Raw genomic sequence first — 57671 nt, 5'->3', positions numbered from 1 at the left:
GCCAGGAGGTTCCATTGTCGAATCCTTACTTATTCCTACTTTGAATCAGAGGGGAATTCATGAGTTGGAGGGTGTAATAGTGAGTCATTTCGATTCTGACCACGCTGGTGGCTATCCGTCGTTACTTGAAAATTACAACCCTAAGTGGGTAAGAGCCAGTCAGAATATCAGTCAACAAGGACAATCTACGATTCAAGAATCGTCAAATATTCAAGCATGTATTTTAGGAGAAGTATGGACTTGGCAAGGGGTTGCTTTTGAGGTCTTGTGGCCTCCCAAACAAGTGAAGAGGGCGTATAACCCACATTCGTGCGTGGTCAGGCTTTTTGACCCCGATCTAGAGTTCTCGATGTTACTTACTGGTGATATTGAATTGGTCAGTGAGTGGTTACTTGCACGCGAAGGCGAACGGCTTCGAAGTGACGTAATGCTTGTTCCTCATCATGGTAGCAATACGTCTTCGATCGCCAGTTTTATTGAGGCCGTTTCACCTCAGTTAGCGATCGCTTCTTTGGCCAAAGGCAATCAATGGGGGATGCCGAGTGAATCCGTTATTGAACGTTATCACGACGCAGGGAGTGCTTGGCTTGATACTGGAGAAAGCGGCCAAATAACCATCAGTATTGGTCAAGAAGGTTGGCAATATCATGAGATTAGAGAACAACAAGGCAGACAGTGGTATAGGCAGATGCTTCGTAAGGGAGTAGAATAGGAAGATTATTGTGAGAAAATTAAGCGATTCTATGTCAACACAAACAGATGAAACTACCTGGGTCACATTTAAAAGACTTTGGACTTATATTCGACTATATAAGGCCGGCCTTGGTGTTGCGGTTATTGCGCTTATTATAAATGCTGTCACTGATACCTACATGATTTCCTTACTAAAGCCGTTACTTGATGAAGGCTTTGGTAATGCAGAATCTGACTTTTTACGTACGCTCCCTCTCATTATCTTTGTCATGATGTTCGTTCGTGGCATCAGTGGCTTTGTTTCAACTTATTGTTTGAGCTGGGTTTCAGGCAATGTGGTCATGGAAATTCGACGTAAAATATTCAGCCATTTTATGCATATGCCAGTTTCTTTTTTTGATAAAGAACAGACTGGTGCGCTGCTATCTCGAATTACTTACGATTCAGAGCAAGTCTCTGCGGCAACCAGTAAAGCATTAGTCAGTATTGTCCGTGAAGGTGCAAGTATTATTGGCCTGTTGACGCTGATGTTCTGGAATAGTTGGCAGTTGTCTTTGGTGTTGTTCGCTGTCGCCCCTCTTGTCGCGTGGGCAATCAGTATCGTATCGAAGCGATTCAGAAAGATCTCTAAGAACATGCAAACCAGTATGGGTCACGTCGCCTCTTCTGCAGAACAAATGCTGAAAGGACATAAAGTCGTTCTAACGTATGGCGGACAAGATCTAGAAAAACACCGCTTTGACCAAGTTAGTAACCAAATGCGCCAACAAAGCATGAAGCTAATCACTGCTCAAGCGGCCGCTAACCCAATTATTCAGATGATTGCATCACTTGCAATCGTAGTTGTTCTATTTCTTGCTAGTGTTGATTCAATTAAAGCAGAGCTTACTCCTGGTACGTTCACTGTTGTGTTCTCGGCGATGTTTGGTTTACTACGCCCACTAAAAGCTCTGACTAATGTAACGTCTGAATTCCAACGTGGTATGGCAGCGAGTACGACCCTATTTGGTTTGATGGATCTAGATACGGAACAAAATAAAGGTACGTTGAAGCCTGAAACCGTAGCGGGTGAAGTCGAAGTAAAAGATGTAACATTTACCTACCAAGGTGCAGAGAAAGCAGCGCTTGATAAGGTCAGTTTTAATATACCGAAAGGCAAGACAGTCGCACTTGTCGGCCGTTCAGGTTCGGGTAAGAGTACCATTGCGAACCTGTTTACTCGTTTTTATGACGTAGACTCTGGCTCTATTGAGCTTGATGGTCACGACATTCGTGATTATGAATTAAGAAATCTACGTGAGCACTTCGCTCTTGTTTCCCAGAATGTGCACCTATTTAACGATACGGTTGCGAACAACATCGCTTACGCAGCTGAAGAACAGTATTCACGTGAACAGATCGAACACGCGGCTAAACTTGCGCATGCAAGTGAGTTTATCGAAAGCATGGAAAATGGCATCGATACGGTTGTTGGCGAAAATGGCGCGAGCCTTTCTGGCGGTCAAAGACAGCGTATCGCGATTGCACGTGCTCTATTGAGAGATGCACCTGTTCTGATCCTTGATGAGGCGACATCTGCATTGGATACCGAGTCAGAAAGAGCGATTCAATCTGCATTAGAAGAGCTGCAGAAAGACAAAACGGTACTTGTTATCGCACACCGACTTTCTACTATCGAGCAAGCTGATGAGATTCTTGTGGTTGATGATGGGCATATTGTAGAAAGAGGTGCACATGCCGAGCTCATCGCCCTTGATGGCGCTTATGCACAACTACACCGAATTCAGTTCAGCGGATAAGATTAGGTCTTGTTGTGATCGAAAAAATTTGGTTTAACAATCACCCATTAAAATACTTTCTCTGGCCACTATTGTGGCCATTGAGTCTGCTGTTCAAAATGATCAGCGGTCAACGTCGTGATGCTTATCTATCGGGGAAAAAAGAGACCTATCGCCCGCCTTTACCCGTGATTGTTGTTGGTAATATTACCGCTGGCGGCAATGGCAAAACACCGGTTGTGATTTGGTTGGTAGAGATGCTTCAGGCTCACGGCTTTAAGCCAGGTGTTGTTTCTCGAGGTTATGGGGCGAAAGCACCAAACTATCCGTTAGTGTTGGATGAAAACACGCCAGCAGAGCACTCTGGTGATGAGCCTCGTTTGATTCGTAAGCGAACTGGTGCGCCTGTAGCGGTTGACCCTGTGCGCGCAAACGCAGTAAAGGCTTTGCTGAGCGAAGGGGTTAATGTCATCATCACTGACGACGGCCTTCAGCATTATGCACTTGAACGCGATATTGAATTTGCTGTTATCGACGGTGCGAGACGCTTTGGTAGTGAGTGCCTAATTCCTTTGGGCCCATTAAGAGAGCCTATATCTCGTTTAGATGACGTAGACTTTTTGGTTAATAATGGCGGTAAAGCGCGCGGGCGAGAGTTCTCGATGTCTTTGCTTCCAAGCCAAGCGGTTAACCTGAAGACGGGTCAGAAAAGGTCTGTGGCAGAATTACAGAAGCTGGTGGCTTTCGCTGGTATCGGTCACCCGCCACGCTTTTTCAAAACATTGGAAAACCTTGATGGTGACGTGGTTTTCACACAGGGCTTCGCCGACCATCAAGATTTTGATAAAGATGAACTTCATGCCTTAGCTAAGAAAGGTATGAATCTGATTATGACAGAAAAAGACGCTGTAAAATGCGAAGAATATGCTCAAGATAACTGGTGGTATCTTCCAGTTTCTGCGCAGTTTGATGAAGATTCGCAACAGCAAATTTTAAAAAGAATAAAAGAGGTTATGGAATACTATGGATCACCGTCTACTTGAGATTGTTGCTTGCCCTGTATGTAAAGGTAAACTAACTTTTGACAAGGATAAGCAAGAACTTGTTTGTAAAATTGATCGCCTTGCTTACCCAATTAAAGAGGGTATTCCTGTTCTTTTAGAACCTGAAGCTCGCACCGTTTCAATGGATGAGGGTAAGTAATGTCTTATACGGTTGTTATACCTGCGAGATACCAATCGAGCCGTTTACCAGGGAAGCCACTGGCTGACATTGGTGGAAAGCCGATGATTCAATGGGTATACGAACAGTCAATGAAGGCGGGTGCCGATAACGTTATTATCGCTACCGACGACGCTCGAGTTGAAAAAGCGGCCAAAGCATTTGGCGCGACCGTTTGTATGACATCACCGAATCATGAATCAGGCACTGAGCGTCTAGCTGAAGTGATTGAAGTTATGAAGATTCCAGATGATCATATTATCGTGAATGTTCAAGGTGATGAGCCACTTATCCCACCTGCGATCATTAATCAGGTCGCGAACAACCTTGCGAACAGTACAGCTCCGATGGCAACACTCGGTGTGGAAATTACTCATGCTGACGAAGTGTTTAATCCTAACGCCGTAAAAGTTGTGACCGACAAAGATGGGTATGCCCTGTACTTTAGCCGAGCTACTATTCCTTGGGATCGCGATGCTTACGCGAACAATGGTACAGCTGCTGAATCTCCACTGCTTCGTCACATTGGCATTTACGCTTACCGTGCGGGTTTTATTAATACCTATATCAATTGGGAACCAAGTACCCTTGAGCGTATTGAGTGCCTAGAGCAGCTACGTGTACTTTGGTACGGTGAAAAAATCCATGTAGACGTTGCGGCAGAAGCACCTGCAGCTGGTGTTGATACGCCAGAAGACCTAGAAGCGGTTCGAGCTATTATTGGCTAAGCGTCTTTTAGCGACTACTTCTTTGCTCTACAAAAATGCAAAATCATGAGCCTTGCTTATCGCGAGGCTTTTTTATGCCTAAAGAGAAGCGGATGACAGCCTTATTTATCTAAGTTAACGGATATTGAGTTGGTTGCATTGGTTTCTGTAGCATCACCCCGGAATTATCTGAGATTTACCTCGCTCGACTTGCAAATTTTCTCTATAATATGCCGCCTATAAAGTAGTGGCGAATCGCTAGTACAGAATAAAACTTACGACAAAACGTGGAGTAAAAGATGCCTTCTCAAAGCCCAGTGATTACGGTTGATGGACCAAGTGGTGCAGGTAAAGGTACCCTGTGTATGTTACTAGCAGATAAGCTAGGCTTTCATCTTCTAGACTCAGGCGCGATCTATCGCGTATTGGCTTTAGCGGCAATTCACCATGGCGTGGATACTGAATCAGAAGATGCTTTAGTACCGCTTGCAACTCACTTAGATGTTCAGTTTATCGCTGAAGGTGAGCTAGTGAAGGTTATCTTAGAAGGCGAAGATGTGTCTGGTGAACTTCGTAAAGAAGAGACGGGCATGGCGGCTTCAAAAGTCGCTGCTTTACCTCGCGTTCGTGAAGCACTGTTACGTCGTCAACGTGCTTTTAGCGCAGCTCCTGGTTTAGTTGCAGACGGTCGTGACATGGGAACGGTTGTGTTTCCTGAAGCGGAAGCGAAAATATTTTTAGATGCAAGTGCTGAAGAGCGCGCGAGTCGCCGCCTTAAACAGTTGCAACAGAAGGGGTTAGATGTTAAATTTGACGACCTTTTGAGCGAGATCCAAGAGCGAGACGATCGAGATCGTAATCGCCCAGTGGCGCCACTTCGCCCTGCAGAGGATGCTCTAGTGCTTGATTCCACCTCAATGAATATTGAGCAGGTAGTCGAAAAAGCACTACACTATATTGAATCGAAACTGGCTGGGTAATTTCGCCGAGCTAGTACGAACGTTGGTCGCAAGGATGATGACCGGCGAATTTATCAACCCCATGCGGTAGGATACCCATGGACGTTTAATTATTGAAGATTAAATAATGACTGAATCTTTTGCTCAACTCTTTGAAGAGTTTCTATCTGAAACTGAATTCCAACAAGGCAGCATCGTTAAAGGTACTGTAGTAGCTATCGAGAACGGTTACGTTCTTGTAGACGCTGGTCTTAAGTCTGAATCTGCTATCCCTGCTGAACAATTCAAGAACGCTGCTGGCGAACTTGAAGTTGAAGTTGGTGCTGAAGTAGACGTAGCTCTAGACGCTGTTGAAGATGGTTTCGGTGAAACTCAACTTTCTCGTGAGAAAGCTAAGCGTCACGAAGCTTGGATCGTACTTGAGAAAGCTTGTGAAGAAGCTGAAACTGTTGTTGGTATCATCAACGGTAAAGTTAAAGGCGGTTTCACTGTTGAACTTAACGGTATCCGTGCTTTCCTTCCAGGTTCTCTAGTAGACGTACGTCCTATCCGTGACACTGCTCACCTAGAAAACAAAGAGCTAGAGTTCAAAGTAATCAAGCTAGACCAGAAGCGTAACAACGTTGTTGTTTCTCGTCGTGCTGTTATCGAATCTGAAAACAGTGTTGAGCGTGACGAACTTCTTGAAACTCTACAAGAAGGTACTGAAGTTAAAGGTATCGTTAAGAACCTTACTGACTACGGTGCATTCGTTGATCTTGGCGGTGTTGACGGTCTTCTACATATCACAGATATGGCTTGGAAGCGCGTTAAGCACCCATCAGAGATCGTTAACGTTGGTGACGAAATCCTAGTTAAAGTTCTTAAGTTCGATCGTGAGCGCACTCGTGTTTCACTAGGTCTTAAGCAACTAGGCGAAGATCCATGGGTAGCAATCGCTAAGCGTTACCCAGAAGGTCACAAGCTTTCTGGTCGTGTTACAAACCTAACTGACTACGGCTGCTTCGTTGAAATCGAAGAAGGCGTTGAAGGTCTAGTACACGTTTCTGAAATGGATTGGACTAACAAGAACATCCACCCTTCTAAAGTTGTTAATGTTGGCGACGAAGTTGAGGTTATGGTTCTTGATATCGACGAAGAACGTCGTCGTATCTCTCTAGGTCTGAAACAGTGTAAAGCTAACCCATGGCAGTCATTTGCAGAAATGCAAGCTAAGGGCGACAAAGTTACTGGTAAGATCAAGTCTATCACTGACTTTGGTATCTTCATCGGTCTAGAAGGCGGTATCGACGGTCTTGTACACCTATCTGACATTTCTTGGAACGCTGCCGGCGAAGAAGCTGTACGTGAATACAAGAAAGGCGACGAAATCTCTGCTGTTGTTCTAGCAGTAGATGCAGAGCGTGAGCGTATTTCTCTTGGCGTTAAGCAAATGGAAAACGACCCGTTCAACGCATACGTTGCTGACAACAAGAAAGGTGTTCTTGTAAACGGTACTGTAACTGCAGTTGACGCTAAAGGCGCTACTATCGAGCTAATCGAAGGCGTTGAAGGCTACCTACGTGCTTCTGAAGTTTCTCGTGACCGTATCGAAGATGCATCTCTAATCCTAAGCGTTGGCGACAGCGTTGAAGCGAAGTTCACTGGTGTAGACCGTAAGAACCGCGTAATCAACCTATCTATCAAAGCTAAAGATGAAGCTGATGAGCAAGAAGCAATGGCTTCACTGAACAAGTCTGATGAAGGCGCGTTCGGTAACGCAATGGCAGACGCATTCAAAGCTGCTAAAGGCGAATAATAGCTTCTCATTAAGAGAATTATAGCTATCTAGCCAAGAAAGGAGCCGTAAGGCTCCTTTTTTTTTGCTTATTTTTCCTATAGGTCTATAATTTCTAAAAAGAAAACCAACGAGGGTAACTATGACTAAGTCTGAATTGATTGAAAGACTGTGCGCTGAGCAAACGCATCTTTCTGCAAAAGAAATTGAAGACGCTGTAAAAGACATTTTAGAGCACATGGCTTCAACACTAGAAAGTGGTGATCGAATCGAAATTCGCGGCTTTGGCAGCTTTTCTCTGCATTACCGTGAACCTCGTGTTGGACGTAATCCTAAAACTGGTGACAAGGTTGAGTTGGAAGGTAAATACGTTCCTCACTTCAAACCAGGTAAAGAGCTACGCGAACGAGTAAACTCAGGGTTGTAGGCTACTTATCGGAATTAAGAAAAGCGGCATACTATAATGTATGCCGCTTTTTTATGACCATAATATGGTGGTCTGATTAGTAATTTTCCTGCATAATCGTACAGCTAACTAATCAATGAGTGATGAACTATGAAAATTATAAAAATAGTCGCTGTTATCGCCCTTTTCCTAATGGCACTGGCTTTAGGCTCTCAAAACCAAACAATCGTGAATTTCAATTATTTGCTAGCGCAAGGCGGCTTCCACCTGTCAAGCTTGCTAGGTGTTGTATTCGTTTCAGGTTTTGCTCTTGCTTGGTTAGTCTTTGGAAATATGCACATGCGATCTCAACTAAAAATTCATCGCTTGAAGAAGCAACTCAATAAGCAATCAAAGCAGGTCGCTGCTGAAACTAAAGCTTAAAGGCCATATTTGATGTTAGAGTTACTGTTCTTACTTTTACCCATCGCAGCCGCTTATGGTTGGTATATGGGTAATCGTAATGCTCAGCAAGAAAAACAAAAGCAATCACACCAGATCTCCCGCCAATACGTGACGGGTTTGAACCTATTACTGTCAGACCAATCTGACAAAGCGGTTGATCACTTCATTGAGTTACTTCAAGTAGACAATGAAACCATCGATACTCACTTGGCTTTGGGCAACTTGTTCCGCTCAAGAGGCGAAGTCGACCGCGCTATTCGTATTCACCAAAATCTTATCTCTCGGTCTGGGCTTACCCTCGATCAAAAAAACCTCGCATTGCAACAATTAGCTAAAGACTATACGGTCTCAGGCTTTCTTGATCGCGCAGAGAAAATTTTTGAACAGCTTGTAGAAGAGCCTGATCATAAAGAAGGCGCTTTACAGCAGTTGGTTGCCATTTATCAGCAAACGCGTGAGTGGAATAAAGCGATTCATTACGGGAATATCTTAGTTAAGCTGAGCAAGAAGAAAATGAAGACGCGTGCGATGGTTGCACACTTCTGGTGTGAGCTTGCGATGCAAGAACAAGCCGACGGCAACCGCCCTAAAGCGCTTCAGCACTTCAAGAAGGCCCTTTCAGAAGACCCTAAATGTGTTCGAGCCAGTATTGCTTTAGGAAAATTCCATTTAGCCAATGAAGATTATCACAAGACAATTACTTATTTAGAGTCAGTTCTCGAGCAAGATATCGACTTCATTAGTGAAGTCCTGCCAACGCTTGCTGAGTGTTACCACAAACTTGGACAAGAAGCGCAGTTGGTCGAGTTCCTTAAAGCGTGTATTCAGAAGAAAGCCGGTGTTTCCGCTGAGTTGATGCTGGCTCAACTCGTTGCCGACCATGAAGATGTTGGCTCTGCTCAAGAGCTACTGACAAAGCAGCTTGTTAAAAATCCAACCATGAAAGGTTTTTATCGATTAATTGATTATCACCTAGAGGAAGCGGAAGAAGGTAGAGCTAAAGACAGCTTAACAACGCTTCAATCTATGGTTGGTGAACAACTCAAGGTTAAGCCTCATTACCGATGCCGTCAGTGTGGTTTCTCAACTCACTCAATGTATTGGCACTGCCCTTCATGTAAGGGGTGGGGAACGATCAAGCCTATTCGTGGGCTTGATGGTGAATAGATTTGTGGTCATTTTAAGACCAAATTATTAATTGCAGCTTTCGGGCTGCATTTTTATGACTGTTATTTATGGCCTGATTGGTATAAATATTTTGTAGAAAGTTAACTGCGTTAGGAGATGAAATGAACGACCAAAAAATCATTGTAGCATTGGATTATGATAACCAAGCGGATGCGTTAGCCTTTGTCGATCGTATTGACCCAGCATCTTGCCGCCTAAAAGTTGGCAAAGAGATGTTTACTCTGTTTGGCCCTGAATTTGTTCGTGAATTACATAAACGTGGTTTCTCTGTGTTTTTGGACCTTAAGTTCCACGATATCCCGAACACATGTTCAAAAGCGGTACGTGCTGCCGCTGAGATGGGCGTGTGGATGGTGAACGTGCACGCGAGTGGTGGCGAGCGTATGATGACTGCTTCTCGTGAAATTTTGGAACCATATGGTAAAGATCGTCCATTGTTAATTGGTGTGACGGTACTAACCAGTATGGAGCAATCTGACCTAGCGGGTATCGGTCTGGATCTAGAGCCACAGCAACAAGTGATGCGCTTAGCGTCTTTGACTAAAAACTCAGGCCTAGACGGTGTTGTATGTTCTGCACAAGAGGCTTCTTTGCTCAAAGGTGCACTTGGTCAGGAGTTCAAGCTAGTTACTCCAGGTATTCGTCCTGTAGGCGCTGATGTTGGTGACCAGAAGCGTATAATGACGCCTTCTAAGGCGATTCAAGCCGGCTCAGACTACTTAGTTATCGGTCGTCCAATTACTCAAGCAGCGGACCCTGCAGCAGTACTTGCTGAAATCAACGGCACGCTAGCTTAAGCTTATCATTAAGTCGTAATTCCAATAAAGAAGGCCAGCAATTTGCTGGCCTTCTTATAGGTGTACTAAATACAGAATTGGTCTGGAGTAGACTTGTTCTGAACAGCTTAAACCGGAGCGCCACTATGAAACTTAAAGTCGCTGTCTTCTGAAGTGATAAGTTCTGCTTCAACTTGCGCAAAATGAGCAATACGCTCAGAGATATCTTTCCCTGCGATTTGTTCCGCGAGTTCAAGATAGTCTTGATAGTGACGAGCTTCTGAACGAAGTAGAGATACGTAAAACTTTTCCATGTCTTCTTCTAAGAAAGGAGCCAGTTTAGCAAAGCGTTCACAAGAGCGAGCTTCAATAAATGCACCAATAATAAGCTTATCAACCAGAGCATCAGGCTCGTAAGTTTTAACTTGCTTGATTAAACCCTTAGCGTAGCGGCCCGCCTCGATCGGTTGATAAGTCACGCCTTTTTTTACCATCAATTCCATCACTTGGTAGAAGTGATGCAACTCTTCTTTGATCAGTAATACCATTTTATCGATCAAGTCAGCACCGTAATTACAGCCTTCTTTCGCTGTAATTTGCTTTGATACATTACTTTTACCACGTAGAGACTCCAAGTCTCCAATACGACGGTAAGCAAATTGCTCGTAGGGCAAAATCCACTCATTCAGTTGCTTCGCGCTTTCTTTATCTACCGCATCTTTACGGATAAGGAACAAAGCACTTTGAGCTGCTTTAAGTTCACAAAGCATGTGATCGCGTAGAATGATATGAAGGTTTTCAGGCTTCTTGGCTTCATCTATCCATGAATCTGGCGTTTCAGCTTTAAGAAAAGAGTGTATAGGGGCTAATAATTCTTGATACATGGTAAGGGCAAGTTTGTTGATAATGCGGGATTTTATCACAGCTTAAGAGATCCCCCTATACGGAGAAAGGAAATTCCACAGGTACAAAAAAGGCCGCTAATTTAAATAGAGCGGCCTTTAAGTGTTGAGTTAGAGCGTTACCATTTTTTCTTCTGACCGAATAGAGCATCCATGTCATCTTCACGCTCTTTCGATTCCATCTGCTGTAAATCTTCTGCGTTTTTATTTAGGCGCTTCTGATCAAGATCGTCAAGCATCTGTTGTAGCTTGTCTTTCGCTTGATTGGAGTATGCGTCGTTTTTCGTGGCTAATGCATCGATGCCTTTGCGCAACAGTTGAATCGCTGTGCCAGGCTGTCCACGAGATATCGAGTCATTTGCACGTTTGATAACATTCTCGATGTTGATGCGAATTTGGATTGTTTCTAAGCGAGCGTTTTCAACCACAAAAGCTTGAGTATTAAAACGTCCTTTATTGTGCTCGTTACGAACCGTGTCACGCAAGCGTTTAACTAGCTTAAGCATCATGATTGCTTGTTTGTCACTACTAGGCATGCGAAAAGCGGTGCTTTCGCCCCCTTGGTGGTTCTCTTTAAGCTGCGTGATTTGTTGCTTTACGCTTTCGATGCGTTGGGCAAGCTGCTTATTTTTAGGATCGAGTTCATACATATTAACTAATGCATCAAGAATTCGATTGTTTAAGCATATAAGAAGATCTTGGCTAAACGGCATGTGGTGAGCATTGCCAATTAACTCTTCTGTTCCATCTATAATGGTTAGATAACGAGAAGCTTCCTGTTTCTTCGTTGTTTCTACCTTAACTTTGTATTGAAGCATGATGTTGTAGCCTAAAACCAACACCAAAAGCACGGCTACCAAGGCGATTATTAAACCAATATTCATATATTTGTGTCTGCTTATTGTTTTCTATAGCTAACTAGAGAGGATACACGATTCCATTGTGTATAGGCACTTGTAAATTACAATTTTTGATTATCTCTTGTTGAGCGCAATCGGCAATCAAAATTTACTAACTAATGTGTGAGAATGAGGAGTGGCTTACAAAGCGTCAGTGATATTTTTATTTGTTACGCTTTAAAAGCTCGATATTTCTGTCATTTTAGTTCTCGAAGCGTTATAACTATTAATTATATTACACGAGACTATAACGCTCTATTTGCAAATAAGTTAGCGCAGAAATGAGTAAAGGATTACGAGGTTAGATATGAAGTTACAGCAACTGAAGTACATTGTTGAGGTTCTAAACCATAACCTAAATGTTTCAGCGACAGCAGAGAGTTTGTACACATCTCAGCCCGGCATAAGTAAACAGGTTAGATTACTTGAAGACGAGCTAGGCATTCAAATATTTGAGCGTAGCGGTAAGCATTTAACTCAGGTTACACAAGCCGGTGAGGATATTATTCGTATCTCTCAAGAGATTTTGGCTCGTGTTGAGAGTATTAAAGCGGTTGCGGGTGAGCACACTCATCCTGAGATGGGCACCTTGAATATTTCAACCACTCATACTCAAGCTCGTTATGCACTCCCTGATGTGATTAAAGGTTTCACGGCGCGTTATCCAAAAGTGTCGCTTCACATGCATCAAGGCACGCCAAGCCAGATGTCAGAAGCGGTAGCTAAGGGTACAGCGAACTTTGCGATTGCAACGGAAGCGCTACACCTTTATCAAGATGCAATTATGCTGCCTTGTTATCATTGGAACCGTTCGATCGTGGTAACGAAAGATCACCCTCTTGCACAGAAACGAAATATCTCGATTGAAGATCTTGCCGCTTATTCTCTCGTGACTTATGTATTTGGTTTTACTGGCCGTTCCGAGCTGGATACAGCATTTAACAAAGTAGGCTTAACACCGCGTGTTGTGTTTACCGCGACGGATGCTGATGTGATTAAAACTTATGTTCGGATGGGAATCGGGGTGGGTGTAATTGCAAGCATGGCGATTGACCACGAGCAAGATACAGACTTGGTTGCTATTGACGCGAGCCACTTGTTTGGTGCGAGTACCACAAGTATTGGCTTTAGAAAGGGTACTTTCTTACGTTCTTACATGTTCGATTTCATGGAGCGTTTTGCACCGCACTTAACTCGCCCAGTAGTTGAGCAAGCTATTTCTTTGAAATCGAATGAAGAGATCGAAGAGATGTTTAAAGACATCGACTTACCCGTTCGCTAAGGGTCATAGTCTTACCTAGATTCTCAATTCGGCCTGTTTACAGGCCGTTTTCATTTAAGCTCATTTGTGGTTTTATTGCTGGTAGGTTGTCTTTATACAACCTCAATTTGTAACCTTCCTTTCCATTTAGGCCTCTTACCCCTACAATCATCGCACCATAGGGGGAAGCATGCATTCACGATTCAAAATACTCGATTCATTTTTGCTAGAGCACCAGATTTACTGGCGTTCAGAGCCTTTTCACCTATGCCAAACTCACGATCAGCCATGGACAGACGTGAACCTTCCACTTGTCGATTGGTTAGATGGTTTGAGTATTGAACGCATTCAAACGCTAAAAGAACAGCCTCAAGTTCTGATTTCGGAACTTATGCGTTTTCTCCCAGAGTTAGGGAATGCCAATCAACACATCCAGTTTGATAATTCGGCTTTAGTTGGGCTTGATCTTCCGCGCGGTACTGCCGATGGTATCCCCGGCAGAAAGCTGCAACAAATTGTCGCGATGGGAGAGGCTTCATTAAAAGAGCATCATGGTAAAGAGTGGCTTGAATGGTGTTCTGGCAAAGGCTTTCTCGGTCGAATCTTATCTCAGCAATCAGATCAAAAGGTCACTAGCTTTGAGTGGCAACAGTCACTGTGTGAAAGCGGGCAAAAGATTGCAGATGACCAGAAACTAGAGATGGACTTTGTTCAAGGTGACGCGTTTTCAAAAGATGCAGATCGGGTGTTTAACTCAAACCAACATGCTGTTGCTCTTCATGCTTGTGGTGACCTTCATGTCGAATTAGTGAAAAAATCTGTTTCACATGGGCTTCCTGCAGTCACCATTTCTCCATGTTGCTACCACCTTATTCGCGATGAAAGCTACCAAGCGATGTCATCCGTTGCGAAAAGCTCAGCATTAACGTTGAGCAAGAGCGACTTAAGAATCCCGCTTCAAGAAACTGTCACTGGTGGTGAAAGAGTAAAAAGACACCGTCAGTTAGAAATGAGTTACCGATTAGGCTTTAGCCAACTACTTAAGGGTGAGCTTGGTGTCGACGAGTACATTCCTGTACCAAGCGTCAAGAAATCGGAGCTATCCGCAGGCTTTGAATCATTTTGTTGCTGGGCATCTGAAGTGAAAGATATATCGCTGGGTTCAGATATTGATTTTGACTCTTATTTAATTCAAGGCGAAGCGCTTTTCTGGGAAATGGAAAAGCTGAGTTTAGTTCAACAAGTCTTTAGAAGACCTTTAGAGGTATGGTTGGCCTTGGATCGTGCCATTTATCTGCAAGAACAGGGTTATCAAGCTTCGATTGAAGAGTTCTGCGAACGTAGTGTAACGCCAAGAAACCTATTGATTCATGGGGTTAAGATCGAGCGCTAGCGGTAAACAGCACTGGTACGTGTTTTTACGATCTAACATCATGAATGCAAAATAAAGTTATAAATACAAAAAAATGATAAATACAAAAAAGCCAGCGCGACATAATGTCGTACTGGCTTTTTGTTTAATGTGTCTGAATTAACTGAACGCTTCAACGAGAAGGTTATTGCGTTCAGTTAGCCATTACATCATTAGTTAAACATCGCGATTGCTTCTGCAGGCGCTACGTATTCTAGGTCAAAGCTTTCTGCAACTTCTTTACAAGTCACTTTACCGTGGATTACGTTTAGACCTTCTAGGAAACCTTCATCAGATAGAAGTGCTTCGCGGTAACCTTTGTTCGCTAGCTTAACAATGTAAGGAAGTGTTGCATTGTTTAGTGCGTAAGTAGAAGTACGAGCAACGGCACCTGGCATGTTAGCAACACAGTAGTGAACTACGTCATCAACGATGTAAGTTGGATCGGCATGAGTTGTCGCGTGTGAAGTTTCGAAACAACCACCTTGGTCGATTGCAACGTCAACAACTGCTGAACCTGGCTTCATCTTAGCGATGTGATCTTTTGTAACAAGTTTAGGAGCGGCTGCGCCTGGGATTAGTACTGCACCAATCACTAGGTCTGCTTCTAGAACATGCTTCTCAATAGCGTCTTCAGTAGAATAAACCACTTTTGCGCGACCTTGGAATTCTTCATCAAGACGACGAAGCGTATCTACGTTGCGATCAAGAATGGTTACGTCTGCACGAAGGCCAACAGCCATACGTGCTGCGTTAGCACCAACAACACCGCCGCCAACAACAACAACTTTTGCTGGCTCAACACCTGGAACGCCGCCAAGAAGAAGACCACAACCACCGTTAGATTTCTCTAGTGTTTGTGCACCTGCTTGAATAGACATGCGACCAGCGACTTCAGACATTGGTGCTAATAGTGGCAAGCGACCCATATTATCTGTTACAGTCTCATAGGCTACGCAGACAGCTTTGCTCTTGATTAGCTCTTCCGTTTGTGGAAAATCTGGTGCAAGGTGTAAATAGGTAAATAATATTTGCCCTTCGCGAAGCATAGCTCGCTCGACAGCTTGAGGTTCTTTAACCTTTACAATCATTTCTGCTTTCGCGAAAACGTCAGCAGCAGTAGGAAGAATGGATGCGCCTACAGCGATGTAATCATCGTCTGAAAAACCGATACCATTACCGGCATTGGTTTCTACAAAAACTTGGTGGCCGTGTGAGATTAGTTCTCTCACGCTAGCTGGGGTCATACCAACGCGGTATTCGTGGTTCTTGATTTCCTTAGGTACGCCAATGATCATCCTGACTCCTCATTTTATTTTGGTTGTTTTATCTATGTGTAGGGTAATTCTGTCGAATTAATATCTAGTATAGATATGTTTAAGTAAAATTTGATACTGAATATTAAAAAGTTGTAGTATATTTTTTTGCAAGGAAGTAATAAGGTGGAATAAAAAATGGCAGACAATTATAAGAAGCCGTCCAAGGAACTAGATCGTATTGACCGCAACATTCTTAATGAGTTGCAAAAAGACGGTCGTATCTCAAACGTTGAACTCTCAAAACGAGTAGGACTTTCTCCAACTCCATGTCTTGAGCGTGTTCGTCGTTTAGAGCGTCAAGGTTACATTACTGGGTACACAGCATTGCTGAACCCACAGTACCTTGATGCTTCACTTTTAGTGTTTGTTGAAATTACGTTGAACCGTGGTGCGCCAGATGTGTTCGAACAATTCAACACCGCTGTGCAGAAACTGGATGACATCCAAGAGTGTCATTTAGTGTCGGGTGATTTTGACTATCTTCTAAAAACACGTGTATCTGATATGGGTGCTTACCGTAAGCTACTGGGTGATACGTTACTTCGTCTACCAGGCGTAAACGACACTCGAACTTACGTTGTAATGGAAGAAGTGAAACAAACCAATCAACTTGTGATTAAAACTCGTTAATCACAATTGGTGAAATGAAAGAAAGCGGACATTTGTTCCGCTTTCTTGCTTTCTGGAATTGGGTTTTTCTGTTTGATATGGTTAAATCAACAGTAGTTTCATTGAAACGAGCGGCTATTGCCGCTCGAGATGTTTTTATCCCGTTTAATTATTAAGTTGGTTTATGTTCAAGCAGAGCAGTAATAAAGTAGAAACAATCATTAAAACGAGTGAAGAGCCTCAGTCTCCTCGTTTAAGTGGTTCTCAACGTCTAAAAGAGTGCAGCCTAATTCTAGGTGTTCTCTTCTCTATTCTACTTGCCGTTGCGTTATTAACTTTTAGCCCTGCTGACCCATCATGGTCGCAAACGGCTTGGGGTGGTGATATTCAAAATGCAGGAGGCTACGTAGGTGCATGGTTGGCGGATACGCTTTTCTTTGTGTTTGGTTCTTTAGCTTATCCTTTACCTATCTTGGTGACGGTTGCTGCGTGGGTATTATTCCGTAAACGTAATGAAGATGAGCAGATCGATTTCATGCTGTGGGGTACTCGTTTACTTGGACTGACTGTCCTTATTCTTACTAGTTGTGGTTTAGCGGATATCAACTTCGATGATATTTGGTACTTTTCATCTGGCGGTGTAGTCGGTGATGTATTAACAAGTCTTGCGCTTCCAACGCTGAACGTTCTGGGCAGTACGTTGGTTCTTCTTTTCTTATGGGGAGCTGGCTTTACCCTATTAACGGGCATTTCCTGGTTAAGTATTGTTGAATGGTTAGGCGAGTGTGCAATCAAATCCTTTACGTCAGCCGTTAATAAGGCGCGCGGCCAAGATCAAGAGCTGCTTGAACCTCAGTTAACAGAATCGGCAGACCGCGATTTAATCGAAGAACGTCATCAAGAGCCGAGTTACCGTTATGTTCCTGCTTTAGAAGATAACAAAGAATCAAAAGAGCATGATCTACTAGATCCTGCGATGAGCTTCTCAGCGACCAATGAGTCTTCAGGCGAGGCTACAAATGCGCTAGACAGTGCCGCGTCGCCGAAGCGCCATTACAATATTCATATGCCTGTCGAGGCGCCAGCGAAGCAAGACGCTTCAGCTCAAGAAGTGTCTGATATTCAACGTCAACCTGAAGTTGAACCTGAGCCGATCCCTGCTGCGCCTGTTTACCAAGCGCCAGAAGAGCCTTTGGAAGAGGGCATTGAGCGCTCGAAGCAGTTGAATGCAACGATAGAGCAGCTAGAGAATGCTGCAATGTATGAAGATGATCTAGCGGCTCAAGAGCAAGTTGACGCACATGAATCTCAGGTTGCGTATCAACAATACATGCAAAACGAACAAGCAGAAGTTAGTCCAACTCATAGTGACTTTGATAGTGCTGAAACAGCAACGGATAGTTCCTCTGAAGTCGAGGGTGAACTCGGTGCAGAAGACGTTCAGCCTGAATCTTTATATGCTTCGCCAGTGGATGAAACAGAAGAAACAATCGAAGACGATTCTTCTGTGCAAGCATCTCCGTTTGATATGGCGGAAGAGCAAGATGAACAAGCTTCAGTGTTCCAACCGGTATCGATTGAAGATGTTAATACTGAGCAACAAGAGCCTTTAGCTGCCCAACAAGGTAATGCGGAGTTTGAGCAAGCTAACGAACAAACTGAAGAGCTTGCTGTTGATCTTCCATGGGAGGAGGTCTCGGAAGATGAGTCTGCGCACCAAGACCAAGATGTAGCAGCATTCCAAAATCTGGTATCTGAAGCGCAAGCGAATATGGCGGCGACACAAAACCCGTTCTTGGTACAGCAAGATGTGAATTTGCCCAAACCTGCCGAGCCATTGCCAACACTTGAGCTGTTGTTCCACCCTGAAAAACGTGAAACCTTTATTGACCGCGATGCACTAGAGGCGATTGCTCGTCTTGTTGAATCGAAGCTAGCGGACTACAAGATAAAGGCAGATGTGGTTGATATCTTCCCTGGCCCTGTCATCACTCGATTCGAACTCGATCTGGCTCCTGGCGTGAAAGTGAGCCGTATTTCTGGTCTTTCTATGGACTTAGCGCGTTCACTTTCTGCATTGGCAGTGCGGGTCGTAGAGGTAATACCGGGTAAACCTTATGTTGGTTTGGAATTGCCGAACATGAGCCGTCAAACCGTATTCTTCTCCGATGTGGTAGGTAGCCCTCAGTTCCAAGAAGCGACGTCACCAACGACCGTTGTTCTAGGACAAGATATTGCAGGTGAAGCGGTTATTGCTGATTTATCGAAGATGCCACACGTACTGGTTGCAGGTACCACCGGTTCTGGTAAGTCGGTGGGTGTGAACGTGATGATCTTGAGTATGCTTTACAAGGCATCGCCTGAAGACGTTCGTTTCATCATGATTGACCCGAAAATGTTGGAATTGTCTATCTATGAAGGTATTCCACATCTATTGTCTGAAGTCGTTACCGACATGAAAGATGCGTCTAACGCCCTTCGTTGGTGTGTTGGCGAAATGGAACGTCGTTATAAACTGATGTCGGCACTTGGTGTTCGTAACATTAAAGGCTACAACGACAAATTGAAGATGGCTGCGGAAGCGGGTCACCCAATTCATGATCCTCTGTGGAAACCGGGCGACAGCATGGACCCTGAAGCACCATTATTGGAAAAACTGCCTTACATCGTAGTTGTCGTCGATGAATTCGCCGATTTAATCATGGTAGTTGGTAAGAAAGTTGAAGAATTGATTGCTCGTTTGGCACAAAAAGCACGTGCGGCGGGTGTTCACTTGATCCTAGCGACTCAGCGCCCGTCAGTGGATGTTATTACGGGTCTTATTAAAGCCAATATCCCGACACGTGTAGCCTTTACTGTATCAACCAAAACGGACTCTCGAACGATTCTTGACCAAGGTGGTGCAGAATCATTATTGGGTATGGGTGATATGTTGTACTTACCACCGGGTTCAAGCCACACAACTCGTGTACACGGTGCGTTTGCATCTGATGATGATGTACACGCGGTCGTGAATAACTGGAAAGCACGTGGTAAGCCAAACTATATTGAAGAGATTACGAACGGCGACCAAACCCCAGAAACACTATTGCCGGGTGAGAAGATGGAAGGCGATGAAGAAGTCGATCCTCTGTTTGATCAAGTTGTCGAACATGTTGTTCATTCACGCCGAGGTTCGGTTTCTGGTGTGCAACGTCGATTTAAGATCGGCTACAACCGTGCCGCACGAATTGTCGAGCAATTAGAAGCTCAAGGTATTGTCAGTGCTCCAGGACATAACGGTAACCGAGAAGTCTTGGCGCCAGCGCCACCAAAAGATTAGTTCCAATAGGAACTCATAACTATTCAGTCGGTCAAAACCAAAACATGACCGACTTATGTTCTAACAGGATTATTGATGAAAAAAGTATTCGCACTTTTATTTATGAGCTTCTCAGTATTTGCTTCTCCGAAAGAAGAGTTGAGTAGCCGCTTGTCGCTGAATGCAGGTTTTAGCGCTGACTTTAAACAAGTTGTCACCAGCCCTGACGGTGATGTTGTGATGGAAGGCGAGGGCACAGTAGAGATTGCACGCCCTAGCTTGTTCCGTTGGGAAACGACTTTCCCTGATGAAAACCTATTGGTCTCTGATGGTCAAAGCTTGTGGTACTACAGTCCGTTCATTGAACAAGTGAGCATTTACTGGCAAGAACAAGCCACATCGCAAACGCCATTTGTATTGCTGACTCGTAACCAAGAAAGCGATTGGGACAACTACAACGTCGCGCAAACGGGTAACCAATTTACGCTAACGCCAACGGCTGTGGACTCTAATCAGGGCGATTTCCAGATTAACATCACCAAGAAAGGCATTGTTCAGGGCTTTAATGTGATTGAACAAGACGGCCAAAAAGGTGAGTTTACCTTTAACAATGTTGACTTAGGTAAACCTGCTGCTGACCGCTTTACTTTTGTGGCGCCGGAAGGTGTCGAGGTCGACGACCAAAGAAACTGATCCAAACTGGCAGATCGTTTGGTAGTAAGTCGATAGGTATTGATGCCATCAACGAATCAAGAGATTGCAATTGAGTAATTACAGCTTAGATTTTGCGGGGGACGAAGATTTTCGTCCCCTTGCTGCTCGTATGAGACCTGAAACTGTTGAACAGTATATTGGTCAGCAGCATATATTAGGTCCAGGTAAACCCCTTCGCAGAGCGTTGGAGGCGGGCCATATCCACTCCATGATTTTATGGGGGCCTCCGGGCACCGGTAAAACCACGCTGGCAGAAGTGGCAGCTAATTACGCCAATGCAGAAGTCGAGCGCGTGTCAGCAGTGACTTCGGGTGTAAAAGACATTCGTATCGCCATTGAAAAAGCGCGTGAGAACAAGCAAGCAGGGCGTAGAACGATTCTATTTGTGGACGAAGTCCATCGCTTTAATAAAAGTCAGCAAGATGCGTTCTTACCTCATATCGAAGATGGCACGGTTACGTTTATCGGCGCGACCACAGAAAACCCTTCTTTTGAGTTAAACAACGCTTTGTTATCACGTGCGCGTGTCTACAAACTGACTTCGCTTAATACTGAGGATATCTCCCTCGTCATTCGCCAAGCCATTGAAGATAAACAGCGTGGCTTGGGTGATGTGTCGGCTGATTTTGCTGATAACGTATTAGATCGTCTTGCGGAGCTGGTCAACGGTGATGCACGTATGTCGCTCAACTATCTAGAGCTGCTGTATGACATGGCGGAAGACAACGACAAAGGCGAGAAAGCGATAACATTGCAGTTGTTAGCTGAGGTGGCTGGTGAGAAGGTTGCTCGTTTCGATAACAAGGGTGATATTTGGTACGACCTAATCTCCGCCGTTCATAAGTCGATTCGAGGCTCTAATCCCGATGCTGCGTTGTATTGGTCGGCGCGAATGATTGCAGCGGGTTGTGACCCTTTGTATATAGTAAGACGCTTGCTGGCGATTGCTTCTGAAGATATTGGTAATGCTGATCCAAGAGCAATGCAGGTCGCAATGTCGGCTTGGGATTGCTTCACGCGTATTGGCCCAGCAGAAGGGGAGCGTGCGATTGCGCAGGCGGTTGTCTATCTAGCGTGTGCGCCAAAGAGTAACGCTGTTTACACGGCTTGGAAGCAAGCCTTAACGGATGCTCACAACCTTCCTGAATATGAAGTCCCTCATCATTTACGTAATGCACCCACAACTTTGATGAAGGACATGGGCTACGGGCAAGAATACCGTTATGCTCATGATGAACCAGGTGCCTACGCCGCTGGAGAAAAGTATTTGCCGCCTGAAATGGGCGAAACACAATACTATTTCCCAACAAAACGAGGCTTAGAGACCAAAATTGGCGAGAAGCTAGATTATCTGGCGGATTTGGACGCAAAAAGCCCACAAAAACGCTATGAAAAGTAGTCTTTTTTGGATATCGTTACCTAGTCATAAAAATTCAATTAAATCGTTACAAATTGGTCGAAATAGCACCAGTTTTAGGGGTTTAGCAGTGATTCAGTAGCAATCTACTGAATATTCAAATAACTAAAGCATAGGATTAGCAATGCTGGATTCTAAATTACTTCGAGCTGAGCTGGATGAAACAGCGGCAAAATTAGCACGTCGAGGCTTCACCCTTGATGTAGAGACAATTCGTGAACTTGAAGAAAAACGTAAGTCCCTTCAGATGAAAACTGAAGAGCTACAAGCGTTACGTAACTCTCGATCGAAGTCCATTGGTCAAGCGAAAGCAAAAGGCGACCATGAAGAAGCTGAGCGTATCCTTGCAGAAGTAGGCAACTTAGGCGCAGAACTAGACCAAGCTAAAGTAACATTGGCTGAGCTTCAATCTGAGCTAGAAACGATCACAATGTCAATACCTAACCTACCTGACGCAGAAGTGCCAGATGGTAAAGATGAAGACGACAACGTAGAAGTTTCTCGTTGGGGTCAACCTAAGACTTACGACTTCGAAGTGAAAGATCACGTGGATCTTGGCGAAATGTCTGGCGGTCTTGATTTTGCTAGCGCAGTTAAAATCTCTGGTTCTCGTTTTATCGTGATGAAAGGCAAATTCGCACGTCTACACCGTGCTATTGCTCAGTTCATGCTGGACCTTCACACTGATGAGCACGGCTACACAGAAATGTACGTACCGTACCTAGTGAACCACGATAGCCTATACGGTACTGGTCAACTTCCTAAGTTCGGCGAAGACTTGTTCCACACAAGCCCGCTAACTGAGCAAGTAAGTGATGTACCGCTTAAGACGTTATCGCTTATCCCTACTGCGGAAGTACCGGTAACGAACATGGTTCGTGACACGATTACTGATGAAGCTGAACTGCCACTTAAGATGACAGCTCACACTCCATGTTTCCGTTCTGAAGCGGGTTCTTACGGTCGTGACACTCGTGGTCTTATCCGTATGCACCAATTCGACAAAGTTGAATTAGTACAAATTACTAAGCCAGAAGACTCAATGGCAGCGCTTGAAGAGCTAACAGGTCACGCTGAGAAAGTACTTCAACTTCTAGAGCTTCCTTACCGTAAAGTGATTCTATGTACGGGTGACATGGGCTTCGGTTCTGCGAAAACTTACGACTTAGAAGTCTGGGTTCCAGCACAAGAGACATACCGTGAAATTTCTTCTTGTTCAAACATGTGGGATTTCCAAGCGCGTCGTATGCAAGCTCGTTTCCGTCGTAAAGGCGAGAAGAAACCTGAACTTGTACACACACTTAACGGTTCTGGTCTTGCTGTTGGTCGTACTATGGTTGCTATTCTTGAGAACAACCAAGAAGCAGATGGCCGTATTGCTATCCCAACAGTACTTCAACCATACATGGGCGGCGTAACGCACATCGGCTAATGCCAATTTTGGTTAATCAAATTTAGATTAATCTGACTTGTTAGAATATTTAAAAGGCTTTGCTGTAATGGCAAAGCCTTTTTTGTATGCGGACGTTGTTTAAATAGAAGCTACATATATGAGAAGGCAGCCTCGGAAGTATTGTTTGCTTGTTTCCAGGCCAAGTCTGCTTGCTTACATGCCAGAAGCGCCTTTCGGTAATAGTTTTGATAGTTGTTTTGTGTCAGCTCATCAATCGTATAAAGCTGTGTGATCACTTCGTCACATTGCTTGATGATGGTTAGCACTTGTTTTGCACCCATTGAATCAGGCCAAATAACAGAGAGCAATTTTATCGTATTCATACATACGTTCTTGATCATCGGACATCGTTTATGAATATCTAAGTAAGCCACAAGCACCTGTTTGTAGTCTGACTTTGCTAGTTTGATGCCGATATTCTTCTCTTTGAGCCAGTTCATTTTTGCGGTGTTGCGATGTTTCATCTCAGTGCACATCGTTATCTGACTTGAAACCACTGTCTCGCTCGCTGTTTTCACTATCAACATGCTGCAACGGTTTTCCGCAATTTTAAACTCGTTTTCACAGCTCATCCTATCCAATAACCATGCATGGTGATAAATCACAGGGAAGGCATCAAAGTCATTCTTATCGTGCAATGCGGTTAGTATAGTGACTGCTTTTTGATATTGGTTAGCTTCCATCGCGATGTGAGCTGCGATAAGTGCTAAGTCAGTTTGAAGCCCTGATCTTGCCTCGGTAGGGATCTTCGAAATTAAGTAATTGACGTGACCCAAATTCGCTTGCTTATCGATGCCATCTGAGGCGCAATAGAGCAAGAATCGTATATGACTTAGCTTCATATATAGGTTGTCTCGAAAGGTGTCCTTATTGATTTGCACATGGTTTTGGTAGTGGAATAGCGCTGTTTTAGTATCATTAACCGATAAGCATAGATTTGCGATTGCAAGCTCTCTCTCAGAGTTACCTGGTGTTAGTTTACTCGCTAACTTGAAGTGAGCAATGGCTGCCGGAACCTTATTGCTGATCAGGTTTACTTGAGCTGCTTGGTCTCGATACAAAGTGCAGGTTGGCGCAGAATTGATCAAACTTTCAATCATCGACTGTGCTTCGCTAAGCTGCCCCAAATTCGCAAGGCTGTTTGCTAATCCTGCTTGAGCCCAATCAAAACTGCCTTCATCTATCGCTTTCTGATAGACATTCTTGGCTTCCTCGTAGAGCTCTAGTTTTGATAGAAAGCTCCCTCGAAATTGCTGGATTGTTGCGAAGTATTCGGGATGAAACGCGGCAAGCCCTTCGCAATGCTCTAGGCCCGCTTCATAGTTATTTTCTCTCTCAGCCTTATAAATGTCTTGTAAAATCAGCTTCTTCCTTAAGGAACTGGTGATGCGCTGTTTTAGAGTTTCGCGGTTAAACGGTTTTAACAAATAGTTGTCAGGTCGTAGTTCAAGGATAGGGCGTATCGATAGAGCTGAATTTTCACCTGTAACAAGAATAAATATTCCGTCATCTTTTAATCTGTTGGCTTGCTTCAATTCTTCAAATAGCTGTTTGCCGTTGATCGTGTTACCAAAGTTATAATCACAAATGATGACATCAAAAGTTGTGTCATTCGTGATGGTCATTGCAACACGAGGTGATTTCGCAATGGCAATCAAACGTTCTGAAAAACCAATATGAACCAGCATGTTACGAATAGTTGATAACACTATCGTTGAGTCATCAATGATAAGTGAATTTAGTTGGGTTAATTTCATGCTTACTTTAAATTATTTACTGACGTGAATTACGTAGCTATTGCGGATTGTCTTGATGTTTTGCACGACCGACAAAACAAGAAGCGTTAGGTTTCTACGAAGTTGATATAAGCCTTCGCTAGAATTGGATTCTTTGTTTGCGAATATTTTTATCTAATAGGAGTTAAAAATATTGGCTAATTTGATTTTGAGATGGACTCGAATAAGGAAGGTCATTCATTATATTCAGTACCAAAATGGCGCGTATTTTATGACGGCTTTTTACCCGATAGGTAACACTCTTTTGCTAATTATTTTTCTGGAAAGGATTAAATTTATTTGTGGGGTTTTCGAGTTCAAATCAAAGATAAAACAATGGCTTGGGGTGTATTTGCTGTCTGGTTTTTCACGTGAAGGATAAGCCGCCGTTAGTATTTTATGGGCGGCTACCGGTTTTTTAAATGATGTTTGTTAAATCAATTTGACTTGAAGCAAGCTGATTGTTGTAGAGCTTTATCAATGGCTGAAACAAGTTTCTCGATATGCGCAGGTTCGCTGATAAATGGAGGCATCATATAAATCAATTTGCCAAAAGGACGGATCCAAACGCCTTGCTCTACAAAGTGCGCTTGGATGGTTTCCATATCGACTGGTGTGTGGGTTTCAACAACGCCAATAGCGCCCAGCCAACGGACGTCTTTGACAAGATCATGCTCTCGCAACGGTGGTAGCAACTCAGAGAAAAGCTGTTCGATCTGTTGAGTTTTATTTTTCCAATGACCTTGCTCGATGATGGATAAACTTGCCGCACCGACTGCGCAAGCTAATGGATTACCCATGAATGTTGGCCCGTGCATAAAGCAGCCCGCTTCACCGCCACATACCGTGTCAGCAACTTCTTTACTCGCCAGCGTCGCTGACAATGTCATATAGCCACCAGTTAAAGCCTTGCCTACGCATAAGATGTCCGGTTTGACATCGGCATGCTCACAAGCGAACAGTTTCCCTGTGCGGCCAAATCCGGTCGCAATCTCATCCAAGATCAGTAATACATTGAATTCATCACACAGTAAGCGAACCTGTTTTAGGAACTCAGGATGGTAGATGCGCATGCCGCCAGCCCCTTGCACGATAGGCTCTAAGATCACGGCTGCGACTTCTTGATGGTGTGCTGCCAGCTTTTCTCGAAAGCTGTTTATGTCGTTAGCGTCCCATTGTTCCCAAAAACCTGTTTTTGGAGAATCAGCGAAAATGTGTTCAGGCAAAAAGCCTTTGTAGAGGCTGTGCATCGAGTTGTCAGGGTCGGTCACTGACATCGCCGCAAAGGTATCACCGTGGTAACCATCTCTTAGTGTGAGGAACTTTGAACGAGGTTGTCCTTTAGCGTGCCAATATTGCAGTGCCATCTTGAGACTAACCTCTACGGCTACTGAACCTGAATCGGCCAAAAATACATGCTCAAGATTACTTGGCGCGAGATTCAAAAGCTTCTTACATAGATCGATAGCGGGCTGGTGAGTGATACCACCAAACATAACGTGTGAAACCTTATCGATTTGACTGTGAGCTGCAGCATTTAGCTCTGGGTGATTGTAGCCGTGGATGGTTGACCACCAAGATGACATACCATCAATAATTCGTTTTCCGCCTTCTAATTCTAGGTAAACACCGTCTGCGTTGGTGACTGGATAGCAGGTCAGAGGTGTTAACGTTGATGTGTAGGGATGCCAGATATGCTGGCGATCAAAGGCGAGATCCATAGTAACTTCCATTCTTGGTGTGATTAAAAAATAACCAGATGTAAACTTTTGATATTATCAATATGTTGACAGTCTAAAGCTTGTCGGTAGACTAGCCAAGCATAAATGCAATCTCTATTGATAGAGATGAAACATCAAATAATAAAAAAGGATCGACACGTGGAAGTTCGTCATGACTGGACAGTTGCTGAAGTAACAGCGCTGCTTGAAAAACCGTTTATGGATTTAATGTTTGAAGCTCAAGTGGTTCATAGACAGTACCAAGAGCACAACCACGTGCAGGTGAGTACGCTTCTATCAATTAAGACTGGTGCTTGTCCTGAAGACTGTAAGTACTGTCCTCAAAGTGCTCACTACCGAACGGATGTCGACAAAGAACGCCTAATGGAAGTCGAGCGTGTTTTGGATGCGGCACAAAAAGCCAAGAACGCAGGCTCGACTCGTTTCTGTATGGGCGCGGCGTGGAAAAACCCGAAAGAACGCGATATGCCTCACCTGACTGATATGATCAAAGGTGTGAAAGGTATGGGTCTAGAAACTTGTATGACGCTAGGTATGTTAACGCCAGATCAAGCCGGCGAGTTAGCGGATGCAGGTTTGGATTACTACAACCACAACCTTGATACGTCTCCTGAGTTCTACGGCAGCATCATCACCACTCGTACTTACCAAGATCGTTTAGATACGTTATCTCACGTGCGCGATGCCGGTATGAAGATCTGTTCTGGTGGCATTATTGGTATGGGCGAAAGTACCAATGACCGTGCAGGTCTGCTGGTAGAGCTAGCGAACCTTCCTGTACACCCTGAGAGTGTGCCAATCAATATGCTCGTAAAAGTGAAAGGCACACCGATGGAAAACGTCGATGATGTTGAATCTTTTGACTTCATTAAGTTGATTGCGATTGCTCGTATCATGATGCCAATGTCAGCGGTTCGTCTATCTGCAGGTCGCGAGAATATGAATGAACAGATGCAGGCGATGTGCTTCATGGCTGGCGCGAACTCTATCTTCTACGGTTGTAAGCTACTGACTACGCCAAACCCAGATGAAGACACGGACATGCAGCTGTTTAAGAAGTTAGGCATCAACAGCCAACAAGTGGCTCAGAAGCCTGATGAAATTCAAGAAAACGAACTGTTAGATCAAGTGGTGGAGCGCGTTGCTGCTCGTCCAACGAAAGATGACATGTTCTACGATGCCACTGTTTAAATCGCGCATCAAAAGTGCCCTTGCTCATCGCTGTGAGCAAGGGTTAACTCGTCAACTTAAGGTACTCGAAAACAGCAATAGCCCTTTGCTTACTAGTGAAGGTTCTAACTTCATTAATTTTTCGAGTAATGACTATTTAGGTTTGGCAAACGACCCTGAACTGGTCGATGCATGGCAAACCGGACTTTCCCAATATGGTGCCGGCAGTGCGGCATCGCCATTGGTCACGGGTTTTAGTCCTGCTCATCAAAATTTAGAAGCTCAGCTGTGTGAATGGTTGGGCTTTGAGCGTGCCATTCTCTTTAGTTCTGGTTTCAGTGCGAACCAAGCCTTGTTATTTTCTCTGCTCGAAAAAGACGACACTCTGCTGCAAGACAAGCTTAATCACGCCTCTTTGATGGAAGCGGGGATGCTTTCTCCTGCAACCATGAAACGCTTTAAGCACAACGACACGCAGCATCTAGAGTCGTTATTAGGTCGGTCTCCACAATCGTTAGTCGTGACTGAAGGTGTGTTTAGCATGGATGGCGACCAAGCGCCTCTCAGCCAGATATCTAGCCTGACTAATCAATACGACAGTTGGTTGGTGGTTGATGATGCCCACGGTATTGGCGTATTAGGTGATAACGGGGCAGGGAGTTGCAACGCCGCACAAATCTCACCTGATATCTTGGTGGTGACCTTTGGTAAAGCATTTGGCCTTTCTGGTGCTGCGATTCTTTGTTCGTCAGAAGTGGGTGATTACTTAACTCAGTTTGCGCGTCATCATGTGTATTCGACGGCAATGCCACCTTCACAAGCGGTGGCTTTGTCTCATGCATGCCAGATGATTCAAACGCAAGAGTGGCGTCGTGAGAAATTCACGGAGTTAGGCGCTCTCTATGCAGAGCAGATGAATGATGTGAAAGGTTTTATTGATACTCAGACGCCGATCAAGCCATTTTTAATCGGCGAAGCCCAAGCAGCACTATCTATTGCTGAAGAGTTAAAGCGCAACCAAGTTTGGGTAACGGCAATAAGGCCACCAACGGTGCCTATTGGGACTGCTCGTTTGCGTATTACCTTAACGGCGAACCACAGTCAGAAACAGATTTTTCAGTTAACCAATTCTCTGCTTCAAGCAATGGAGCGACACGACGAATTAAATATCAAACCAAGCTTAGAATCGAACTTTGAATTAAAGAAAGAGGCTCAGTAAATGTCACAAGAAGCAGTAGTGGATAATTACGTAAGCCAAGATAAGAGTGCGATTGCCGAAGCCTTTGGCAAAGCAGCGACAACCTATGACAAACACGCTGAGTTTCAGCGCGATGTTGGCCACCGACTCCTAGACAAGCTACCGAGAGACCTCTCTGGCTTAAAGGTGCTCGATTTAGGTTGTGGTACTGGCTACTTCTCTGAGCAGATGGTAAAGCGTGGTGCTGAAGTGGTGTGTGCTGATCTTTCTGTTGGAATGCTGCAAAAAGCCGAACAGCGCTGTGGCGCAATGGTCTCTTTATATCGACAAGCTGATGCCGAGCTATTGCCATTCGAAGATGGGGCTTTTGATATTGTTTTCTCTAGCCTTGCGTTGCAATGGTGTGACGATTTATCGTCGCCTTTGAGAGAGATGAAGCGTGTTACAGCGGTTGGTGGCCGTGTTATTTTTTCAACTTTGCTTGATGGATCACTGTTTGAACTGAAGAAGTCGTGGTCCAAAATTGACGCACATCAACACGTTAACCATTTTATTACAATCAATCAGGTAAAAATTGCGTTAGCGCAATCTAGCTGTACGGCTCATCAACTAGACTTGCCCACCATCACCGTTTGGTACGACACTGCGTTTGAACTGATGCGCGACCTTAAAGGTATCGGCGCTAATCACGTAAGTGGTCGCTCACAAGGTTTAACAAGTCGCCGCATGTTGCAGCTTGTTGAACGGGAATATCGAGAGTTTAAAAACCATCAAGGTTTCTTACCAGCAACATATCAAGTTTGTTTAGGGGTTATTCAATTATGATTGATGCATTATTCATTGCAGGTACGGATACCGAAGTGGGAAAAACTGTGGTTTCAAAAGCGATTCTTCAAGCTTTAGCCGCACAAGAGTTATCAACAATAGGCTACAAGCCAGTTGCCGCAGGGTGTGAACAATCCCCTGAGGGATTACGTAATAGTGATGCACTGCATCTTCAAGAAGCTGCGACGCAAGATATCGCCTACGAAGACGTTAACCCGTATGCGCTGTTGCTACCATCATCACCACACATTGCAGCAAAGCATGATGGTGTGGTGATTGATGAAACCGTATTATCAGCTAAGTTGGCAGAGCATAAGCAAAACTCTGACATCGTGTTAGTTGAAGGTGCTGGTGGTTGGCGTGTACCGGTTTCTGATGAAGAATATTTGTCTAGCTGGGTCAAAAAAGAGCAGCTTCCAGTGGTATTGACGGTCGGTATTAAGCTTGGCTGTTTGAGTCATGCACTACTAACCGCAGAAGTGATTCGTGCTGATGGACTGAACCTAGTGGGTTGGGTTGCAAACCGCATTAACCCAGGTACTGAACATTACGCTGAAATTATAGCGATGCTTGAAGATAAGCTAGGTGCACCGAAGTTAGGTGAAATTCCGTATGTGCCAAGAGCAAAGTCTAAGAACATTGGTAAGTACATTGATGTGCAGCCTTTGCTTGCGCTTTAATTCTCACCTTGTGTACTAAATAAGAAAAGGGCTGCGATTGCAGCCCTTTTGCTATGTTAAGCCTTTTGGCCATGAGTTTATAAACAACTGGCCTTTGAACAAGTCGCTATGGGTTAGTGTTCTTTTGTAAGTCCCATTAGTGCTTGTTGTGTTTCTGTGATTTTTGTCTGTGCCGCTTGCGGTGTTAGGATCCCAATCTGCTTTTTTGCTTCTTCTTCAGTAATCCCTAGGTGACAGCACAGTAAATCGATAGCCATTTGAGTGTTAGTACCTTCAACCATGATTCTTCCCTTTTTGTACATGGACTAGCCAATAAATCATCTGAAGCCACTGTAAACGGATTGTTATACCGACACCATACGACTTAGGTCTAATAGACTGGAGGTGATTCGAATATGGTCTCGTAATCAAATGTTGCAATTTAATGCTTAACCTTGTTTTCTTAATCTAAGACTATATGTATAAGTAAGTATAAGTCTTCAAGGTTGGAATAAATTGCTGTCTGCCTTGTCTATAATAATAAGTTTTATAAAAACAGCTTTCATGCGGAGATAAGTAATGAAGCGAGTAATGTTGTTCCTTGCAACCAACCTAGCGGTTGTATTGGTACTAAGTGTTGTTCTTAATATTGTATACGCAGTTACAGGTATGCAACCTGGTAGCCTATCAGGCTTATTGGTGATGGCTGCAGTATTTGGCTTTGGTGGCTCATTCATTTCATTGATGATGTCAAAGAAAATGGCGCTACGATCGGTAGGCGGTATGGTCATTGAAAGTCCACGTAACGAAACCGAACATTGGTTGATGGAGACAGTAAGCCGTCAGTCTCAACAAGTTGGTATTGGTATGCCAACAGTGGCGATTTACGATTCGCCAGACATCAACGCGTTTGCGACGGGCGCTAAGCGTAATGATTCATTAGTAGCAGTCTCTACGGGTCTGTTACACAACATGACGCGTGATGAAGCTGAAGCGGTGTTAGCGCATGAAGTGAGTCACATCGCGAACGGTGATATGGTGACCATGACGCTAATGCAGGGCGTGGTGAACACGTTCGTTATCTTCCTATCTCGTTTCATCGCCAACATTGTTGCGTCGAATGACAACGAAGAAGAGGGTGGCAGCAACATGATGGTGTACTTTGGTGTGTCTATGGTGTTGGAATTGGTATTTGGTTTCTTAGCAAGCTTCATTACGATGTGGTACAGCCGTCATCGTGAATTCCATGCCGATGCAGGTGCTGCGCACTTAGTAGGTAAAGAGAAGATGATAGCAGCGCTAGAACGTCTAAAGGTGAGCCATGAGCCACAACTAGAAGGTTCTATGATGGCATTTGGTATCAACGGCAAGAAATCGCTTACTGAGCTTCTGATGAGCCACCCACCACTAGACAAGCGTATTGCATCTCTACGTAACATGTAATCGCTACGTAATTCTCAGTCGCTAGTCGACAAGAGACCTTTGAAAGGCTTCCTTCGGGAGGCCTTTTTTGATCTTGGTGTTCAAGACAGTAAGTCTCCGAGGGATATGTGTCTGGTGATAGAGGGTTACTAGTGATGAAGCGTTGCGATATTTATTGGTTGATATCGCACGGACTGACATGTGTAGGGTAATAAGTAGGGAGTGCTTAGTGTTCTTTTGATGACAGCGCGTACTAAGCACACTTTCTTCCGCTCAACAAAAAGGCTTCCACATGGGAAGCCTTAGTCTATTCTGTGATTCGAAATTCGAATCTTACAGCTTGTCAGTTAGCTCGATTGCTTGACCGATGTAGTTCGCTGGAGTCATCTCTTTCAGACGAACTTTCTCGTCTGCAGGGATTTCAAGGCCGTCGATGAATGCACGCATGCCTTCGCCATCTACACGTTTACCACGAGTTAGCTCTTTTAGCTTCTCGTATGGCTTCTCGATGCCGTAACGGCGCATTACTGTTTGTACTGGTTCTGCTAGTACTTCCCAGTTCTTGTCTAGTTCAGCAAGTAGCGCTTCACGGTTAACTTCTAGCTTGCTAATACCTTTCAGAGTTGAAGTGTATGCAATGATAGCGTAGCCAACACCAACACCTAGGTTACGAAGAACCGTAGAGTCAGTAAGGTCACGCTGCCAGCGAGAAACTGGAAGCTTTTGTGCAAGGTGGCTGAATACTGCGTTTGCTAGACCAAGGTTGCCTTCAGAGTTTTCGAAGTCAATTGGGTTAACTTTATGCGGCATTGTAGAAGAACCGATTTCGCCAGCAATAGTCTTCTGCTTGAAGTGACCAAGAGCGATGTAGCCCCAAACGTCACGGTCGAAGTCTAGAAGGATAGTGTTGAAACGTGCAACTGCATCAAAAAGCTCAGCGATGTAATCGTGAGGTTCGATTTGAGTTGTGTACGGGTTCCAAGTTACGCCAAGAGATTCAGTGATGAACTCTTCGCTGAACTGGTGCCATTCAACTTCTGGGTATGCAGAAAGGTGTGCGTTGTAGTTACCTACAGCACCGTTGATTTTCGCTAGGATCTCAACGTTTTCGATTTGCTTGTATTGACGTTCCATACGGTACGCAACGTTAGCCATCTCTTTACCCATAGTAGAAGGAGAAGCAGGCTGACCGTGTGTACGAGACAGTAATGGAATGTCACGGTACTCGTTCGCAAGCGCTTTGATAGCATCAATTACGTTACGGATTTCTGGAAGAATCACTGTGTCACGAGCTTCTTTAAGCATAAGCGCGTGAGATGTGTTGTTGATGTCTTCAGAAGTACATGCAAAGTGAATAAATTCGTTTACAGCGTGAAGTTCAGGAACGCCAGCAACTTTCTCTTTCAAGAAGTACTCAACCGCTTTAACGTCGTGGTTAGTCGTGCGCTCGATCTCTTTGATACGTAGAGCATCTTCTTCACTGAAGTTAGCAGCTAGTTCATCAAGAAACTGGTTAGCTTCTGCACTGAACGCTGGTACTTCTTTGATTGCATCTGTAGCTGCAAGCTTTTGTAACCAACGAACTTCAACGATAGAGCGGTACTTTAGTAGGCCAAACTCACTAAAGATGCTGCGTAATGCAACAGTCTTGCTTCCGTAACGGCCGTCTACTGGTGAAACAGCAGTCAATGCTGACAGTTCCATGGTGTTCTCCTGAATTGAATTTTCTAAATTTTGAGAGGTTTATACCAGTAACAATCTCAATTGTCACGCATATTGCGCAATCGTTTGCGTGAGAGTTGTGTTGGTACAAAAAACAAGCTCGCGACGAGGCGCGAGCTAATAAATCACATGCGAGCTAGCAGGATTTGAGCCTGCTCGATCATCTTCTTGCGACCGAAGATAAGGTGGCGACGTTTACCGCCAACTTGACGCCATAACACAGCGCTTCGAATTCCTGATAACAGCAGGGCACGAACCTTATGCTGGCTCGACGTCTGTTGAAGTACAGCTGGCGTACCAGAAACCTGAATACGCGGGCCGATAGGGCTCACAACATCAAGGTAGATACTGGCTAGGTTGCTGATCATTTGCTCGCCAAACAGATCAAAGTGTTCAGTTTGACGTTCTGCAGTTTGAATACGATCGCCAAGCTGAGACATAGAGTCGTTACGAGAAGATAGCTTACGCTCAAGTGCCATCAAGCTGATGATGTAGCGAGTAATATCGCTACCAGCGGGAGTACTATCGATACCTTTTACTAAGCACTCAAGGCCAAGCTTTAGGTTCGCTTCACGTCCAAAGACACCCACGGTGTTCGCTGGATTGGTATTTAAAATGGCACTGAGTGAAGCTTCGAAGGCATCTTTATCACAATGGCCGTCTTTCGCTACTTGTTGAACCAAAGCCACAGCTTGGCAAATTCCAGCGAAAGCAATAGTACGGTCATAAAGTGTATTAGCCACGTAGTAACTCCTAGTTGTCTTCTATTGTTTGTCGTTCGATTATTGGTTAGATGCGCTTTTCAATGATACCACCACCAAGACATACGTTGTCTAGGTAGAACACTGCTGATTGACCTGGGGTCACCGCAATTTGTGGTTCGTCAAAAATAACCTTAATGTTCTCATCATCAATTGGGATGATTGTACAAGGAATATCGGTCTGACGGTAACGTGTTTTTACCGTGCACGTCATAACTTCAGTAATTGGTGTGCGATTAACCCAATGAAGCTGAGAAGCGATCAAACCTTCTGATTTTAAAAGAGGGTGGTCTTTACCTTGTACCGCGATCAGAACATTACGTTTAAGATCTTTTTCACCAACAAACCATGGTTCTTCATTACCGCCGCCACCTTTGGTGCCACCGATATGCAGGCCTTTACGTTGGCCTAGTGTGTGGTACATCAAGCCTTGGTGTTGCCCAATAACTTGGCCTTCTGGTGTCTCGATGTTTCCCGGTTGAGCGGGTAGGTATTTGCCTAAGAACTCAGTGAACTTGCGCTCACCAATAAAGCAGATGCCTGTTGAATCTTTCTTTTTCGCAGTGATCAAGTCTTGCTCTTCAGCAATACGTCGTACTTCTGGCTTCTCTAATTCACCCACAGGGAATAGGCTGCGTGCCACTTGATCTGAGCTTAGCGTATAAAGGAAATAACTTTGGTCTTTATTGCCGTCTAGGCCGCGTAGCATTTCTGGCTTCGCACCAGCGTCTAGCTCTTCTTGTGTTGGGAAAGTACGACGAACATAGTGACCCATCGCGATGTAGTCTGCGTCTAATACTTCATCCGCAAACTCTAAGAATGCTTTGAATTTGATTTCTTTGTTACAAAGGATATCTGGGTTCGGTGTACGACCCGCTTTGTATTCTTCCAGAAAGTACTCGAATACATTATCCCAGTACTCTGCTGCAAAGTTGATAGTGTGAAGGTGGATACCTAACTTGTCACATACCGCTTGAGCATCAGCAAGGTCTTCAGCTGCCGTGCAGTATTCTTCGTTATCGTCTTCTTCCCAGTTTTTCATGAAAAGGCCTTCTACCTGATAGCCTTGTTGCTGAAGAAGATACGCCGATACTGACGAATCTACACCGCCGGACATACCGACAATTACTTTCTTTTCGCTGTTTCCAGAGCTGATATCTGACATGTCTAAACACCGTTACTATTACTTGGTCGCAGATTCTAACAGAAAGAGAAACACCGTGACAGATCCGAGACCGGAATCACAGTTTCATTTGCACAAATAATGCGCTGACTTCGTTAGAGAATCGCATGAACGCGAGGAGACTCGCTAGGATGTCAGATCTATATGTGGCATAGTCGCTCAAAATCCAAGAGCTGAGATAAAAAATGTCTGAACAAAATGAGTTTATGCAAGAAGAACAGTTGATCGAGATTATCGAGAACCAACTTGAAGATGGACAACCAGTAAAAGTTAAAGAGACGCTAATGCGTTTAATGATGACAGGTACACCTCGTGAAGAGGCAATTGCAGCGATGGCATGTGCACTGGCAATTGAAGTATTTGATGTAATGAAAAACGGCGCAGAGTTTAATCAGAAACGTTACGCCGAGCATTTGGGCATGCTGCCTGATCTTAGCTTTATGGAAGGCGAATAAAAAAATAGCCTAGCAAACGTTTGCTATAGTTTGAAAGATTGCCGCGTTAAATATAGCGCGGTAGAATCCGCCACCTATTTCCCCTTGACTTAGACTAGCCCTATGAAATTCCCTGGACAACGTAAATCAAAGCACTATTTTCCGGTTCACGCTCGTGACCCTTTAGTAAGCCAAGCTCAAACGAGCAAAAGAATGTCACGTACCCATATTATCGGTATTGACCAAACTTTGGTGGATATTGAAGCAAAGGTGAGTTCTGAGCTAATCGAGAAATATGGCTTAAGTAAGGGACACTCTTTGGTTATTGGTGATGAAGCTGCTGAATCTTTGTATCAAGAATTAAAAGAACAGTGCCTGATCACTAATGAATACGCAGGTGGCACGATCGGTAACACATTACACAATTACTCAGTATTGGCGGATGACCGTTCAACACTGTTAGGTGTAATGAGCCAAGATATTAAAATTGGTAGCTACGGTTACCGCTATTTATGTAATACATCAAGCAGAATGGATCTGAACCATTTACAAGGGGTAGATGGCGCAATTGGTCGCTGCTTTGCATTAATTACAGAAGATGGTGAACGTACTTTCGCAATTAGCGAAGGACAAATGAACCAATTAAAACCAGAAAGCATCCCTGAGAAAATTTTCAAAAGTGCTTCTGCTTTAGTATTAACGGCGTATTTAGTTCGTTGTAAACCAGGTGACCCTATGCCTGAAGCAACAATGAAAGCTATTGAGTACGCGAAGAAATACGATGTACCTGTTGTTTTAACGCTTGGTACTAAATTCGTTATTCAAGATGATCCAGAGTTTTGGAAAGATTTCCTTGAACAACATGTAACCGTTGTTGCAATGAACGAAGACGAGGCTGAAGCATTAACTGGTGAAAGCGATCCTCTAGCTGCTTCAGACAAAGCACTAGATTGGGTAGACTTAGTTCTATGTACAGCAGGCCCTGTGGGCTTGTTTATGGCGGGTTACACAGAAGATGCAGTGAAGCGTGAAACATCATTACCGTTGTTACCAGGCTCGATTGCTGAATTTAACCGTTATGAGTTTAGTCGTCCCGCACATAAAGATTTATGTGAAAATCCAACGAAAATCTATTCGCATATCGCACCTTACATGGGCGGCCCAGAAAAGATTAAGAATACTAATGGTGCCGGTGATGCTGCGTTGTCTGCTCTATTACATGATATGGCCGCTAATAAGTACCATAAAGAAAATGTGCCTAACTCAAGTAAGCATCAGCATTCATTCTTGACGTATTCTTCTTTCTCACAAGTTTGTAAATATTCAAACCGCGCAAGTTATGAAGTATTAGTTCAGCACTCGCCACGATTATCTCGAGGCCTTCCTGAAAGAGAAGATAGTCTAGAAGAAGCGTACTGGGAAAGATAAGGCATTTTTTTGATTTATATTTCTAATAGTGAAATATAAAAAAGGCTCCGAAAGGAGCCTTTTTTGTTTCTGAATATATTGAAGCCGTAAATAATACTTTAGTCGACTTAAATATTAATTCTATTGCTTAGTGGGTTATTGATTATTCACTTAGCAAACTCGATGCCTTAAAGAGCAAACTCTTCTAGAGATTTACCAGCATCTAGTTGTTCTTGGATAGCTGAAGGCGTACGGCCTTGACCTGTCCAAGTTTTCTCGTCGCCATTCGCGTCTACGTATTTGTATTTCGCAGGGCGAGGAGCACGTTTAGATTTTGTTGTTTTAGATTTTGCTTCACCAGAAAGTGCAGCAATAAGATCGGCAACATCGATTCCGTCTTTTGCAATTTGTTCTGCGATAGCAGAAAGTTTAGCTTCTTGCTCTGCTTTTGCTGCGCGTTCTTCAGCTTCAGACTCTTGACGTTCTTGTACAACAATAGTCAGCTTGTCTAGCGCTTCTTCAAGTTGCTCAAGAGTTAATTCACGTGAGAACGCACGAAGGCTACGGATATTTAATAGAGTTTTTGTTAATTCAGACATGATATTTCCCATCAAGGTAAACTAAATAATCCTCCTAATAATAAACAGAGCCTAAGAATAAAACAAATAGTATTTCTTCTATTAGTTATTTAAATAAGAAAATGAGACGAGTGTTTTAAGATGAAAAGATAGACTTCTAATGAACTTATAATAACTATTAAGAATATCTTAAAAAAAACAGGTGATATCTGATATGTGTTAAGTGGAGTAATCCGTAAAAGTTGACTATTCTTCTATTGATTACTTCATTAACAAAAAGCTTATTTTTCTCGGAATGATATGTTGCATTGTTGCTCTTGATGGGTACAATTGCGGCTACCTGATGCGGTGCTTTGGTTAATCTGTTGTTAAACTCTGGTTTACACGGTTAATAATGTTACCGCACGTAGAGGTGCAATTATAAAGAGTAGTTTTCGTTGGGGTGATGCCAATGAACGGGAATGAAAGGTGTAATTGCCGAAGTAAATTGTATATCTAAGCAATTTGCTGGGGTTGTGCTCAATAGGTACAACACTGCCATAGTCTTAATTTTAAACTATGGAGCGCTACTGTAGGGTTGGGTGAAGTGTTCACTTCCCTTTCGCTTAGTTCAACATGAGCTTGATAAGCCGTATCAAGTTTATCTGCAGTAGATCTCTAGCCAAATAAAAAACTGGTTTTTGAAGATCATGAATTTAATAGATTTTGCAACATCGCCTTTATCGCTGCTTCCTCCCTTGGTTGCCTTGACTCTTGCTATTGTTACCCGTCGTGTATTAGTTTCCTTGGGTGTCGGTATCGTCATGGGTGCGATTCTACTTGCTGACTACTCAGTAGGTAACGCAGCTAGTTACGTCTTTACTAAAGTCTCTGGTGTTTTCATCGAAGATGGTGGTATTAACACTTGGAACATGAGCATCGTTGCTTTCCTAATTATCCTTGGAATGACAACGGCATTATTAACACTGTCTGGCGGTACTCGCGCATTCGCTGAGTGGGCACAGTCTCGTGTTAAGAGCAAACGTGGTTCAAAACTACTTGCTGCCTTCTTAGGCGTATTCATCTTTGTTGATGATTACTTCAACAGCTTAGCGGTAGGTGCCATCTCTCGCCCTGTAACTGACCGCTTCTACGTATCTCGCGCTAAGCTAGCTTATATCCTAGATTCAACTGCTGCTCCTATGTGTGTGATCATGCCGGCTTCTAGCTGGGGTGCTTACATCATCACTATCATTGGTGGCATCTTAGTGACACACGGTGTGACAGAGTATTCTGCACTGGGTGCTTACGTTCGCCTTATCCCAATGAACTTCTACGCTGTGTTCGCACTATTAATGGTGTTTGCTGTTGCGTGGTTTGGTTTAGATGTTGGCAAAATGCGCGAGCATGAGATTGAAGCCTCTCAAGGCCGTGGTTTTGAAGGTGATAATGATCAAAAGCAAGCGCACGATCTAAACGAAGAGCTAGATATTCAAGAGAGCGAAAACGGTTCTGTTTCTGATCTCGTTATGCCAATCGTAGCGTTAATCGTCGCGACGGTTGCAGCAATGCTTTACACCGGTGGCCAAGCGCTTACTGCTGATGGTCAAGCATTCAACTTACTTGGTGCATTTGAAAATACAGATGTAGGTAAGTCTCTGGTTTACGGTGGTGTTATTGGTTTACTCGTTGCGCTAGCAACGGTATTCAAACAGAAACTGCCTATGGCTGATATCACAAGAACAATGTGGATTGGTGCAAGCTCAATGTTTGGCGCTATCCTTATCCTTGTATTTGCATGGACGATTGGTTCTGTTATTGGCGACATGAAAACAGGTTCGTACCTATCCTCTCTAGCAACAGGTAACATCGATTACCACTGGCTACCGGTTATCTTGTTCCTTCTTGCTGGCCTAATGGCGTTCTCGACAGGTACATCTTGGGGTACGTTCGGTATCATGTTACCGATTGCGGGCGACATGGCTGCTGCCTCTGACATCGCGCTAATTCTTCCTATGCTAAGTGCGGTTCTTGCGGGTTCTGTATTTGGTGATCACTGTTCTCCAATCTCGGATACAACGATTCTGTCTTCTACAGGTGCGCGTTGTAACCACATTGACCACGTATCGACTCAGCTCCCTTATGCGCTGTCTGTGGCGTTCGTATCGTGTATTGGTTTTATCACCCTAGGAATGACATCATCAACTGGCATTGCATTTGGCGCAGCGTCTCTAACGTTTGTTGCGGTATGTTTTGCATTGGCTTATTTCTCTCGTTGCAAGATAGCAACGTGTAAAAGCTAATCATCATTTGATTGAATAATGAGAAGGGAGGCGTTTGCCTCCCTTTTTTTGTGCTCGTTAATTTAATTTTAAATTTCGTGAAAAAAGTTCGAATAAATGGTTGAAAAAGGGTGTCAGCTTAGTTAGTGTGGAGACAAGACAGCAAACAACCTAAGAGCTGATAAGTATGCGTAAATTAGTAATGAACATTCATCACCATCATCACCCTATCTAGTCTTTCGGGGAGATTTACGTATACCCGGGAGCAAGAATTCTCCCGGAGGTTAAGTCAAAGAATTTAGATTTAAACCCTCGGGACGACAAAGTCTTCCGAGGGTTTTTTAGTTTTAGCACTTTAAATAATCAATAAATTCAAATATTTGCACAGGGATATAGCAATGCAGACACAACGCCTAAGAATCGCAATTCAAAAGAAAGGTCGCTTAAGTAAAGAGTGCCAAGACCTACTTAAAAAATGTGGTGTGAAATTTAACATCATGGGTGAGCGCTTAGTTGTTCATTCACTAAATATGCCAATCGACTTGTTACTCGTTCGTGATGACGACATCCCAGGTCTTATCATGGATGGTGTGGTTGACCTTGGTTTTATCGGTGAGAATGAACTAGAAGAAGTTCGCCTAGACCGTGTCGCTCTAAAGGAGCCTTCAGAGTTTCGTACACTACGTCGCTTAGACTTTGGTGGTTGCCGCCTTTCTATCGCTATCAACAAAGATGAAGAATACAACGGCCCACAAGATCTAGCGGGCAAACGTATTGCGACTACTTACCCACAACTACTAAAAGCCTACATGGACGAGCAGGGTGTTGAATTCAGCGCTTGTATGCTAACTGGCTCAGTTGAAGTTGCCCCTCGCGCAGGTCTAGCAGACGCTATCGCAGATTTAGTTTCTACAGGTGCAACGCTAGAAGCAAACGGTCTAAAGGAAGCCGAGGCTATCTTCCAATCTAAAGCAACACTGATTCAACGTGTTGGTGATTTTGATGCAGACAAAACGGCATTGATTGAAAAACTACTGACTCGTATGCAGGGTGTTCAACAAGCGAAAGAGTCGAAGTACATCATGCTTCACGCACCAACGTCTCAGCTCGAGCAAATCAAAGCACTACTGCCTGGGGCTGAAGATCCTACGGTTCTTCCTCTATCAACAGACAAAGACAAAGTTGCAGTTCACCTCGTAAGTACAGAGAACTTGTTCTGGGAAACTATGGAACAGCTGAAAGAGTTGGGTGCAAGCTCGATTCTAGTATTACCAATCGAAAAAATGATGGGGTAGTGACGATGAGAACCGTTGTTTGGCAATCTTTAAGTGAATCACAGCAAGACTCGGTATTAGAGCGTCCAGCTATTACTGAAGGTGCAAACATCACAGCGACTGTTTCTGATGTTATTGCAAAAGTACGAAATGAAGGCGATGCCGCACTTAAGGAACTGACTGAAAAGTTCGATGGCGTGACTCCAGAATCTATCCGAGTTAGTTCAGGTGAGATCGAAGAGGCATGTGCTCGTCTAACACCAGAGATGAAGCAAGCGTTGGAGCAAGCTTACAGCAACATTGCTAAGTTTCACGAAGCTCAAAAGCCACAGCCAATTAAGGTTGAAACACAGCCTGGTGTTATGTGTGAGCAGGTGACGCGCGCGATTAATACTGTTGGACTTTATATTCCGGGTGGCAGCGCGCCACTTCCGTCAACGGTTCTTATGTTAGGTGTACCTGCTCAAATTGCGGGTTGCCGTAAGGTTGTGCTTTGCTCACCTCCGCCAATTGCTGATGAAATCTTGTATGTCGCTAATCTTTGTAAAATCGATGAGGTTTACAATGTTGGTGGTGGTCAAGCCGTTGCTGCCATGGCTTACGGGACCGAGAGCGTGGCTAAGGTTGATAAGATCTTCGGCCCAGGTAACGCTTACGTAACGGAAGCTAAACGCCAAGTAAGTAACGACTTCCGTGGCGCTGCGATTGATATGCCTGCTGGCCCGTCTGAAGTGTTAGTGATTGCAGACGAAACTGCGGATGCTGACTTCATTGCTGCTGATCTACTGAGCCAAGCTGAACACGGGCCAGATTCACAGGTTGTATTAGTAACACCATCACCAGTTATTGCCGACCAAGTAACCGATGCGGTTCAGAAGCAATTGAAAGAGCTGTCTCGTGCGAACATCGCTCAGCAAGCATTGGCTTCAAGTCTAATCATCATTGCTGAATCGATCACTCAAGCGATTGCGATTTCGAATTTCTATGGTCCTGAGCACTTGATTGTTCAGACCAAGAGTCCACGAGAATTACTGCCGTTACTAGACAATGCTGGTTCAATCTTCTTGGGTGACTGGTCTCCAGAATCTGCAGGTGACTACGCATCAGGCACAAACCACGTTCTTCCGACTTACGGCTATACCAAGACTTATTCAAGCCTAGGTTTGGCGGATTTCTCTAAGCGTATGACGGTACAAGAGTTAACAGCTGATGGCTTACAAGGCCTAGCGCCAACGGTAGTCACAATGGCGGAAGCCGAAGGTTTGGACGCACACAAACGTGCGGTGACCATCCGAGTTGAAAAATTAAATCGATTTGAACAGCTAAATAAAGCGAAATAAGGGTAGGGCATGGAAAAGTTAGCAAGAAAACAAGTTCAGGCTCTAACACCTTACTTGTCTGCAAGACGCATTGGTGGCAGCGGAGATGTATGGTTGAACGCCAACGAATCTCCGTTTGATAACGAGTACACCTTAAATCTGACTCGACTTAATCGCTACAGCGAGTGTCAGCCTAAAGAGCTAATCGATGCTTACGCTCAATATGCGGGTGTTGCACCAGAGCAAACGTTGACTACTCGTGGTGCTGACGAAGGCATTGAACTACTGATTCGTGCTTTCTGTGAGCCGAACGAAGACGCTATTCTTTACTGCCCACCCACTTACGGTATGTACGCAATCAGTGCAGAGACGATTGGTGTTGAGCGTAAAGTGGTGCCTCTGACTTCTGAATGGCAATTGGATCTTCCTGCTATTGAAGCTCAACTTGACAACGTAAAAGTGGTGTTTGTTTGTAGTCCAAATAACCCAACCGGTAACTTAGTTAACCGTAAAGACATCGTTAAACTGCTTGAAATGACACAAGACAAAGCGATTGTGGTGATGGATGAAGCGTATATCGATTTCTGCCCTGAAGCATCAACGGTGGATTTGCTTGCTCAGTATCCGAATCTAGCGATTCTTCGAACTCTCTCGAAAGCATTTGCTTTGGCGGGTTTACGTTGTGGCTTTACGCTAGCGAACAAAGAGCTTATCGATGTATTGTTAAAGGTGATTGCTCCTTATCCAGTGCCAATCCCTGTTGCTGACATTGCCGTTCAAGCACTTTCAGAGCAAGGACTAGCGCGTGCTAAGTTCCAAGTTCTGGATTTAAGTGCTAACCGAGCGTATTTACAAGCAGGTCTATTAGGCATGCCTCAAGTGACGGTATTTGATGGTTGGGGTAACTACCTACTGGTTAAATTCCCGAACGGCGATGAGTTATTTAAAGCGGCTTGGGATACGGGCATCATTTTGCGTAATTCACCAATTGAAGACTGTGTTCGTATTAGTATTGGTAATCGCGAAGAGTGCGAAAAGACACTTGGATTCATTCGTAACTTTTATCAGTAACGAAAGGCTTACCAGTAATAACATTTGCCAGTTTTAGTGGATTAATTGCAGGCTGGCAAGTGAAACCAATATTTTGGGTTAGCGTTGATTTTAGCTAGGCCAGCAGATTTAAAATTAAAAGGAAGTTCAAGTGAGTAAACAACAGAAAATACTTTTTATAGACCGTGACGGCACCTTAATTGTTGAGCCGCCAGTTGACTTTCAAGTAGACCGTTTAGACAAACTAAAATTCGAACCGTTAGTGATCCCTAGCCTACTTGCACTGCAAGATGCAGGTTATCGCTTAGTGATGGTGACTAACCAAGATGGTCTAGGCACAGATAGCTACCCGCAAGAAGAGTTCGATGCTCCACACAATATGATGATGGAGTTCTTTGAGTCTCAGGGCGTTAAGTTTGATGATGTTCTAATCTGCCCTCACTTTGATGAAGACAACTGCTCTTGCCGCAAGCCTAAGCTGGGTATGGTTAAAGAATACCTACAGGGCGGTAAAGTTGACTTCCAAAAGTCAGTCGTGATTGGCGATCGAATGACGGATCTTCAACTTGCTGAGAACATGGCAATTCGTGGTATCCAATACGGACCAGATGCGCAAACTGAAGGCACGCTTAACTGGCCACAAATCGTTAAAGATCTGACGGTTAATGCGCGCATTGCTGAAGTGGTTCGTACCACTAAAGAAACGGATATCAAGGTGGCAGTAAACCTTGATGAAACCGGTGGTAATAAGATCGACACAGGCATGGGCTTCTTCGATCACATGCTTGATCAAATTGCGACACATGGCGGTTTCCAAATGAACCTGACTGTGAAGGGCGATCTACACATTGATGATCACCACACAGTAGAAGATACCGCTCTTGCTTTAGGCCAAGCATTGAAAGATGCATTAGGCGACAAACGTGGTATTGGCCGCTTTGGTTTCAGCCTGCCAATGGATGAGTGTTTGGCTCAGTGTGCGCTAGACCTTTCTGGCCGTCCATACCTGAAGTTCGATGCTAAATTCAGCCGCGAGCAAGTGGGTGATCTTTCAACAGAGATGGTGGTTCACTTCTTCCGTTCTCTAACCGATACATTGGCTTGTACGCTACACCTTTCTTCTGACGGTAATAATGATCACCACATCATTGAGAGCCTATTCAAAGCGTTTGGCCGTACTCTTCGCCAAGCAATCAAAGTTGAAGGTAACGAGTTACCAAGCAGCAAAGGCGTTCTGTAAGGCTAACGTTAGCAAGGAAAAACAATGAAAGATCAAAAAGTCGTTATTATTGATACTGGTTGTGCCAATGTTTCCTCGGTGAAGTTTGCGATTGAACGTCTAGGCTACGCAGTTGAAATTTCAAAAGAACCAGAAGTTGTTCTTGCTGCCGATAAGCTATTCCTACCCGGTGTAGGTACAGCAAGTGAGGCAATGAAGAACCTGCAAGAACGTGACCTTGTTGCCCTTGTGAAGCAAGTAGAGAAGCCTCTGCTAGGTATCTGTTTAGGTATGCAGCTATTAGGCAAACTGTCTCAAGAGAAAGGCCAAAAGGCTGACGAGTTAGTTGAATGCCTAGGTTTGTGTGATGGTGAAGTTCGTTTACTTGAAACGGGCGACTTGCCGTTACCACACATGGGTTGGAACACCGTCACGGCAACACCTAACCACCCTCTATTTAAAGACATTGAAGAAGGCGAATACTTCTACTTTGTTCACAGCTTCGCAATGCCCGTGGGTGACTACACCATCGCACAATGTGATTACGGTAAGCCATTCACAGCAGCGCTTCAAAGTGGCAATTATTATGGTGTTCAGTTCCACCCAGAGCGATCTTCGAAAGCTGGTTCTAAGCTGATTCAGAACTTCTTGGAATTGTAATAAGGATTAGGCAGCGGCTAATGTTGCTATATAAGGAATGTAAATGATTATTCCCGCGTTAGATTTAATTGAAGGCCAAGTAGTTCGCTTATTCCAAGGAGACTACGGGCAAGTAACAGAATACAAAGTAGACCCAGCAGAGCAGTTTAACTTGTACCACCAAGCTGGCGCAGGTTGGCTTCACCTTGTTGACTTAACGGGTGCAAAAGACACAACGGCTCGTCAGTTAGACTTGATTGCTAAGCTACTGGCTAGCACGCCTGCAAACATCCAGATTGGTGGTGGCGTGCGTAGCGAGCAAGATGTTGTTGATCTGCTAGAAGCTGGCGCACAACGCGTTGTAGTTGGTTCTACAGCTGTTAAGCAACCTGAGTTGGTGAAAGGTTGGATGGAGAAGTACGGCGCTGAAAAAATAGTGCTGGCTCTGGATATTAACATCGATGAAAGCGGCACACGTAAAGTGGCGATTTCAGGTTGGCAAGAAGATTCAGGCGTGACTATTGAAGCGCTGATTGAAGACTACCTCACGGTTGGTCTTAAACACGTTCTGTGTACCGATATTTCACGTGATGGCACGCTAGAAGGATCAAACGTAGAGCTCTATGTTGATCTTTGTAAGCAGTACCCACAAGTGCAATTCCAATCATCGGGCGGCATTGGTAGCCTAGCTGATATCGAAGCGCTTAAAGGCAGCGGTGTTGCTGGTGTGATTGTGGGTCGTGCGCTACTTGATGGCAAGTTTACCGCAGAGGAGGCATTTGCATGTTGGCAAAGCGAATAATCCCTTGTTTGGATGTCCGTGATGGACAGGTGGTTAAGGGCGTTCAGTTTCGTAACCACGAAATTATTGGTGATATCGTTCCGTTAGCACAACGTTATGCGGAAGAGGGCGCCGATGAACTGGTATTTTATGACATCACCGCATCAAGCGATGGTCGTGTGGTTGATAAGAGCTGGGTAAAACGCGTAGCAGAAGTAATTGATATCCCTTTCTGTGTAGCTGGTGGTATTAAATCAGCAGAAGATGCAGCGCGCATTCTTGAGTTTGGTGCGGATAAAGTATCAATCAATTCACCGGCACTGGCTAATCCACAATTGATCACTGACCTTGCTGATAAGTTCGGCGTGCAGTGTATCGTTGTCGGCATCGATTCATACTTCGATAAAGAAACCGGTAAATATCAGGTTTACCAATTCACTGGCGATGAAGCGCGTACTAAAGCGACCAAGTGGGAAACCAAAGATTGGGTGCAGGAAGTACAGAAGCGTGGCGCCGGTGAGATCGTGTTAAACATGATGAACCAAGATGGTGTTCGTAACGGCTATGATATCGAACAGTTAAACATGGTACGTGAAGTGTGCAATGTACCCTTGATTGCTTCTGGTGGCGCAGGTGCAATGGAGCACTTTGCTGAAGCCTATAAAAAAACCAACGTGGACGGAGCGCTAGCAGCTTCGGTATTCCACAAGCAAGTCATCAATATTGGTGAACTTAAACAGTATTTAAAACAACAAGATGTAGAGGTGCGACTATGAGTTTTGAAACCGCAAGCTTATCAAAAACAGAAGTAGGCGCATTGTCAGAGCGTATTAATTGGGAAAAAGTCGATGGCTTAGTGCCAGCGATTGTTCAAGATTACCAGTCAAGCCAAGTGCTAATGATGGGATACATGAACCCAGCAGCACTTGAGAAAACAGGTGAAACTGGCAATGTGACGTTTTTCTCTCGCACCAAAGAGCGACTTTGGATGAAAGGTGAAACGTCAGGCAACGTATTGCAACTGCACAACATCGCTTTGGACTGTGACAGCGACACCTTACTGGTTAAGGTTAATCCCATTGGCCCAACATGCCACACAGGTACAACAACGTGTTGGGATGGAGACAAGCAAGAAGAGTCTCAGATGGTGTGGCTTCATCAGCTTGAGCAGCTATTGGCTGCCCGCAAGGACACCGATCCTGAATCTTCTTATACTGCCAGTCTATATGCCCGTGGCACCAAGCGTATTTCGCAAAAAGTGGGCGAAGAAGGCGTTGAAGTCGCGCTTGCGGCGACGTCGGGCGATAAGGCGGAATTAGTGTGTGAATCAGCAGATTTGATTTACCACTTGATGGTTCTTCTTCAAGACCAAGGCTTATCGATGAACGATGTGGTGAACAAATTAAAAGAGCGCCATAAGTAAGCTCTCTTTAAATTAATAGAACCGCGTAAAAGACAGAAAAAAGCCCCGCAAACAAACATGTTTACGGGGCTTTTTAATTGTTTAATTTTCAAGATTTCAAGATTTCAAGATTTCAAGATTTCAAGATTTCAAGATTTCAAGCTTTCAAGCTTTTTAAGCTCTACGTCACTTTTCTAACCTCTGACTTTACGTCCTTCCGAGGAGCCTAAGCGACATCAGGAATCTCTGATCTTAATCTGACTTCTTAGTCGAACGAGTTACCCGCAGCACTTCTTGTATTTCTTACCACTGCCACAAATACACGGATCATTACGGCCGATTTTAAAGCTCTCAACGGTTTGATTTAAGCGTGGGTCAATTTCTGGTTGTGTAGTTTGTTCCTGCTCTGGGAAGGTACCATCAATGTAGTACCAAAGGCCGTCTTCACGTATAAAGCGAGAGCGTTCTTGCATGCAGTATTGTGCGCCTTCTTCATTGAAGTAAGCTTTAAACTCAACAAAGCCTTCGTCTTGGTGCGAGCCTACCGTAGTATCGATGACTTCTAGTCCTGCCCAATCACTGTTGATAGATTCGGCAATACCTTCTCTTTGCGCTTCTGCGTTGCAGCTAGGGTGGTAAGTCGCAACAACATAGTCAACCAAACCCAACACGTGCGCTGAATAACGAGAGCGCATCAACTGTTCAGGCGTTTCAACAGCACTGTGGTGAAGGTGCGCTGATTCACAGCACTGTTGGTAAGAATTTTTGCTACCGCATGGGCATAAAGACATGGTCAAATCCTGTAAAAATGGCCTCTGTAAGAGGCCATAAATGAATGTGTTGGAGTTTATCAAGAAACGACTGCTCACCAAAGCTGAGTTTCGATTGAAGTTGCTGTGTGACGTGAACTATTTCAAAGTAGGAGACAGCAGGTCTTGGGCCCAAGAAGTTGCTTCGTCATAAGCTTGACCTAGCTCTGCTTCGTTGAGTTTGAGTAGTTTACGAATGCGCGTTGCTTCATCCCAGCGAGCTTGTTCATAAGCTATGACCATCGCCAAAATGGCACCTAATACGCCTTTACGTTGAATCAAGGCTTGTTTAATCTCATCATCGATCGGCACCGAGTCCAGTACTTTTACTAACGGCAGATCGAATAGGGAGTCGAGCAGCGAGAACATGCCAGTTAAAAAGGCTTGCCCGGGCTCAACCTTAACGTTCATTTTCTCGACCAACAGTTCACATTGGCGCGCGCGTATCACGGCTAAACCATAAAGTGAGTCTGGTTTATCTTCTTTCGCGGATGCGATAGCAACCAGTGACACTAGCTTACGTAGTTTTTGTTCACCAAGATAAACAAGCGCTTGGTGGAATGAACGAATCGGTGTTGATGAGCCACCAGCGGAGTTTACGTAAGAGAGCAGCTTATACGACATAGTCATATCAAGGGTAATCAAACGCTCTACTTCGGCAAAGTTGATAGGATCGTTGGCAATCTCTTTCAACAGTTGAACAATGGTTAAAAAAGCAGGGTTTAATGCGCGAGTTTGGATCATCTCCGGCTTACTGAAAAAGTAGCCTTGAAAGTAGTTAAACCCGGCTTGGATTGCTTCTTGGTATTCTTCGTGAGTTTCTACTTTCTCCGCTAGAAACTCGATATTCAAGTCTTTCAGAGTGTTCATGAACATCGCAGCTTTAGCGATTGAGATCAAACGTATGTCGAATTTGATAATTGATACGTAAGGTAAGAAGCGTTTCCATGCTTTGCTAGGCACAAAATCATCTAACGCGATCGTGTAACCCGCATCATAAATTGTGATGATGGCTTCTAGCAGTTCGTCTGTTGGCTCACAGTCTTCCAGTACCTCGACAACTAAGCTCTCTTTCGGAAATAGAGTCGGGACTAGGTTAACCAAGCTTGCATATGGAAAATTAACGAATCCAAGCTTATCGCCCAATGTATTATAGTGGGTAGATAAGAAGTGGTCGGAAAGCAAACGGCTAGTAGCGAGCTCCGGCTCTACTTCAGGGAAAGTGTTCTTAGGACCATCCCTAAATAGCAACTCGTAACCTATGGTCTTCTTGTCTGCATCGAGTATTGGTTGACGCGCTACGTATGAATATTTCAACTTGGTACTGTGTTCGGTTTATTTTTGATAGACAAATAATAGCTAATTCAGGAGAAATTACCATATACAAGTGAAGAAAATCTGACCGATGATAATAATAAAAGTGAAAGTTTAAGCGTGATGCTAAAAGCGATTGCTAAACTCGCGATTCTGTAGTTCAAAACTTTGCGGAGTGAACACCAGAACTGATCCTTGGGTATACCAATCACCCAATACGATACGGGTTTTAGTGCAATTGTTAGCACTGAAGGAGTGTATGTCTGGACGGTGAGTATGACCGTGGATCATCAAATCGACGTTGTGTTGTTTCATCACATTTTCGACTTCTTGCTGTGTTACATCCATGATGTCGAGTGACTTTGTCTGCTTATCATCTTTGATATCAGACTGAACCTTGGAGACAATTTTCTTTTTGATAAAAAATGGAATTCTATTAAAGACCCATTGTAACCAGGGCTGATGAACTTTTTCACGAAAGGCGAGGTACTTTATATCTTCGGTACACAGAGTATCACCATGCAATACCACTGCTTTTTGTCCGTAGATATCGATAGTAGAAACTTCATCTAGAAGCTGTACGCCTGTTTGTTTCGCAAATTTTTTGCCAACTAAAAAGTCGCGATTGCCTTGTGTGAAATAACAAGGTACGCCAGTGTTAACTAAGTCTATAAACGTTTGGCGAATTGAATTCGCGAACTCGCTTGTATCGTCGTCACCAATCCAGAATTCGAAAAGATCACCCAACACGTAGAGTGCATCCGCTTCTACGGCCTCGTTCTTCATGAAGGTTAAGAAGCAGTCTGTGATGTCTTGTCGCGACGGAGCAAGGTGTAGATCTGATATAAAATATGTTTTCATAGGTCTAAAAAAAGGGAGCGATTCGCTCCCTATATCCTGATTTTATCGGCTCATCAATTATTAATACTAACCGAAAGCAAGTGATTAAGCTTCGATTGTAGTACCAGTGATGCTCACTTCTTCTAGAGGTACGTCTTGGTGCATACCCATAGAACCAGTGCTAACACCTTTGATCTTGTTTACGATGTCCATGCCTTCAACAACTTCTGCGAATACACAGTAGCCCCAACCGTCTAGGCTTTCGCTACGGAAGTTTAGGAAAGAGTTGTCGTTAACGTTGATGAAGAACTGAGAGCTCGCTGAATGCGGTTCCATAGTACGAGCCATTGCTAGCGTACCCACTTTGTTCGCTAGGCCGTTGTTTGCTTCGTTCTTGATAGTCGCGCGAGTTGTTTTTTCTTTAAGGCCAGAAGTCATGCCGCCGCCTTGAACCATGAAACCATCGATAACACGGTGGAATAGCGTGTTGTCGTAAAAACCGTCACGGCAATACTGTAGGAAGTTTGCGCTTGTTTCTGGTGCTTTTTCTTCGTTAAGTTGAACTTTGATGTCACCAAAATTTGTGTGAAGGATGATCATGATTGTTACCTTACTGTCTTTTTAATATGAAGTTCGAATTCTAGCGCATGTTGGCGGACTTTCAAATCACCAAATCATTAACTTAACTCGGATGTTTGAGGTAATTCCTGCTTTGGGGGATTACCTATTAAGGTGTGACTTGTTATACTGTGAGCTTATTTTTGATTAATCCATAAAATAGATAGAGATCATGCTGAAGATATATAACACGCTCACAAGACAGAAAGAGGAATTCAAACCAATTACAGCTGGCAAAGTCGGTATGTATGTCTGTGGGGTAACCATATACGATCTCTGTCATATTGGTCATGGCCGTACGTTCGTTTCATTTGACGTGGTAACTCGTTACCTGCGTTACCTTGGTTACGATTTGAATTTCGTTCGTAATATCACTGATATCGATGACAAAATCATCAAGCGCGCTAATGAAAACGGCGAGTCTTGTGACTCTCTGACTGAGCGTCTGATCGGTGAAATGCACGCGGACTTCGATGCATTGAACATGAAACGCCCAGATGTCGAGCCTCGTGCGACTGAATTCATCACAGAGATCATTGAGTTAGTAGAAAAGCTAATTCAACGTGGCTTTGCTTACGTTGCAAGCAACGGTGACGTGATGTTCGAAGTTAAGAAGTTTGACGAATACGGTAAGCTTTCTAAGCAAGATCTTGACCAGCTTCAAGCTGGCGCCCGTGTTGACATCGATTCTGCAAAACGTAGCCCGTTAGACTTTGTTCTTTGGAAGATGTCTAAGCCTGGTGAGCCGACGTGGGAATCGCCATGGGGGCCAGGTCGTCCAGGTTGGCACATCGAATGTTCAGCAATGAACTCGTCTATTCTTGGCAATCACTTCGATATTCATGGTGGTGGTTCGGATCTACAGTTCCCGCACCACGAGAACGAAATCGCACAATCTTGCTGTGCACATGGCACCCAGTATGTGAATACTTGGATGCACAGTGGCATGGTGATGGTAGACAGAGAAAAAATGTCTAAGTCACTGGGTAACTTCTTCACTATCCGTGACGTACTTCAGCATTACGATGCAGAGACAGTTCGTTACTTCCTAATGTCTGGTCACTACCGTAGTCAACTAAACTACAGCGAAGATAACCTAAATCAGGCTCGTGCATCACTTGAACGTCTCTATACATCACTTCGTGGTCTAGACGTTACCGCAGCCCCTGCTGGTGGTGAAGAGTATGTGACTCGTTTCTCTACAGCGATGAACGATGATTTCAACACACCTGAAGCTTATTCAGTGCTGTTTGAAATGGCTCGTGAAATCAACCGTATCAAGACTGAAAGCATAGAAAAAGCAAGTGCACTAGGTGCGTTGATGCGTGAACTGGCAGACATCATCGGTATTCTTCACCAAGATCCAGAAGCTTTCTTGCAAGGCGATGCAGCAGGTAACGATGACGAAGTCGCTGAAATCGAAGGCCTAATTAAGCTACGTAATGACTCTCGCGCTTCGAAGGATTGGGCAAATGCCGATCTTGCACGTGATAAGCTGAACGAGCTAGGTATTGTTCTGGAAGATGGTCCAGAAGGTACGACTTGGCGTCGTAAGTAAATCTTATAAAAAGGGCTGATTTTCAGCCCTTTTTTCTAGCAAAAATTCTCTAATTTCACCTTTTTATCTTCAACTTTTAATTAACAGGAATATTTCTGTGGCTCAGATGTATTTTTATTACTCGGCAATGAACGCGGGTAAATCAACAACGCTTCTTCAATCTTCATTCAACTACCAAGAACGTGGTATGACACCAGTGATCTTTACGGCTGCATTAGATGATCGCTATGGTATCGGTAAAGTGAGTTCACGAATTGGTCTTCAATCTGAAGCTCAATTGTTTAAAAACGATACCAATATGTTTGAGGCAATTCAAAAACTCAACGAAGAAGAAAAGCGTCATTGTGTATTGATCGATGAGTGTCAGTTCTTATCGAAAGAGCAGGTTTACCAACTAACAGAAGTGGTTGATAAGCTGCACATCCCTGTACTTTGTTACGGTTTGCGCACTGACTTCTTGGGTGAATTATTTGAAGGTAGCCGCTACTTGTTGTCTTGGGCTGACAAATTAGTAGAACTTAAAACAATTTGCCACTGTGGCCGTAAGGCCAATATGGTAATTCGTACAGATGAGCACGGTGTGGCAATTGCTGAAGGTGACCAAGTCGCTATTGGTGGCAATGACCAATATGTTTCGGCTTGCCGTTTACATTATAAAGAAGCGTTAGGTAAATAAGCAGCCTACAAGTCGGCATTGCTAAAACCAATAGCGTTCAAATTAGAAAACGGTGACCTAGTGTCACCGTTTTTGTTTATTGAGCCGAGCTTTTGTTTTATTCCAAGCCGAGCTTCTATTTTATTCTTAGTCGATCTTTTGCTTTATTCGAAACCGAGCCTCTTTAATTCTTGATAGGCATGGTCAACGTCGTCAGGGATGGGCATCTCAATTTGAAAGCCCTGAGCGGGGTAGGATTTGATTCGCTCATAATCAGCAATCAATGCACCTAACACCATGTCTAACGGCAACTCTTCGTTAAAGTAATCATCCCAATTCTGCCATCGTGATGTCACTGTTATCTCGGAAGTTTCGTCAGGCCATTGCTTACAGAACGTTGCGTAAGTGCGTTTCTCCATAAAGGGCTTCTGAACTAGAGTCAGCCGTTTCGGTGATAATCCTCGCTGAGCCAGTAGCTCGTGGGTAAACCGTACATTTTCCCCAGTGTTTGTCGCGTGCTTCTCAATGATAATGTCTAAGTCAGGCACACCACTGTCTCGTGCGATAGAAGCGAACGTTTCTGCTTCTGAACGCTCAAAGCTTCCTTCTGTAAAACGTCCCACACCACCAGAAAAAACGATGTAAGGCGCTATCTTTTGGTGATAAAGCTCGGCTGCATATTCAGCAACGCGAGTATCGTTACTGCACAACACAAATATACAATCTGAAGGCGTAACCTTGTGACCCATAGACATAAAGTTCCAAAGGGTGTCGACTGAGCGATGCAGTTTTATATTGGGATTTCTCTTAGCTGTAGATTGCTCAGTCATGAAGTGCGTCCAGTGTGGATTCGAATTTAAACGAGTAACCTAAGTCGAGAATCTTTTTCGAAGAGATCAGTTTGTCTGGTGTATCGACAATAGGAGGGAGTGGCTCGCTGCTATTGGCACTTTTTAATGCTGCTGCGTAGAACTCTGCCTTGCTCACTGTATTTGGTGTGGTGACATTTACGATTTCATTGTGCAGTTGATTGATGGCGAAATCGACCGCACCAATCGCATCATCAAGGTGAAGCATGTTGGCTGGTGCTTGAGAGCTGACCTGCTTTAGCTTGCTTGCGAATCGAGATGGGTGACGGCTAGGGCCGATTAACCCACTGAAACGAAGAATGGTGTAATCGATGCCGGAATCCATCACCAGCTGTTCAGCTTTCAGCATCACGCGTGCATTGTCCGAAAATGCGGATGCTTGCTCGTTTTCTGAGGTAGAAAGAGTGAGTGAGGCGTCTTGCTCGTACAGAACTCCGGGCTTGGTTGGGTATACCGTCGTCGAACTGACCATAATGAGCTTTTTCACGTTAGCCTTCTGGCAAGCCCTGGTCAGTTGTTGCCAATAGTCGGCGTACTCTTGTCCTGCTCCCTTTCTAAAGCCTGGAGGGAAGCTACCAATCACTATCTCAGTGTTGTTTTCGAGTAACAACGAATAGAGTTCGCCGATAGTCTCATCTGGCTTTGATGAGTCAAAACTAAACACTTCACATGGAACTCGTTTGTTCCCAACAGCGTCTGCACCTGCTTGGGTCGTTTTCGTGACCACAACTTGGTTACCATGTTTTTCTAAATGTTCAGATAAAGGTGCACCGACCCATCCTGCACCAACAATAAATATAGAAGCCATGTGTTCCTCACAACTGCAAATGACGAATTTACAATAAGCCTAACAAACCTTTGGCCAAAAATGAAAAAACTCCACGGCCGAAGCGAGTGGAGTTTTTACTAGAACCGTGGAGTTTTAGTTCAGTACGCGAAGTAACTTGTCTGCGCGCTCTGCCATCTGGATACCTTCATCTGTTAGGTAACCACCGTCTGGCTGAGTGCAAAGATTCTTTTCGAATAGGCGCTTAACAGCGTCTTGAGTTTCTTGAGCAGCCTCTTGATGAACTTTAATTCCAGTAGCGGCGCTACTTACATCAAATTGAAGAAGGAGGTTTAAATCAGCAATATGTTCAGCGTTGTACTTCATAATTAACCTATATATTCATAACGTTCTCTACCTTCACCTTAGTGCGCATTCACGGCTCAAGCAATAGCAAATAAATAGAATTGATAAGTGATACCAAATTGAATGATTAATCGTCGTATGGTGGGTTTATTTTAGTTAGATTGCGTGATTTGCAGCCACTTAAATTCTGAACGATGTTTATTGGGAAGTGGTTGTAATATATTGTGTTACTAGAAATATATTGCATCCAGCTAATATTGTATAAAAAGGAAACGCATCAGTGAGAGTGAACAAAGTAGCATTAACGATCAGTATGCTATTTGCTATCTCAGGTTGTCAAAGTACACCCTCAGAGCAGACAGGCGCGAACCAAACCACAAATGACAATGAATCAACAGTAGAGGTCCGTTCATTTCAGTCTGTCCAAAGTGTTTACTCCGAGTGGGAGGCTAAGCTTGAAGAACACGCTCAATTGTCTCTCTATGCTCCAGAGAATTACAATGAACTACTAGACGCTTGGGATGATGCTGAAAGCATTTATGCGGACTTAGTGAAAGATCAAACACGGTTAACCAAGAGTTACTCGATTTTTTCTACACTAACTTACGCTGAAGCCTTTGATGAAAAAATTGCGTTGATTCGATCAAATTATGACTCGATCTTAGTGCTAAAGGAAAAGGCTGACAGAGTATTAGCCGACTCGATAGTGCAAATGGATTACTTAAAGTTTCTTGGTGCCGACACTATGTTTGCATCGAGCTACAAGCGCTTGTATTCAGAATACAGCGAACTGTTTGAGTATGTGCTGGTCGACGAACTTGAAGATGCTCAGGAAGCACAGGTAGAGTTTCTTAATAACGCGAGTTTGTTAGAAGTTAAAGTGGCCCACAAGAAGTACATCGAACCTTTGAAGGATGAGTTGGAGTTCTTGGAAGATGAAGATTTCGATGACGTTGTTCCACTGACGTTTGCTAAAGCGGCATCTCAAATTGCTTTGGCAGAAAGCCAAGTGAAAGCCAGTCCCCGTGAAAAGTCGATCATTGAAGACGCAGTTCACGCTGCGGAGTTCGAATTAAACCACGTACGCAGTGTTGCTCATGAAGTCAAAGTGCTGGCGAGCGTAAAAGGTGACCAGTTCGAACAGTCGGTTTTGAATGCAGAGAACCAGTTATTGAGCATTTCACGAGTGGTTAATGATGAAGATCACCGTGATGTTGTATTGCGTCTTCAGTCTCAAAAAATTGTAGCGAGTGTTAAAGCGCTGAAAGGCTCAGACATGACGGCGTCATTAAAGTCAGAGATTAAAACTTTGACTGAGCGACTCGCTAAGTTAGAAAGTGAGAATCAGAAACAAACACAGAAATTGGTTGAAGCGACCAAGCACAACCAATTGTTAGATGATCAGGTTACCAAGAGTGATGCTCATATAAAGAGCCTAGAAGAGTTAGTGGATAGTTTGAAAAGCTTAGGTGGTAAAGTTGCCAGCGAAAGTGACTCTGATGTGATTCTTCCTAGTATTGAATCTAGCCTAGAGGATGCATCTCTCGAACAATCATTAGAAGAAATGGTTGAACCTTCGGTTTAGCATCACTAATTTCTTTATTTGTGATTGAGTTAAAAGCGCCTAAGGGCGCTTTTTTACGTTCTGTTGATCTATGTCAAAATCTAGAAATAAAAGCGCTCAGTGAGCCATTTTAGTGTACGTTATTCTTTTGGTTTTAACGTAACTTGTTGATATTTATAGGTGTGTCAATTTCTATGCTGATAACTAATCATTCAGCAGAGTTTTCTTTTTACTACTAAAGTCGTATGAATTTGGA

Annotated in this window: 54 protein-coding genes, 1 riboswitch and 1 other annotated feature (1 of these 56 only partly in view); of the genes, 37 read left to right on the top strand and 17 right to left on the bottom strand. The window is 44.0% G+C overall.

Annotated elements, in window-relative coordinates; translation table 11 throughout:
- The 11 genes from ACED60_RS08560 to pyrF form a co-directional block, all read left to right on the top strand.
- On the top strand, positions 1-712 hold the end of the coding sequence (locus ACED60_RS08560; RefSeq protein WP_371727346.1) for a DNA internalization-related competence protein ComEC/Rec2. Its footprint begins 1421 nt before the window's first position; the window shows 712 of its 2133 coding nt (coding positions 1422-2133); the start codon falls outside the window, past its left edge; it ends in the stop codon at positions 710-712.
- Positions 713-743: 31 nt separating this feature from the next.
- Positions 744-2492, top strand: coding sequence for a lipid A ABC transporter ATP-binding protein/permease MsbA (msbA, locus tag ACED60_RS08555; RefSeq protein WP_029223805.1), 1749 nt, complete (start codon positions 744-746; stop codon positions 2490-2492).
- 14 nt (positions 2493-2506) lie between these two features.
- Positions 2507-3514, top strand: a complete 1008-nt coding sequence (gene lpxK / locus ACED60_RS08550; protein WP_371727318.1) for a tetraacyldisaccharide 4'-kinase — start codon at positions 2507-2509, stop codon at positions 3512-3514.
- Positions 3495-3674, top strand: coding sequence for a Trm112 family protein (locus ACED60_RS08545; protein WP_004736429.1), 180 nt, complete (start codon positions 3495-3497; stop codon positions 3672-3674). The genes lpxK and ACED60_RS08545 overlap by 20 nt, the downstream gene beginning before the upstream one ends.
- Positions 3674-4420, top strand: coding sequence for a 3-deoxy-manno-octulosonate cytidylyltransferase (kdsB, locus tag ACED60_RS08540; protein ID WP_009847141.1), 747 nt, complete (start codon positions 3674-3676; stop codon positions 4418-4420). The genes ACED60_RS08545 and kdsB overlap by 1 nt, the downstream gene beginning before the upstream one ends.
- A 278-nt stretch (positions 4421-4698) precedes the next feature.
- Entirely contained in the window at positions 4699-5379 is a 681-nt protein-coding gene (gene cmk / locus ACED60_RS08535) for a (d)CMP kinase (protein WP_017104105.1), read from the top strand.
- A 106-nt stretch (positions 5380-5485) separates the two neighbouring features.
- Complete coding sequence (gene rpsA, locus ACED60_RS08530) at positions 5486-7156, top strand: 30S ribosomal protein S1 (RefSeq protein WP_012604398.1); 1671 nt, start codon at positions 5486-5488, stop codon at positions 7154-7156.
- 121 nt (positions 7157-7277) lie between these two features.
- On the top strand, positions 7278-7562 hold the full coding sequence (gene ihfB / locus ACED60_RS08525) for an integration host factor subunit beta (protein ID WP_010439923.1): 285 nt from the start codon (positions 7278-7280) through the stop codon (positions 7560-7562).
- A 129-nt stretch (positions 7563-7691) separates the two neighbouring features.
- Positions 7692-7964, top strand: coding sequence for a LapA family protein (locus ACED60_RS08520; RefSeq protein WP_371727317.1), 273 nt, complete (start codon positions 7692-7694; stop codon positions 7962-7964).
- Between the two features lie 12 nt (positions 7965-7976).
- Positions 7977-9152 carry a lipopolysaccharide assembly protein LapB gene (gene lapB, locus ACED60_RS08515; protein ID WP_122046370.1) on the top strand — a complete coding sequence of 392 codons (1176 nt, stop codon included), beginning with the start codon at positions 7977-7979 and terminating at the stop codon, positions 9150-9152.
- A 122-nt stretch (positions 9153-9274) separates the two neighbouring features.
- Positions 9275-9970: an orotidine-5'-phosphate decarboxylase gene (gene pyrF, locus ACED60_RS08510; protein WP_017089172.1), complete on the top strand. Its 696-nt coding sequence runs from the start codon at positions 9275-9277 to the stop codon at positions 9968-9970.
- 107 nt (positions 9971-10077) lie between these two features.
- Here pyrF and ACED60_RS08505 read toward each other — a convergent pair whose 3' ends face one another.
- Positions 10078-10872 (bottom strand): tRNA-(ms[2]io[6]A)-hydroxylase, encoded by a 795-nt coding sequence (locus ACED60_RS08505; RefSeq protein WP_371727316.1) that lies wholly within the window; start codon positions 10870-10872, stop codon positions 10078-10080.
- Between the two features lie 98 nt (positions 10873-10970).
- Entirely contained in the window at positions 10971-11735 is a 765-nt protein-coding gene (locus ACED60_RS08500; protein WP_009848859.1) for a hypothetical protein, read from the bottom strand.
- A gap of 322 nt (positions 11736-12057) precedes the next feature.
- Here ACED60_RS08500 and cysB point away from each other — a divergent pair, with 322 nt between their 5' ends.
- Positions 12058-13032: an HTH-type transcriptional regulator CysB gene (gene cysB, locus ACED60_RS08495; protein ID WP_009848858.1), complete on the top strand. Its 975-nt coding sequence runs from the start codon at positions 12058-12060 to the stop codon at positions 13030-13032.
- 169 nt (positions 13033-13201) lie between these two features.
- Positions 13202-14404 carry a methyltransferase gene (locus tag ACED60_RS08490; RefSeq protein ID WP_371727315.1) on the top strand — a complete coding sequence of 401 codons (1203 nt, stop codon included), beginning with the start codon at positions 13202-13204 and terminating at the stop codon, positions 14402-14404.
- Positions 14405-14595: 191 nt separating this feature from the next.
- On the opposite strand, the gene ald is transcribed toward ACED60_RS08490, so the two are convergent.
- Positions 14596-15720 carry an alanine dehydrogenase gene (ald, locus tag ACED60_RS08485; protein ID WP_012604392.1) on the bottom strand — a complete coding sequence of 375 codons (1125 nt, stop codon included), beginning with the start codon at positions 15718-15720 and terminating at the stop codon, positions 14596-14598.
- Between the two features lie 156 nt (positions 15721-15876).
- On the opposite strand from ald, the gene lrp reads away from it, so the two are divergent.
- The 5 genes from lrp (at position 15877) to serS (ending at position 23214) form a co-directional block, all read left to right on the top strand.
- Positions 15877-16371 (top strand): leucine-responsive transcriptional regulator Lrp, encoded by a 495-nt coding sequence (gene lrp, locus ACED60_RS08480; RefSeq protein WP_004734558.1) that lies wholly within the window; start codon positions 15877-15879, stop codon positions 16369-16371.
- Between the two features lie 163 nt (positions 16372-16534).
- Positions 16535-19672, top strand: a complete 3138-nt coding sequence (locus ACED60_RS08475; RefSeq protein WP_371727314.1) for a DNA translocase FtsK 4TM domain-containing protein — start codon at positions 16535-16537, stop codon at positions 19670-19672.
- A 75-nt stretch (positions 19673-19747) separates the two neighbouring features.
- On the top strand, positions 19748-20344 hold the full coding sequence (gene lolA, locus ACED60_RS08470; protein WP_371709126.1) for an outer membrane lipoprotein chaperone LolA: 597 nt from the start codon (positions 19748-19750) through the stop codon (positions 20342-20344).
- A 64-nt stretch (positions 20345-20408) separates the two neighbouring features.
- Complete coding sequence (locus ACED60_RS08465) at positions 20409-21764, top strand: replication-associated recombination protein A (protein ID WP_017098146.1); 1356 nt, start codon at positions 20409-20411, stop codon at positions 21762-21764.
- Between the two features lie 142 nt (positions 21765-21906).
- On the top strand, positions 21907-23214 hold the full coding sequence (serS, locus tag ACED60_RS08460; RefSeq protein ID WP_004734554.1) for a serine--tRNA ligase: 1308 nt from the start codon (positions 21907-21909) through the stop codon (positions 23212-23214).
- A 110-nt stretch (positions 23215-23324) separates the two neighbouring features.
- Here the strand turns inward: serS and ACED60_RS08455 are convergent, their stop codons facing one another.
- On the bottom strand, positions 23325-24992 hold the full coding sequence (locus ACED60_RS08455) for a response regulator (protein WP_371727313.1): 1668 nt from the start codon (positions 24990-24992) through the stop codon (positions 23325-23327).
- A 455-nt stretch (positions 24993-25447) separates the two neighbouring features.
- A complete protein-coding gene (gene bioA / locus ACED60_RS08450; RefSeq protein ID WP_371727311.1) occupies positions 25448-26731 on the bottom strand; it encodes an adenosylmethionine--8-amino-7-oxononanoate transaminase in 1284 nt (427 codons plus the stop codon).
- Positions 26732-26890: 159 nt separating this feature from the next.
- Between bioA and bioB the strand changes: the two genes are divergently transcribed.
- The 4 genes from bioB to bioD are packed head-to-tail and all read left to right on the top strand — an operon-like array spanning position 26891 to position 30625.
- A complete protein-coding gene (gene bioB / locus ACED60_RS08445; protein WP_016792500.1) occupies positions 26891-27943 on the top strand; it encodes a biotin synthase BioB in 1053 nt (350 codons plus the stop codon).
- Positions 27930-29141 carry an 8-amino-7-oxononanoate synthase gene (bioF, locus tag ACED60_RS08440; RefSeq protein WP_371727310.1) on the top strand — a complete coding sequence of 404 codons (1212 nt, stop codon included), beginning with the start codon at positions 27930-27932 and terminating at the stop codon, positions 29139-29141. Before bioB ends, bioF begins: the two co-directional genes overlap by 14 nt.
- Positions 29142-29945, top strand: a complete 804-nt coding sequence (bioC, locus tag ACED60_RS08435) for a malonyl-ACP O-methyltransferase BioC (protein WP_135381593.1) — start codon at positions 29142-29144, stop codon at positions 29943-29945. It begins immediately after the preceding gene.
- Positions 29942-30625, top strand: a complete 684-nt coding sequence (gene bioD, locus ACED60_RS08430) for a dethiobiotin synthase (RefSeq protein ID WP_135381592.1) — start codon at positions 29942-29944, stop codon at positions 30623-30625. Before bioC ends, bioD begins: the two co-directional genes overlap by 4 nt.
- Before the next feature lie 113 nt (positions 30626-30738).
- On the opposite strand, the gene ACED60_RS08425 is transcribed toward bioD, so the two are convergent.
- Positions 30739-30906, bottom strand: a complete 168-nt coding sequence (locus ACED60_RS08425; protein WP_009848816.1) for a hypothetical protein — start codon at positions 30904-30906, stop codon at positions 30739-30741.
- A gap of 277 nt (positions 30907-31183) precedes the next feature.
- Here ACED60_RS08425 and htpX point away from each other — a divergent pair, with 277 nt between their 5' ends.
- Positions 31184-32047: a protease HtpX gene (gene htpX / locus ACED60_RS08420; protein WP_017098153.1), complete on the top strand. Its 864-nt coding sequence runs from the start codon at positions 31184-31186 to the stop codon at positions 32045-32047.
- Positions 32048-32359: 312 nt separating this feature from the next.
- Here the strand turns inward: htpX and purB are convergent, their stop codons facing one another.
- From purB to mnmA, 3 genes are all read right to left on the bottom strand, one after another.
- Complete coding sequence (gene purB, locus ACED60_RS08415; RefSeq protein WP_009848814.1) at positions 32360-33730, bottom strand: adenylosuccinate lyase; 1371 nt, start codon at positions 33728-33730, stop codon at positions 32360-32362.
- Positions 33731-33873: 143 nt separating this feature from the next.
- A complete protein-coding gene (hflD, locus tag ACED60_RS08410) occupies positions 33874-34491 on the bottom strand; it encodes a high frequency lysogenization protein HflD (RefSeq protein WP_371727309.1) in 618 nt (205 codons plus the stop codon).
- A gap of 46 nt (positions 34492-34537) precedes the next feature.
- Entirely contained in the window at positions 34538-35674 is a 1137-nt protein-coding gene (mnmA, locus tag ACED60_RS08405) for a tRNA 2-thiouridine(34) synthase MnmA (RefSeq protein ID WP_009848812.1), read from the bottom strand.
- A 203-nt stretch (positions 35675-35877) separates the two neighbouring features.
- Here mnmA and ACED60_RS08400 point away from each other — a divergent pair, with 203 nt between their 5' ends.
- On the top strand, positions 35878-36147 hold the full coding sequence (locus ACED60_RS08400; RefSeq protein WP_004734567.1) for a hypothetical protein: 270 nt from the start codon (positions 35878-35880) through the stop codon (positions 36145-36147).
- A gap of 102 nt (positions 36148-36249) precedes the next feature.
- Complete coding sequence (locus ACED60_RS08395) at positions 36250-37554, top strand: inosine/guanosine kinase (RefSeq protein ID WP_009848810.1); 1305 nt, start codon at positions 36250-36252, stop codon at positions 37552-37554.
- 167 nt (positions 37555-37721) lie between these two features.
- Here ACED60_RS08395 and ACED60_RS08390 read toward each other — a convergent pair whose 3' ends face one another.
- Positions 37722-38132: an H-NS family nucleoid-associated regulatory protein gene (locus ACED60_RS08390; RefSeq protein WP_012604381.1), complete on the bottom strand. Its 411-nt coding sequence runs from the start codon at positions 38130-38132 to the stop codon at positions 37722-37724.
- 378 nt (positions 38133-38510) lie between these two features.
- Positions 38511-38688, top strand: a riboswitch (Lysine riboswitch).
- 112 nt (positions 38689-38800) lie between these two features.
- Here ACED60_RS08390 and ACED60_RS08385 point away from each other — a divergent pair.
- The 9 genes from ACED60_RS08385 to hisIE all read left to right on the top strand — a co-directional run bounded on the left by ACED60_RS08385 (position 38801) and on the right by hisIE (position 48077).
- On the top strand, positions 38801-40393 hold the full coding sequence (locus ACED60_RS08385; protein ID WP_029223134.1) for a Na+/H+ antiporter NhaC family protein: 1593 nt from the start codon (positions 38801-38803) through the stop codon (positions 40391-40393).
- 189 nt (positions 40394-40582) lie between these two features.
- Positions 40583-40718 (top strand) — a sequence feature (His leader region).
- A gap of 52 nt (positions 40719-40770) precedes the next feature.
- A complete protein-coding gene (gene hisG / locus ACED60_RS08380) occupies positions 40771-41667 on the top strand; it encodes an ATP phosphoribosyltransferase (RefSeq protein WP_029223133.1) in 897 nt (298 codons plus the stop codon).
- The gene (gene hisD / locus ACED60_RS08375) at positions 41667-42986 is read left to right on the top strand and encodes a histidinol dehydrogenase (RefSeq protein ID WP_135381590.1); all 1320 of its coding nucleotides are present in this window, start codon (positions 41667-41669) and stop codon (positions 42984-42986) included. Before hisG ends, hisD begins: the two co-directional genes overlap by 1 nt.
- A 9-nt stretch (positions 42987-42995) precedes the next feature.
- Entirely contained in the window at positions 42996-44036 is a 1041-nt protein-coding gene (hisC, locus tag ACED60_RS08370) for a histidinol-phosphate transaminase (protein ID WP_017098158.1), read from the top strand.
- Between the two features lie 130 nt (positions 44037-44166).
- Complete coding sequence (gene hisB / locus ACED60_RS08365; RefSeq protein ID WP_065679885.1) at positions 44167-45255, top strand: bifunctional histidinol-phosphatase/imidazoleglycerol-phosphate dehydratase HisB; 1089 nt, start codon at positions 44167-44169, stop codon at positions 45253-45255.
- A gap of 24 nt (positions 45256-45279) precedes the next feature.
- Positions 45280-45894 carry an imidazole glycerol phosphate synthase subunit HisH gene (gene hisH / locus ACED60_RS08360; protein ID WP_371727308.1) on the top strand — a complete coding sequence of 205 codons (615 nt, stop codon included), beginning with the start codon at positions 45280-45282 and terminating at the stop codon, positions 45892-45894.
- A 43-nt stretch (positions 45895-45937) separates the two neighbouring features.
- The gene (gene hisA, locus ACED60_RS08355) at positions 45938-46675 is read left to right on the top strand and encodes a 1-(5-phosphoribosyl)-5-[(5-phosphoribosylamino)methylideneamino]imidazole-4-carboxamide isomerase (RefSeq protein ID WP_371727307.1); all 738 of its coding nucleotides are present in this window, start codon (positions 45938-45940) and stop codon (positions 46673-46675) included.
- A complete protein-coding gene (gene hisF / locus ACED60_RS08350) occupies positions 46657-47430 on the top strand; it encodes an imidazole glycerol phosphate synthase subunit HisF (RefSeq protein WP_017630683.1) in 774 nt (257 codons plus the stop codon). The genes hisA and hisF overlap by 19 nt, the downstream gene beginning before the upstream one ends.
- Complete coding sequence (gene hisIE, locus ACED60_RS08345; protein WP_371727306.1) at positions 47427-48077, top strand: bifunctional phosphoribosyl-AMP cyclohydrolase/phosphoribosyl-ATP diphosphatase HisIE; 651 nt, start codon at positions 47427-47429, stop codon at positions 48075-48077. The genes hisF and hisIE overlap by 4 nt, the downstream gene beginning before the upstream one ends.
- Before the next feature lie 257 nt (positions 48078-48334).
- Here hisIE and ACED60_RS08340 read toward each other — a convergent pair whose 3' ends face one another.
- From ACED60_RS08340 to ACED60_RS08325, 4 genes are all read right to left on the bottom strand, one after another.
- The gene (locus ACED60_RS08340) at positions 48335-48847 is read right to left on the bottom strand and encodes a YchJ family protein (RefSeq protein WP_371727305.1); all 513 of its coding nucleotides are present in this window, start codon (positions 48845-48847) and stop codon (positions 48335-48337) included.
- A gap of 117 nt (positions 48848-48964) precedes the next feature.
- Entirely contained in the window at positions 48965-50182 is a 1218-nt protein-coding gene (locus ACED60_RS08335) for an EAL and HDOD domain-containing protein (RefSeq protein WP_017098162.1), read from the bottom strand.
- A 123-nt stretch (positions 50183-50305) separates the two neighbouring features.
- On the bottom strand, positions 50306-51040 hold the full coding sequence (lpxH, locus tag ACED60_RS08330; RefSeq protein ID WP_017098163.1) for a UDP-2,3-diacylglucosamine diphosphatase: 735 nt from the start codon (positions 51038-51040) through the stop codon (positions 50306-50308).
- An 84-nt stretch (positions 51041-51124) separates the two neighbouring features.
- On the bottom strand, positions 51125-51619 hold the full coding sequence (locus tag ACED60_RS08325; protein ID WP_371727304.1) for a peptidylprolyl isomerase: 495 nt from the start codon (positions 51617-51619) through the stop codon (positions 51125-51127).
- A 190-nt stretch (positions 51620-51809) separates the two neighbouring features.
- Here ACED60_RS08325 and cysS point away from each other — a divergent pair, with 190 nt between their 5' ends.
- Both cysS and ACED60_RS08315 read left to right on the top strand, forming a co-directional pair.
- Entirely contained in the window at positions 51810-53195 is a 1386-nt protein-coding gene (cysS, locus tag ACED60_RS08320) for a cysteine--tRNA ligase (RefSeq protein ID WP_012604369.1), read from the top strand.
- Positions 53196-53292: 97 nt separating this feature from the next.
- A complete protein-coding gene (locus ACED60_RS08315; protein ID WP_009848795.1) occupies positions 53293-53871 on the top strand; it encodes a thymidine kinase in 579 nt (192 codons plus the stop codon).
- A 143-nt stretch (positions 53872-54014) separates the two neighbouring features.
- On the opposite strand, the gene ACED60_RS08310 is transcribed toward ACED60_RS08315, so the two are convergent.
- The 3 genes from ACED60_RS08310 to ACED60_RS08300 all read right to left on the bottom strand — a co-directional run bounded on the left by ACED60_RS08310 (position 54015) and on the right by ACED60_RS08300 (position 55872).
- On the bottom strand, positions 54015-54680 hold the full coding sequence (locus tag ACED60_RS08310) for a YdcF family protein (RefSeq protein WP_371727303.1): 666 nt from the start codon (positions 54678-54680) through the stop codon (positions 54015-54017).
- Entirely contained in the window at positions 54673-55527 is an 855-nt protein-coding gene (locus tag ACED60_RS08305; protein ID WP_371727301.1) for an NAD(P)H-binding protein, read from the bottom strand. Before ACED60_RS08305 ends, ACED60_RS08310 begins: the two co-directional genes overlap by 8 nt.
- Positions 55528-55641: 114 nt before the next feature.
- Complete coding sequence (locus ACED60_RS08300) at positions 55642-55872, bottom strand: TIGR02647 family protein (RefSeq protein ID WP_009848792.1); 231 nt, start codon at positions 55870-55872, stop codon at positions 55642-55644.
- A gap of 259 nt (positions 55873-56131) precedes the next feature.
- Here ACED60_RS08300 and ACED60_RS08295 point away from each other — a divergent pair, with 259 nt between their 5' ends.
- On the top strand, positions 56132-57436 hold the full coding sequence (locus ACED60_RS08295; protein WP_371727300.1) for an ATPase: 1305 nt from the start codon (positions 56132-56134) through the stop codon (positions 57434-57436).
- Positions 57437-57671: the final 235 nt, after the last annotated feature.

This window comes from Vibrio sp. 1F279, from assembly GCF_041439815.1.
Lineage (GTDB): Bacteria > Pseudomonadota > Gammaproteobacteria > Enterobacterales > Vibrionaceae > Vibrio > Vibrio tasmaniensis_A.
Note: the sequence above shows the minus strand (reverse complement) of the source record. Positions and strands in the feature narration are given on the sequence as shown.

Coding starts and splice junctions, on each gene's coding strand:
- msbA (WP_029223805.1), top strand. CDS start 744: ATGTCAACACAAACAGATGAAACTACCTGGGTCACATTTAAAAGACTT.
- ACED60_RS08545 (WP_004736429.1), top strand. CDS start 3,495: ATGGATCACCGTCTACTTGAGATTGTTGCTTGCCCTGTATGTAAAGGT.
- kdsB (WP_009847141.1), top strand. CDS start 3,674: ATGTCTTATACGGTTGTTATACCTGCGAGATACCAATCGAGCCGTTTA.
- cmk (WP_017104105.1), top strand. CDS start 4,699: ATGCCTTCTCAAAGCCCAGTGATTACGGTTGATGGACCAAGTGGTGCA.
- rpsA (WP_012604398.1), top strand. CDS start 5,486: ATGACTGAATCTTTTGCTCAACTCTTTGAAGAGTTTCTATCTGAAACT.
- ihfB (WP_010439923.1), top strand. CDS start 7,278: ATGACTAAGTCTGAATTGATTGAAAGACTGTGCGCTGAGCAAACGCAT.
- ACED60_RS08520 (WP_371727317.1), top strand. CDS start 7,692: ATGAAAATTATAAAAATAGTCGCTGTTATCGCCCTTTTCCTAATGGCA.
- lapB (WP_122046370.1), top strand. CDS start 7,977: ATGTTAGAGTTACTGTTCTTACTTTTACCCATCGCAGCCGCTTATGGT.
- pyrF (WP_017089172.1), top strand. CDS start 9,275: ATGAACGACCAAAAAATCATTGTAGCATTGGATTATGATAACCAAGCG.
- ACED60_RS08500 (WP_009848859.1), bottom strand. CDS start 11,735: ATGAATATTGGTTTAATAATCGCCTTGGTAGCCGTGCTTTTGGTGTTG.
- cysB (WP_009848858.1), top strand. CDS start 12,058: ATGAAGTTACAGCAACTGAAGTACATTGTTGAGGTTCTAAACCATAAC.
- ACED60_RS08490 (WP_371727315.1), top strand. CDS start 13,202: ATGCATTCACGATTCAAAATACTCGATTCATTTTTGCTAGAGCACCAG.
- ald (WP_012604392.1), bottom strand. CDS start 15,720: ATGATCATTGGCGTACCTAAGGAAATCAAGAACCACGAATACCGCGTT.
- lrp (WP_004734558.1), top strand. CDS start 15,877: ATGGCAGACAATTATAAGAAGCCGTCCAAGGAACTAGATCGTATTGAC.
- ACED60_RS08475 (WP_371727314.1), top strand. CDS start 16,535: ATGTTCAAGCAGAGCAGTAATAAAGTAGAAACAATCATTAAAACGAGT.
- lolA (WP_371709126.1), top strand. CDS start 19,748: ATGAAAAAAGTATTCGCACTTTTATTTATGAGCTTCTCAGTATTTGCT.
- serS (WP_004734554.1), top strand. CDS start 21,907: ATGCTGGATTCTAAATTACTTCGAGCTGAGCTGGATGAAACAGCGGCA.
- ACED60_RS08455 (WP_371727313.1), bottom strand. CDS start 24,992: ATGAAATTAACCCAACTAAATTCACTTATCATTGATGACTCAACGATA.
- bioA (WP_371727311.1), bottom strand. CDS start 26,731: ATGGATCTCGCCTTTGATCGCCAGCATATCTGGCATCCCTACACATCA.
- bioF (WP_371727310.1), top strand. CDS start 27,930: ATGCCACTGTTTAAATCGCGCATCAAAAGTGCCCTTGCTCATCGCTGT.
- bioC (WP_135381593.1), top strand. CDS start 29,142: ATGTCACAAGAAGCAGTAGTGGATAATTACGTAAGCCAAGATAAGAGT.
- bioD (WP_135381592.1), top strand. CDS start 29,942: ATGATTGATGCATTATTCATTGCAGGTACGGATACCGAAGTGGGAAAA.
- ACED60_RS08425 (WP_009848816.1), bottom strand. CDS start 30,906: ATGGTTGAAGGTACTAACACTCAAATGGCTATCGATTTACTGTGCTGT.
- htpX (WP_017098153.1), top strand. CDS start 31,184: ATGAAGCGAGTAATGTTGTTCCTTGCAACCAACCTAGCGGTTGTATTG.
- purB (WP_009848814.1), bottom strand. CDS start 33,730: ATGGAACTGTCAGCATTGACTGCTGTTTCACCAGTAGACGGCCGTTAC.
- mnmA (WP_009848812.1), bottom strand. CDS start 35,674: ATGTCAGATATCAGCTCTGGAAACAGCGAAAAGAAAGTAATTGTCGGT.
- ACED60_RS08400 (WP_004734567.1), top strand. CDS start 35,878: ATGTCTGAACAAAATGAGTTTATGCAAGAAGAACAGTTGATCGAGATT.
- ACED60_RS08395 (WP_009848810.1), top strand. CDS start 36,250: ATGAAATTCCCTGGACAACGTAAATCAAAGCACTATTTTCCGGTTCAC.
- ACED60_RS08390 (WP_012604381.1), bottom strand. CDS start 38,132: ATGTCTGAATTAACAAAAACTCTATTAAATATCCGTAGCCTTCGTGCG.
- ACED60_RS08385 (WP_029223134.1), top strand. CDS start 38,801: ATGAATTTAATAGATTTTGCAACATCGCCTTTATCGCTGCTTCCTCCC.
- hisG (WP_029223133.1), top strand. CDS start 40,771: ATGCAGACACAACGCCTAAGAATCGCAATTCAAAAGAAAGGTCGCTTA.
- hisC (WP_017098158.1), top strand. CDS start 42,996: ATGGAAAAGTTAGCAAGAAAACAAGTTCAGGCTCTAACACCTTACTTG.
- hisH (WP_371727308.1), top strand. CDS start 45,280: ATGAAAGATCAAAAAGTCGTTATTATTGATACTGGTTGTGCCAATGTT.
- hisA (WP_371727307.1), top strand. CDS start 45,938: ATGATTATTCCCGCGTTAGATTTAATTGAAGGCCAAGTAGTTCGCTTA.
- hisF (WP_017630683.1), top strand. CDS start 46,657: ATGTTGGCAAAGCGAATAATCCCTTGTTTGGATGTCCGTGATGGACAG.
- hisIE (WP_371727306.1), top strand. CDS start 47,427: ATGAGTTTTGAAACCGCAAGCTTATCAAAAACAGAAGTAGGCGCATTG.
- ACED60_RS08340 (WP_371727305.1), bottom strand. CDS start 48,847: ATGTCTTTATGCCCATGCGGTAGCAAAAATTCTTACCAACAGTGCTGT.
- lpxH (WP_017098163.1), bottom strand. CDS start 51,040: ATGAAAACATATTTTATATCAGATCTACACCTTGCTCCGTCGCGACAA.
- ACED60_RS08325 (WP_371727304.1), bottom strand. CDS start 51,619: ATGATCATCCTTCACACAAATTTTGGTGACATCAAAGTTCAACTTAAC.
- cysS (WP_012604369.1), top strand. CDS start 51,810: ATGCTGAAGATATATAACACGCTCACAAGACAGAAAGAGGAATTCAAA.
- ACED60_RS08310 (WP_371727303.1), bottom strand. CDS start 54,680: ATGACTGAGCAATCTACAGCTAAGAGAAATCCCAATATAAAACTGCAT.
- ACED60_RS08305 (WP_371727301.1), bottom strand. CDS start 55,527: ATGGCTTCTATATTTATTGTTGGTGCAGGATGGGTCGGTGCACCTTTA.
- ACED60_RS08300 (WP_009848792.1), bottom strand. CDS start 55,872: ATGAAGTACAACGCTGAACATATTGCTGATTTAAACCTCCTTCTTCAA.